The 52481-nt window shown below is 62.5% G+C and carries 39 protein-coding genes, 2 rRNA genes and 3 pseudogenes (1 of these 44 running past the window's edge); 15 read left to right on the plus strand and 29 right to left on the minus strand.

The genetic code is table 11. The annotated features are described in order from the left end of the window. Positions 1-852, minus strand: partial view of an OprD family porin gene (locus tag HBO12_RS25975; protein WP_170043657.1) — the 5' portion only. 372 nt of this gene lie to the left of the window's left edge; 852 of the gene's 1224 nt are visible here — the first part of the coding sequence; it begins with the start codon at positions 850-852; its stop codon lies beyond the left edge, outside the window. A gap of 172 nt (positions 853-1024) precedes the next feature. Here HBO12_RS25975 and HBO12_RS25980 point away from each other — a divergent pair, with 172 nt between their 5' ends. The 5 genes and pseudogenes from HBO12_RS25980 to HBO12_RS28840 form a co-directional block, all read left to right on the plus strand. After that, positions 1025-1918, plus strand: coding sequence for a LysR substrate-binding domain-containing protein (locus HBO12_RS25980; protein ID WP_170043658.1), 894 nt, complete (start codon positions 1025-1027; stop codon positions 1916-1918). 211 nt (positions 1919-2129) lie between these two features. Next, positions 2130-3569 (plus strand): YfcC family protein, encoded by a 1440-nt coding sequence (locus tag HBO12_RS25985; protein ID WP_169955116.1) that lies wholly within the window; start codon positions 2130-2132, stop codon positions 3567-3569. Positions 3570-3588: 19 nt separating this feature from the next. Next, positions 3589-5409 carry a CocE/NonD family hydrolase gene (locus HBO12_RS25990; RefSeq protein ID WP_170043681.1) on the plus strand — a complete coding sequence of 607 codons (1821 nt, stop codon included), beginning with the start codon at positions 3589-3591 and terminating at the stop codon, positions 5407-5409. Positions 5410-5571: 162 nt separating this feature from the next. Then, positions 5572-6636, plus strand: a pseudogene (locus HBO12_RS28835) (methyl-accepting chemotaxis protein); the annotation flags it as partial. A 258-nt stretch (positions 6637-6894) separates the two neighbouring features. After that, positions 6895-7491 (plus strand): annotated as a pseudogene (locus HBO12_RS28840) (methyl-accepting chemotaxis protein); the annotation flags it as partial. A 638-nt stretch (positions 7492-8129) separates the two neighbouring features. Here the strand turns inward: HBO12_RS28840 and HBO12_RS26000 are convergent. The 6 genes from HBO12_RS26000 to HBO12_RS26025 all read right to left on the minus strand — a co-directional run bounded on the left by HBO12_RS26000 (position 8130) and on the right by HBO12_RS26025 (position 14906). Continuing rightward, a complete protein-coding gene (locus HBO12_RS26000; protein WP_170043659.1) occupies positions 8130-8498 on the minus strand; it encodes a glyoxalase superfamily protein in 369 nt (122 codons plus the stop codon). Between the two features lie 89 nt (positions 8499-8587). Then, positions 8588-9286, minus strand: coding sequence for a hypothetical protein (locus HBO12_RS26005; RefSeq protein ID WP_170043660.1), 699 nt, complete (start codon positions 9284-9286; stop codon positions 8588-8590). A 92-nt stretch (positions 9287-9378) separates the two neighbouring features. Then, positions 9379-11043 carry a dermonecrotic toxin domain-containing protein gene (locus HBO12_RS26010; RefSeq protein ID WP_170043661.1) on the minus strand — a complete coding sequence of 555 codons (1665 nt, stop codon included), beginning with the start codon at positions 11041-11043 and terminating at the stop codon, positions 9379-9381. 107 nt (positions 11044-11150) lie between these two features. Next, positions 11151-12614 carry an N-acyl-D-amino-acid deacylase family protein gene (locus HBO12_RS26015; RefSeq protein WP_170043662.1) on the minus strand — a complete coding sequence of 488 codons (1464 nt, stop codon included), beginning with the start codon at positions 12612-12614 and terminating at the stop codon, positions 11151-11153. 1 nt (position 12615) lies between these two features. Then, positions 12616-13476, minus strand: a complete 861-nt coding sequence (locus tag HBO12_RS26020) for a MurR/RpiR family transcriptional regulator (RefSeq protein ID WP_169955121.1) — start codon at positions 13474-13476, stop codon at positions 12616-12618. Positions 13477-13502: 26 nt separating this feature from the next. Next, positions 13503-14906: a GntT/GntP/DsdX family permease gene (locus HBO12_RS26025; RefSeq protein ID WP_170043663.1), complete on the minus strand. Its 1404-nt coding sequence runs from the start codon at positions 14904-14906 to the stop codon at positions 13503-13505. Positions 14907-15092: 186 nt separating this feature from the next. On the opposite strand from HBO12_RS26025, the gene HBO12_RS26030 reads away from it, so the two are divergent. Further along, positions 15093-15473 carry a lysozyme inhibitor LprI family protein gene (locus HBO12_RS26030; RefSeq protein ID WP_170043664.1) on the plus strand — a complete coding sequence of 127 codons (381 nt, stop codon included), beginning with the start codon at positions 15093-15095 and terminating at the stop codon, positions 15471-15473. A 23-nt stretch (positions 15474-15496) separates the two neighbouring features. Here the strand turns inward: HBO12_RS26030 and HBO12_RS26035 are convergent, their stop codons facing one another. The 4 genes from HBO12_RS26035 to HBO12_RS26050 form a co-directional block, all read right to left on the minus strand. After that, positions 15497-16942 carry a SulP family inorganic anion transporter gene (locus HBO12_RS26035; protein WP_170043665.1) on the minus strand — a complete coding sequence of 482 codons (1446 nt, stop codon included), beginning with the start codon at positions 16940-16942 and terminating at the stop codon, positions 15497-15499. Positions 16943-17100: 158 nt separating this feature from the next. Continuing rightward, entirely contained in the window at positions 17101-17997 is an 897-nt protein-coding gene (locus HBO12_RS26040) for a LysR family transcriptional regulator (RefSeq protein ID WP_169955125.1), read from the minus strand. A 41-nt stretch (positions 17998-18038) separates the two neighbouring features. Beyond that, positions 18039-18629 carry an NADPH:quinone oxidoreductase MdaB gene (gene mdaB / locus HBO12_RS26045; RefSeq protein WP_169955126.1) on the minus strand — a complete coding sequence of 197 codons (591 nt, stop codon included), beginning with the start codon at positions 18627-18629 and terminating at the stop codon, positions 18039-18041. Between the two features lie 123 nt (positions 18630-18752). Further along, entirely contained in the window at positions 18753-19517 is a 765-nt protein-coding gene (locus HBO12_RS26050; protein ID WP_170043666.1) for a sulfite exporter TauE/SafE family protein, read from the minus strand. Between the two features lie 190 nt (positions 19518-19707). On the opposite strand from HBO12_RS26050, the gene HBO12_RS26055 reads away from it, so the two are divergent. After that, on the plus strand, positions 19708-20604 hold the full coding sequence (locus HBO12_RS26055; RefSeq protein WP_170043667.1) for a LysR substrate-binding domain-containing protein: 897 nt from the start codon (positions 19708-19710) through the stop codon (positions 20602-20604). Here HBO12_RS26055 and HBO12_RS26060 read toward each other — a convergent pair. Beyond that, positions 20550-21956: pseudogene (locus tag HBO12_RS26060) on the minus strand (amino acid permease). The gene HBO12_RS26055 and the pseudogene HBO12_RS26060 overlap by 55 nt on opposite strands. A 163-nt stretch (positions 21957-22119) precedes the next feature. Beyond that, positions 22120-23370, minus strand: coding sequence for a kynureninase (kynU, locus tag HBO12_RS26065; protein WP_170043668.1), 1251 nt, complete (start codon positions 23368-23370; stop codon positions 22120-22122). Positions 23371-23513: 143 nt separating this feature from the next. Between kynU and HBO12_RS26070 the strand changes: the two genes are divergently transcribed. Beyond that, positions 23514-23987: an Lrp/AsnC family transcriptional regulator gene (locus HBO12_RS26070; RefSeq protein ID WP_017531067.1), complete on the plus strand. Its 474-nt coding sequence runs from the start codon at positions 23514-23516 to the stop codon at positions 23985-23987. 153 nt (positions 23988-24140) lie between these two features. Here HBO12_RS26070 and catA read toward each other — a convergent pair whose 3' ends face one another. The 3 genes from catA to HBO12_RS26085 are packed head-to-tail and all read right to left on the minus strand — an operon-like array spanning position 24141 to position 26544. Next, positions 24141-25070: a catechol 1,2-dioxygenase gene (catA, locus tag HBO12_RS26075; RefSeq protein WP_169955131.1), complete on the minus strand. Its 930-nt coding sequence runs from the start codon at positions 25068-25070 to the stop codon at positions 24141-24143. 42 nt (positions 25071-25112) lie between these two features. Continuing rightward, complete coding sequence (catC, locus tag HBO12_RS26080; RefSeq protein ID WP_029299901.1) at positions 25113-25403, minus strand: muconolactone Delta-isomerase; 291 nt, start codon at positions 25401-25403, stop codon at positions 25113-25115. Positions 25404-25416: 13 nt separating this feature from the next. After that, complete coding sequence (locus HBO12_RS26085) at positions 25417-26544, minus strand: muconate cycloisomerase family protein (protein WP_170043669.1); 1128 nt, start codon at positions 26542-26544, stop codon at positions 25417-25419. Positions 26545-26658: 114 nt separating this feature from the next. On the opposite strand from HBO12_RS26085, the gene HBO12_RS26090 reads away from it, so the two are divergent. Beyond that, the gene (locus tag HBO12_RS26090; protein ID WP_170043670.1) at positions 26659-27534 is read left to right on the plus strand and encodes a LysR family transcriptional regulator; all 876 of its coding nucleotides are present in this window, start codon (positions 26659-26661) and stop codon (positions 27532-27534) included. A gap of 133 nt (positions 27535-27667) precedes the next feature. On the opposite strand, the gene HBO12_RS26095 is transcribed toward HBO12_RS26090, so the two are convergent. Then, the gene (locus tag HBO12_RS26095; RefSeq protein WP_169955134.1) at positions 27668-28669 is read right to left on the minus strand and encodes an AraC family transcriptional regulator; all 1002 of its coding nucleotides are present in this window, start codon (positions 28667-28669) and stop codon (positions 27668-27670) included. Positions 28670-28978: 309 nt separating this feature from the next. Here HBO12_RS26095 and antA point away from each other — a divergent pair, with 309 nt between their 5' ends. The 4 genes from antA (at position 28979) to HBO12_RS26115 (ending at position 33494) form a co-directional block, all read left to right on the plus strand. Further along, positions 28979-30370 carry an anthranilate 1,2-dioxygenase large subunit gene (gene antA / locus HBO12_RS26100; RefSeq protein ID WP_169955135.1) on the plus strand — a complete coding sequence of 464 codons (1392 nt, stop codon included), beginning with the start codon at positions 28979-28981 and terminating at the stop codon, positions 30368-30370. Then, complete coding sequence (gene antB / locus HBO12_RS26105; RefSeq protein WP_169955136.1) at positions 30370-30861, plus strand: anthranilate 1,2-dioxygenase small subunit; 492 nt, start codon at positions 30370-30372, stop codon at positions 30859-30861. The genes antA and antB overlap by 1 nt, the downstream gene beginning before the upstream one ends. A 150-nt stretch (positions 30862-31011) precedes the next feature. Continuing rightward, a complete protein-coding gene (gene antC / locus HBO12_RS26110) occupies positions 31012-32019 on the plus strand; it encodes an anthranilate 1,2-dioxygenase electron transfer component AntC (RefSeq protein ID WP_170043671.1) in 1008 nt (335 codons plus the stop codon). 71 nt (positions 32020-32090) lie between these two features. Beyond that, the gene (locus tag HBO12_RS26115) at positions 32091-33494 is read left to right on the plus strand and encodes an amino acid permease (protein WP_169955137.1); all 1404 of its coding nucleotides are present in this window, start codon (positions 32091-32093) and stop codon (positions 33492-33494) included. A 222-nt stretch (positions 33495-33716) separates the two neighbouring features. On the opposite strand, the gene kynA is transcribed toward HBO12_RS26115, so the two are convergent. Next, a complete protein-coding gene (kynA, locus tag HBO12_RS26120) occupies positions 33717-34574 on the minus strand; it encodes a tryptophan 2,3-dioxygenase (RefSeq protein ID WP_032862811.1) in 858 nt (285 codons plus the stop codon). Further along, the gene (gene kynB, locus HBO12_RS26125; protein ID WP_169955138.1) at positions 34571-35221 is read right to left on the minus strand and encodes an arylformamidase; all 651 of its coding nucleotides are present in this window, start codon (positions 35219-35221) and stop codon (positions 34571-34573) included. Before kynB ends, kynA begins: the two co-directional genes overlap by 4 nt. A gap of 363 nt (positions 35222-35584) precedes the next feature. Between kynB and HBO12_RS26130 the strand changes: the two genes are divergently transcribed. Continuing rightward, on the plus strand, positions 35585-35929 hold the full coding sequence (locus HBO12_RS26130; protein ID WP_076962673.1) for a cupin domain-containing protein: 345 nt from the start codon (positions 35585-35587) through the stop codon (positions 35927-35929). A gap of 48 nt (positions 35930-35977) precedes the next feature. Here the strand turns inward: HBO12_RS26130 and mmsB are convergent, their stop codons facing one another. Beyond that, positions 35978-36865 carry a 3-hydroxyisobutyrate dehydrogenase gene (gene mmsB / locus HBO12_RS26135; protein WP_169955139.1) on the minus strand — a complete coding sequence of 296 codons (888 nt, stop codon included), beginning with the start codon at positions 36863-36865 and terminating at the stop codon, positions 35978-35980. A gap of 14 nt (positions 36866-36879) precedes the next feature. Beyond that, a complete protein-coding gene (locus HBO12_RS26140) occupies positions 36880-38406 on the minus strand; it encodes a CoA-acylating methylmalonate-semialdehyde dehydrogenase (RefSeq protein ID WP_170043672.1) in 1527 nt (508 codons plus the stop codon). A gap of 131 nt (positions 38407-38537) precedes the next feature. On the opposite strand from HBO12_RS26140, the gene HBO12_RS26145 reads away from it, so the two are divergent. Beyond that, on the plus strand, positions 38538-39485 hold the full coding sequence (locus tag HBO12_RS26145) for a LysR family transcriptional regulator (protein ID WP_170043673.1): 948 nt from the start codon (positions 38538-38540) through the stop codon (positions 39483-39485). Positions 39486-40335: 850 nt separating this feature from the next. On the opposite strand, the gene yfiB is transcribed toward HBO12_RS26145, so the two are convergent. From yfiB to HBO12_RS26185, 8 genes are all read right to left on the minus strand, one after another. Further along, positions 40336-40827 carry an outer membrane lipoprotein YfiB gene (gene yfiB, locus HBO12_RS26150; RefSeq protein ID WP_169955142.1) on the minus strand — a complete coding sequence of 164 codons (492 nt, stop codon included), beginning with the start codon at positions 40825-40827 and terminating at the stop codon, positions 40336-40338. 4 nt (positions 40828-40831) lie between these two features. After that, positions 40832-42100, minus strand: coding sequence for a diguanylate cyclase DgcN/YfiN (gene dgcN / locus HBO12_RS26155; protein ID WP_169955143.1), 1269 nt, complete (start codon positions 42098-42100; stop codon positions 40832-40834). After that, on the minus strand, positions 42097-42669 hold the full coding sequence (gene yfiR / locus HBO12_RS26160; protein ID WP_169955144.1) for a regulatory sequestration protein YfiR: 573 nt from the start codon (positions 42667-42669) through the stop codon (positions 42097-42099). The genes dgcN and yfiR overlap by 4 nt, the downstream gene beginning before the upstream one ends. Positions 42670-42807: 138 nt before the next feature. Continuing rightward, the gene (gene recD / locus HBO12_RS26165) at positions 42808-44853 is read right to left on the minus strand and encodes an exodeoxyribonuclease V subunit alpha (protein ID WP_170043674.1); all 2046 of its coding nucleotides are present in this window, start codon (positions 44851-44853) and stop codon (positions 42808-42810) included. Next, on the minus strand, positions 44850-48530 hold the full coding sequence (gene recB, locus HBO12_RS26170) for an exodeoxyribonuclease V subunit beta (RefSeq protein ID WP_170043675.1): 3681 nt from the start codon (positions 48528-48530) through the stop codon (positions 44850-44852). The genes recD and recB overlap by 4 nt, the downstream gene beginning before the upstream one ends. Beyond that, a complete protein-coding gene (recC, locus tag HBO12_RS26175; protein ID WP_170043676.1) occupies positions 48527-51976 on the minus strand; it encodes an exodeoxyribonuclease V subunit gamma in 3450 nt (1149 codons plus the stop codon). Before recC ends, recB begins: the two co-directional genes overlap by 4 nt. Positions 51977-52132: 156 nt before the next feature. Beyond that, positions 52133-52248, minus strand: a 5S ribosomal RNA gene (gene rrf / locus HBO12_RS26180). A gap of 154 nt (positions 52249-52402) precedes the next feature. Continuing rightward, positions 52403-52481 (minus strand): 23S ribosomal RNA (locus HBO12_RS26185); the annotation flags it as partial.

Raw genomic sequence — 52481 nt, forward strand, 5'->3', positions numbered from 1 at the left:
GCCCACGCCCAGTGCCTGCGGCCCCAGGCGATAGGTGAACAGGCCGCTGAACATGTCGCTGTCGACCTTGCCGTTGCGCGCCTCGCCGGCTTCATTGCTGATGAAGTAGCGCAAATCACTGGTCAGGCTGCCCGGGCCCAACGGCTGCTTATGCACCAGGCCGAGGAATTGCTGGCGATAGAATTCGCGCATTTCCCCGTAGTACCAGGTGCCACTGAGCGTAGGCGTGAAGGCATAGGTGGCGCCGGCGAAATCGAAGTCGCTGCCCTTCTTGCCGCTGTAGCCCTGTGGATAAATATCCACGCTGTCGGTGGAGTTACGCAGCTTGAATTGATCCAGGTGCCCGCTGTGCAGGTACAGGTTGCGGATGCCCGTGTATTCGACCTGGGTGCCGCGAAATGTCTGGGGCAGCAGGCGCCCATCGTTGTGCACCAGCACCGGGATCTTGGGCAACAGGGTGCCGGTTTTCACCACGGCCGCGCCGATGCGCATTTTTGCGGTCACGCCGAGGCTGGAGAATTCATTGGCGGCGCGCCCATCATCATGGACCGGCAACAAACCGGTGCCCGCGTGGGTGCGGCTGGAGTCGAGCTTGATCCCCGACAGCCCCTGGGCATCCACGCCAAACCCCACAGTACCTTCGGTGTAGCCCGACTGCAGGTTGAGCAGAAAGCCTTGCGCCCACTCCTTGCGGTCCTCGCCACCGTCGCGATAACCGTCGTTGAAATAGTAATTGCGCAGGCTCAGCTTGCCCTGGGAATCCTCCCAGAACCCCTGGGCCATCAGCGCCGGCGACAGACTCGCCAGCAAGCCGGCGGTAACTACGCCGCCTCTCGTGAAAAGCTCACGCATCAGTGTTTCCTCAATGCCGTATTGTCGATTTTTATGGGCAGTTGCTCCGTGTGCCAGGCTGGACGCCAGGTCACATTGGGGCGGACACTAACGGCTTGCCGAACGCCCCACAACGTTATGCGAGAAGCGCATGACGCTATGCGCAAAGCCGCCCTTCGACAGGAAATCCACGGTGAACCTCAAGCAACTCGAAGCCTTCAAGGCGATCATGTCCACTGGCTCGACCATCGGCGCGGCCACGCGCATGGGCTTGTCGCAGTCTGCGGTCAGCCGCTTGTTGAGCCAGTTGGAGGACGCCCTGGGGTTTGCCCTGTTCCTGCGCAAAAAGGGCCGCCTGATGGCCACGCCAGAGGCCGAGGAGTTGCTCACCGAGGTCGCCGGCCTGGTGGACGGCATGCAGCGTATCCAGCGTCTTGCCGACGAAATGCGCGTCGGCCGCTCGCGCAAAAGCCTGCTCAAGGTCGGCGTCCCCACCAGCATGACCCAGCAATTGTTACCGCGGATTGTCGCGGACTTTCTCAAGGACCATGACGACACCGTGGTCGAACTGCTGACCGGCTCCTACGACATGATCGAACGCGCCGTACTGGACCGCTCCGCCGACCTGGGTTTTGTGCGCCTGCCCACCGAGATTCCCGACTTCGATATCGAGCCGGTGCTGCACACCGAAGGCGTGTGCGTGATGCCAGCCGATCACCCGTTGAGTCGCCAAGAGTTCATCGAGGTGCAGCATCTGCGCAACGTGCCGCTGGTGATGCTGGGCCGGCAACGGGCGGTGCGTACCGAGTTGAACCAGATGTTCCGCGCCGCCAACCTGACGCCCCAGGTGCGGGTCGAGGTGCACTCGGTAGGCGCCGCCTGCAGCTTTGTCGCCGAGGGCCTGGGGGTGTCGATCGTCAATGGTTTGCTGGCCAGCCACTTCATGCATCTGCCGATTGTCAGCCGGCCGTTTCGCCCGGCGTTGCCCTATGCATTCGGCCTGGCATTTCGTGCCGACGAGCCACGCTCACAGTTGGTAACGGCCTTCGCCGACCACCTCAAAAGCCGCCTCGCCACCCCACTGTAGGAGCCGGTTTGCCGGTGATGACAGCCGCGCCAACACCATAGCCTCCCAGGCAAACCGCTCGTCGTTGCGCGCAATCTGTGTGTAAAACGCATACCCCAACCCGCCCCACGCATAACGTTGTGGGCCTGCGCGCTTTGCCCTAGTGTCCGCCCACCACAACAATAACAGCGCACTCACCCCGCCCAGACGGGGTCGCGCCGGGGCCGCCAGCATGACCGAACCGCAGATCCTCCGTACCCCGCCGCCCACCGAGGCGGCCGCAGACAAACCCGTGCAACGCAAGCAAATCAACCCAGCGATCATTCTGCTGAGTATCGTCCTGCTCGCCGTCGCCTTCACCTATGCGGTGAATGCCGGCAAATTCCAGCGTCACAATGGCCTGGTGGTGCCGGGCTCGTACCAGGTGCTGGAAAAGCAGGACTCCTTCAGCCAACTGTTCTCCCTGGAACCGCGCAAGGCCGGCGACACAACCGCGCGCCCGGTGTCGTTGGTGGAAGGTTTCATGGCCATCCCCCAAGGCATCGAAAAGCGTGCGGCGCTGATTTTCATGGTGCTGTTCATCGGCGGCATGTTCGGCGTGCTGAACAAGGCCGGGGTAATCGACGCCGGGCTGGAGCGCCTGCTGGGCCTGACGCGGGGCAATATCTACGTGCTGGTGCCGAGCCTGATGCTGGTATTTTCCGCCGGCAGCACCTTCATGGGGCTGGCCAAGGAATTCATCCTGATCGTGCCGTTGATGGTGGCCATGGCTAACCGCCTGGGGCTGTCGAACCTGATTGGCCTGGCCATCGTCACCATCTCGGTGAAGATCGGCTACCTGGCGTCCATCTCCAACCCGGTGGCGTTGTCCGTGGCCCAGCCGATGGTCGGCCTGCCGATCTTCAGCGGCTTGAGCATGCGCGTCGCCGCTTACTGCACCTTCCTGCTGGTGGGTATCGCGTTTGTGCTGTGGAGCATTCGCAAACACGGCTTTGATGCCAGCGCGCAGATCACCTTTGAAAGCAAACCCCTGCCGATTCGCCACCTGCTGAACCTGCTGGTGCTGGGCGGCGGGATCGGTTTTCTGGTGTATGCCTCGAACCGCTGGGGCTGGAAATACCATGAACTGTCGGCGTTCTACCTGCTGCTGACCGTGGCCTTTACGGTGATCGCCGGCCTGGCTGCCAGCACTGCCGCCAGCGCGTTTGTCGATGGCATGAAAAAGGTGCTGATCGCCGGCGTATTGATCGGCCTGGCGACCGCCGTGGAAATCATCCTCAGCACCGGCCAGGTGCTGGACACCATCGTCAACAGCCTGGCCAACCTGGTGGGCGACCACGGGCCGGTGGTCTCGGCCTACGGCATGTTCTTCGCGCAACTGGGGCTGGACGTGCTGATCCCGTCTACCTCAGGCCAGGCGGCGGTGACGATGCCGATCTTCGGGCCGCTGGGCCAGTTGTCCGGGGTCAGCCCGCAAACCACGGTGTTTGCCTTTTTGATGGGCAACGGCCTGACCAACATGATCACCCCGACCTCCAGCGGCCTGCTGGTGCTGCTGGCCACCGCCAACGTCGGCTGGGGCCAATGGGCGCGCTACATCCTGCCGCTGTTCCTGATCTACGCGGTGCTGGCGATGGTGCTGTTGGCCATTGCCGTGCAAACCGGATATTGAGCCGATGAGTGTTTTACCTATGCAAACCCTGCACAACCAGATGATCGCCATGCGCGATGGCATCCACCTGGCCACCGATATCTACCTGCCGGCGGGCGGCGAAGGGCCGTATCCGGTGGTGATCGAACGTACGCCCTATGACAAGTGCAAACCGTCGCGCTCGGAAAAACAGCTCGACGGCCAGCACATCTCCCGCGAGCAGATGGCGGCGCGTTTTACCGCCCAGGGGTTTGTCGCGATCTTCCAGGATTGCCGCGGGCGCTACGCCTCCGAAGGGGTGTTCACCAAATACACCGCCGAGGGCGAAGACGGCTTCGACACCCTGGCCTGGATCGTTCGCCAGCCATGGTGCAACGGCAAGATCGGCAGCATGGGCCTGTCCTACGCGGCCCACACCCAGCTGGCGATGGCCTGCCTGCACCCGCCGGGCCTGAGCAGCATGGTGCTCGACAGCGGCGGCTTCGCCAACGCCTACCAATGCGGGATTCGCCAGGGCGGTGCGTTTGAACTCAAGCAGGCTACCTGGGCCTTTCGCCAGGCCAAGGAAAGCCCGCTAGCCCTGGCCGACCCGCAAGTACGCCAGGCGCTGGAAGACGAAGACATCCATGAGTGGTTCCGCCGCATGCCCTGGCAGGCGGGTCAATCACCGTTGCGCCATGTGCCCGAGTACGAAGCCTATCTGCTGGAGCAGTGGGCCCAGGGCACTTTCGGCCCCTACTGGCAGAAGTCGGGGATTTATGCCGAAGGTCATTACGCGGACTTGCCGGATATTCCCGTGTTGTTCATGTCCAGTTGGTATGACGCTTATGTCAGCTCGACCCTGGCCAACTACGCCGCATTCACCCGCGCCAACCGTGCACCGCAACAGTTGATCATGGGGCCGTGGTTGCACGGTGACCGCAATATCAGCCATAGCGGCGATGTGGAGTTCGGCGCCCAGGCCGCGTTTGACGGCCAGGTGGCGCAGGATTGGTTGAGTTGCCGCCTGCAATGGTTCGAGCAGTCCCTCAAGCCTGGGACGCAGCCACCGCAGGCCCAGGTGCAGGTGTTCCTGATGGGCGGCGGTAGCGGCTTACCGGATGAAAAGGGGCGCCTGCAACACGGCGGCCGCTGGTTGCAGGCCGAGCAATGGCCGCTGCCCGGCACCCAGGCGCTGACCTTGTACCTGGATGAACAACGGCAATTGACCGAGGTTGCGCCCAGCGCTGACGAGGCCGTCCTGGGTTACTACGCCGACCCGGCCAACCCGGTGCCAACCGTGGGCGGCGCACTGACATCCGGTGCGCCGATCTTCGTTGGTGGTGCCTTCGACCAGCGTGAGCGCGCGGACTTTTTTGGCACCCATGGTGACAATCGCCCCCTGTGCGAGCGCGACGATGTGCTGAGCTTTGAGACCGCGCCCCTGACCGAAGACCTGATCGTCGCCGGCACGGTGCAGATCGAGCTATGGATCGACAGCGACGCGCCGGACACCGACTTCACCGCCAAGCTGGTGGATGTCTACCCGCCGAGCGCCGCTTACCCGCAAGGCTTTGCGATGAACATCACCGACGGCATCCGCCGCTGCCGTTATCGCGACGCGTGGGAGCAGCCCAAACCGCTGACACCCGGCGAGCGGGTGAAAGTGAACATCGAGCCATTTGCCACCTGCAACCTGTTCAAGCAGGGCCATCGCCTGCGCCTGGACATTTCCAGTAGCAATTTCCCGCGCTTCGACGTCAACCCCAACAGCGGCGAAGCCGAGGGCCAGGCCCACGACCCGCGCATTGCCCACAATCGCATCCACCTCAGCCGGGATGCCGCATCGTGTCTGGTCCTGAGCATCCTGCCCAACGGGTGAAGAGCGCCTACATCGGGAGTAATGACCGCTCATCCGCCAATCCCACATTGGCTAAAAAACCGTTTCAGCTCTCGCCCTGCCTGCCGATATCTCCTGACTATCCATCGGCTGGGCGATCTTCCAGCAACTGATGTACACGCAATCTGTTCCTGGAGGAATTCGATGAATACATGGTTTGGCAACATCAGCGTCAACTTGAAACTGGGCCTGGGCTTCGGCCTGGTACTGGTGCTCACCTCGATCCTCGCGCTCACCGGCTGGACCAGCCTGGGCAGCCTGATCGACCGCAGCAACTGGATGAGCGACATCACCCAGCTCAACGCCTCGCTGACCAAACTGCGGATCGTGCGCCTGCAATACATGCTCGCCAACGGCGATGAAACCGTGGCGCAGAACGTGCAGACCACCCTCGACAGTTTTGCCGCGCAGCAGCAACAGTTGGTCAACAGCTTCAAGAGCCCGGAAAACCTCAAGCTGCTCAACGAGCAGAAAGACATCATCACCGCCTACCGGCAGTCGCTGAACAAAATGCGCGAGGCCTACCGTAACGGCAACGCGGCTCGCCAGACCATGGGCGAACGCGCCGACGCCGCCGGCCTGGTGATTGCGGCACTGGACCAGAGCGTGCGGCAGTTGCCTGAAAGCAGTGAACGCTTCGCCCAGTACGAAGCCGTCAACCACGCCAAGGAAGAGTTCCAGGTGGCCCGCTATGAAGTTCGCGGCTACACCGGCAACGTCAACCCGGACACCGAAGCCCGTGCCGCGGCGCAGATTGAATCGGCGATCAATGGCCTCAAAGGCTTGAAGAACGTGTTTGGCGAGTCCCAGCAAGCCGAGCTGATCGCCCTGGAAAATGCCCTGGGCGCCTATCGCAATGCGCTACAGGCGTATAAAGCGGCCAACGCCAATATCGTCCTCGCTCGCCAGGAAATGACCGTGCAGGGTGCCGATATCGTGTCGCGCAGCGAAGCGCTGTATGACATCCAGCTGCAACGCCGCGACGCCGAAAGCGTCCAGGCCCGCAGCCTGCAACTGATCAGCACCGTGCTGGCGCTGCTGGTGGGGATTATCGCCGCGCTGGTCATCACCCGGCAGATCACCCGCCCGCTGCAGGAAACCCTGGCCGTGGTCGAGCGCATCGCTTCCGGCGACCTGAGCCACAACATCCAAGTGACCCGCCGCGACGAACTGGGCGTGCTGCAACAAGGCATCCAGCGCATGGGCACCACCTTGCGCGAGCTGATTTCCGGGATCCGCGACGGCGTCACGCAGATCGCCAGCGCTGCCGAAGAGCTGTCGGCCGTGACCGAGCAGACCAGCGCCGGGGTCAACAGCCAGAAAATCGAAACCGATCAAGTGGCCACCGCCATGCATGAAATGACCGCCACCGTGCAGGAAGTGGCGCGCAACGCCGAACAAGCCTCCCAGGCCGCATCCGCCGCCGATGGCCAGGCCCGCGAAGGCGACAAGGTGGTGGCCGAAGCCATCGCCCAGATCGAACGCCTGGCCGACGAAGTGGCACGCTCCACTGACGCCATGGCCCACCTGCAACAAGAGAGCAACAAGATCGGCAGCGTGATGGACGTGATCAAGGCCGTGGCCGAGCAGACCAACCTGCTGGCGCTCAACGCCGCGATTGAAGCGGCGCGCGCCGGTGAAGCCGGGCGTGGGTTTGCCGTGGTCGCCGACGAGGTACGTGGCCTGGCCCAGCGCACGCAAAAATCCACCGAAGAAATCGAAGGCCTGGTCGCCGGCTTGCAGAACGGCACCCAGCAAGTGGCCGCTGTGATGAACAACAGCCGCAGCCTGACCGACAGCAGCGTCGAACTGACCCGCAAGGCCGGCGTCTCCCTGGAGAACATCACCCGCACGGTGTCGAACATCCAGTCGATGAACCAACAGATCGCCGCCGCCGCCGAACAGCAAAGCGCCGTGGCCGAAGAGATCAGCCGCAGCATCGTCAATGTACGTGACGTATCGGAACAGACCGCAACGGCCAGCGACGAGACTGCCAAGTCGAGCGTCGAACTGGCACGGCTGGGCAGCCAGTTGCAGCAGATGGTCAGCCATTTCCGGGTCTAAGCAAAAAGCCGCCCCGGCCGAAACCGGGGCGGCTCCACTTCTCAGGCCTTAACGGTCATCGAAGCTGTCTCGCAGGAATTTCCAGACGTGATAAACACGCAGGCAATTCACTACGAGGTCCCACGTACGTCGTGCAAACTTGGACATACTCGGCCCTCCTAAGAGTTGGGCCTTACCTCCAGCGCACTTACCGGAACACGTGAGCCTTTGGACGCAGGTCGATTACGTCTCTTGAGGTGGCCGGGCTAATGGTCCTTCCGCATGAATCCGGCACGGATTACTAGCCCGTGGCGGCCGGTCCGGAATTCGCCCGCATACCCGACTCACCTAAAAGCGACAGACGCAGAACGGGGGAGATCCTAACCAACATTTAGGCCAAAGGTGTGACCAATAGTGGTCAAGCATCCAGTATTTGACGGTAGATTTATTGCAGCTTTTTGCAGTCAGCTTTGACGCGAGAAAAGCTTCAGAAGCGATCGGTGCCGATCATCGTTGAACCTTGCGAACCGATATGGTCAACGTTAATATTCGCGGGCAGGTCGATTGCGTCTTTTGAGACAGCAACCCCAACCACTAACTGGGATTGCAATAAAAAACCGCCCTACCAAGGCGGTTTTTTATTGCCTGAAATTTGTCGATCAGGCTTGCCCTTCCTCGACAAACACCAGCCGATTGCCAAACGGGTCCTTGATGCTCATCTCCCGCGAGCCCCAGGGTGTTTCCTCCACTCCAGGCTTGGCAAAGCGATAATTCTTGGCCTGCAATTGCTGCTGGAACCCATCCACCCCTGATGCCTGAATCCGCACCGCTGCGCCCGGTGATGCATCGCCATGGTGCTCGGATAGATGCAGCACGCACTCGCCCAACGACACTTGCAGGTACAACGGAAAATTCGCTTCGAACCGGTGCTGCCAATCGACCTTGAATCCCAGGAAATCGACGTAGAACTCCAGCGCCTTGGCCTCGTCGAAAATCCGCAGGATGGGGGTGACGTTTCCTAACCGCATAAGACTCTCCAAATCCAGAATACTCCCTGTTGAGGCGCCATCACCCTACCCCATAGCCCGTCCACTGTGAATGCCTGACGACGCTGCGTTCAACCATGGGGGATTTTGGTGATCCGCGCGTTCGACAGATCCTCATTGGACACATGCACCTCATCGAACCTATAGGCATTTGCCGCAAACTGATCCAGGCGCCCCTCGTTGCGCAGACGCTCAAGGGTACCGGGTGCAACGCACTGGCGGGCCTCGACGAACTGGGGGTTGGCGTCGATGTTTTCATTGAAGGACACGGAAGGAATGCCGCGGCTGTCGATTTCGTACAAATGGTAATCGCCGCTGAACTCTGTCTCGCCAAAATGCATGGCCGCGGCCTTGGAGCCAGAGGCCACCAGCACCTTGCCATCCATCATTTTTTCGAGCCCGGAAAAGAAGTTTGAGTCCCGAAAACCAACATCCAACGGGTCCCCCCGGCGCTCCACGCGCTCGGCCTTTTCGACGCGATACAACTTGGGCCGGTCGGTGCGCTCGATCATGCCCCGACTGTTGAAATACCCACCGGCAGGCAGGGTGACGCCGGCCTTGAAGGGGTTGGTCTTGATGACATTATCCTCATAGGGATCGTAATCCCCGGATGACGTGGCATCCGAAGCCACGGAAGGTGGCGACTGCTCATCCTCCGACAGTTCCCCCTCCGAGTCGTCAAGCCTGGGTCTTTTGGGGCTGGGCTGTGGGGTCTCATACCTGGGCTGAACCTGCGGCCGCCGGGATCCCGACTGCAGGTAGATTTCCATGGAGGGATCCCACGCAGGATTCAGCTTGCCCCCCAGCGGCGCGGGTAAGCGTGGTGGGCCGTCGGGGCTCATCAGCACGCCAATTTTGCCGTTCACTCGTCGATAATTGAAAAAAGGTCTGGCTCCCGCGCCGTTTGCAGCCTCGCCCTGGCCCGCTGGTGAGGCTGCCTCGACGGCGGGATCGGCAGTGAGAGGAACAGACTTGCCCAGCGCATGAAAAACCCCATCGTCGCCACGTCCATCACCGCAGCATGCAAGCCACTCGCGCGCTCGGCCTGGGTATCGCCTTGCACAGCCGTGTCGATTTCCAGCCCCACCTGCGCTCCAAACAATGCGGTGCCAAGCGCCAGGCCAATCGGCCCGAGCAATGCCATCGGGATGGCAAAGACCGCATTGCCCGCTTGCAACAGGCCCAGGGCATCGTCCTTGTACACCTCGGCATTGGATTTCATTTCGGTATCGGCATCGTTGTTGATGCGCTCACGTGTCTGGCTGGCCATGAAGGAAAACACATCACCACCGACAGGGTAATTCAGGGTGTCGATATGGCTGTCGTTGGCCGCCAGGTCACGGGAACCTAGTTTTTTCAGGGTACTGTCCACACCGCTGGCACTCAGGGCGCCGAATACCCCCTGCTGGCGATCGCGCAAGGAAAAATGCGCCTCCAGCGCCGTGGCCTTCGCCGGGTCCTTGCTCTGCGCAAGAACCCACTGGTCCACTTCGGCACGGTCCTTGAACGCCAGCAAGGAGGGCTGGCCCCCGGGGATATACAAGGTTTCGCTGCCATCCTTCGCGACAAACCGCAGGATGTTGTTAGAGCGGTAGCCATTGATGTCGAAGCACAACACCCGGGTGTCCGGCCCTGGCGCCGCCTCGGCCTGTAACTGTTCTTTTGACACCGGGCCTTCGAGCGGCACGTTGGGCGCGGCCGCCTGCATGACGCTGGCATACGCCTGCGGGCTCAAGCCCTGGCTGGGATCTTTCTGGTTCAGGCTCCGGGCGGCTCGGGCTTGCATTACAAACTGCTTTTTCGCCAGCGTGCGCCACTCGCTGCCGTGCTGGGTCCAGAAGTCATCCAGCTTGGCAATCACCTTCTTCTGCAAGTCGCCCTCGCGCACCAAATCCAACAACTCGCTGGGCTTCATGCGCAGTTGATTGTCCGCGTTGTAGCTGCCCTTTTGCGGGCCATCCAGGTAGAGGCCGTAGACTGAATCCAGGTCCCGCCAGGCCTCCCGGGCATTGGGTACATCATCATGAATTTTCGAGTAAATGAAGCCAGGCCCGGTTCGATCAAGAACGAACCGGCCCAGCCGGCTGAAAAAGTCCGTGACGCTTTCACTTTTAAACAGGGAGAACGGGCTTGTGTTCGAAGACAGGAAATGGGCTACCACCTGGGCCTTCCCGGCAGCGCCATAGCGCTGCGCCGAGAAAAAATCGCTGGCGACGGCCTCGGTGAGGGTCATTGAGGATTCGGGAGCCCCGTTGTGCTCCCAGCCCGTCACCGCACTGGGATTGTGCGTGCTATGCGCCGACGAAAATTTATGCAGGTAGACCTTGTCAGGGTCGATCCATTGGTTGGTCAGGTTCCAGACTTTTTCCTGGATCCAGCCTTTGATCGTATCGCGGGGGAAAGGAAAGGCTGCCAGCGCATTGGCGGTCGCCGCATGAATGCTGGCAGCAGGGCCACTGGCGTACAACGCGGCCGCAACGTTGGGCGGGTTACCGAAACGACTGACGCTATCATATTGATTTGGCATACAGGCTCTCCGTAAGAAGTCCTGCCCATCTTAGATAGCGCTTCCACCGTCACAACCTACCTTTTGTAAGCCCTCATTGACCACAATCCGACACACCTCACGGCCGATCACACCTGGGCAAAACCCCGCCGCAAATCCCCGCTACGCGCCAGGAAGCGCCCAGCCCTGTGACCATTCGCCTGCCCCTCGCAGTAGCTCAACACACCATTGACCCACACCCCATCAATCCCCTCGGCGGCACGTTGCGGGTCCTTGAAGTCCGCCACATCCCTTACCCGCAACGGGTCGAACAGCACAAGGTCAGCCCAATGCCCCTCGCGGATTTCGCCACGCCCGGCCAGGCCAAAGCGCGCGGCCGACAGGCCGGTCATTTTGTGTACGGCTGTGTGCAGCGGGAACAGTCCCAGGTCGCGGCTGAAATGTCCGAGCACCCGTGGAAATGCGCCCCACAAGCGCGGATGAGGGAACGGGTCTTCCGGCAATCCATCGGAGCCGACCATCGACAGTGGGTGGGCGAGGATGCGCTGCACATCGGCCTCATCCATGCCGTAATAGACCGCCCCCGCCGGTTGCAGGCGGCGGGCGGCGTCCAGCAGGGATACGCCCCATTCGGCCGCGATGTCCTGCAGATCGCGCCCGCCCACTTGCGGGTGCGGCGTCGACCAGGTGATGGTGATGCGAAATGCATCGGTGACTTGCTTGAGGTCCAGGGTCGAGGAACTGGCGGCATAGGGATAACAATCGCAACCCACCGGGTGGCTCTTCGCCGCCTGCTCCAGGGACGCCAGCAGCTGTGGACTACGCCCCCAGTTGCCGGCGCCGGCACATTTGAGGTGGGAAATGATCACCGGTGCCTTGGCGTGGCGGCCGATCAGAAACGCCTCGTCCATGGCCTCCAGCACCGGCTCGAACTCACTGCGCAGATGGGTGGTGTACACCGCACCAAACGCCGTCAGCTCTTCACTCAGTTGCAGCACTTCGTCGGTGTCGGCGCTGAACGCGCTGGCGTAGGCCAGCCCTGTGGATAAGCCGAGGGCGCCCGCCGCCAGGCTTTCCTGCAGTTGCTCGCGCATCGCCGCGATTTCGGTGGCGGTGGCGGTGCGGTGCAGGTCGTCCATATGGTTGCTGCGCAAAGCGGTATGGCCAATCAATGCCGCGACGTTGAGGGCCGGGTGAGCGTTTTCCACCGCCGCGCGGTAATCGAGGAAACGCGGATAGGCAAACGCCTCGGCCTTGCCCAGCAGGTTCATCGGGTCCGGTGGGGCACCACGCAGGCTGACCGGCGCGGCGCTGATGCCGCAGTTGCCGACAATCACCGTGGTCACGCCCTGGCTGAGCTTGGGCAGCATCTGCGGCTGGCGGATCACCACGGTGTCGTCGTGGGTGTGCACGTCGATAAAACCCGGTGCCAGTACGCGGCCATTGGCCTCGATCTCATGCTCGCCCCGGGCGGCCGACAAGTCGCCGATTTTCTCGATCCGCCCCTCGCGCAGCCCCACGTCGGCGAGATACCCCGGCGTGTTGCTGCCATCAATGATCAGCGCCTGGCGAATCAGCGTGTGGTACTTCATTTCAATCTCCAAGCGGCAGGCTGTCAGGGCCGCCGCGATAGTCGTCCAGGGCCAGTTTGATCCGGCGCAGGCGTTCCTGGTTGTCGTCCGGCATGGCCAGGGCCAGTTCGGTGGCGAGTAAATCGATGGCCAGCAACATGCCGTAGCGCGCCGCCGTGGGTTTGTAGATAAAACTGGTTTCCGCCGGTTGCAGCGGCAGCAGTACGTCAGCCAACTGCGCCAATGGCGAGTCGGCCAGGGTGATGGCGACGACCCGCGCGCCATAGTTGCGGGCCAGTTCCACCACGCCCAGCAGCTCGGGCGTCAGGCCGGTGAGGGAGCAGACAATCAGGGCGTGTTCGGCGCTCAACGTGGCGGCCGTGACCCGCATCATCACCGGGTCGCGGCAGGCGGCAATCGGGTAGCCCAGGCGTACCAGGCGCACCTGCAACTCTTCACTGCACAGGCTCGACGGGCCGCCCATGCCAAACGCGTGGATCATCCGCGCCTTGCCCAGCAGGTTCACCGCATCGACAAACCCGGCCTGGTTGAAGCCCGACAGGTGCTGGCGCAACGTCGCTTCGATATCACCGAGGATCTGGCGATGAAACGCCGACTGCTCGGGCAACCCCGCCGGGTCCAGAAAACGGCTGCCCACGCCACTGGCCTGGGCCAGTTGCAGGCGCAGGTCGCGCAAGTCGCGGCAACCGACGCTGCGGGCAAAGCGCGACAAGGTGGCGGTGCTGACCTCGGCCCGCTGGGACAGCTCTTCCAGGCTGGCGGATGCGGCAAAACCCACATCATCGAGCATCAGCCGGGCGATACGCCCTTCGCCAGCGCTGAAGGAATCCTGGCGGGCGCGGATCTGGTAGAGGATGTCCATGGGGTCTCCGGGTTACAGGATGAGGCTCATAAAACAAGAGACAGGCCGTAGGTCAGGCCGAAGGCGACCACTGAAATCAAAGTCTCCAGTACGGTCCAGGTCTTGAAGGTCTGGATCACCGTCATATTGAAGTATTCCTTGATCAGCCAGAAGCCGCCGTCGTTGACGTGGGAAAAGATCACCGAACCGGCACCGGTCGCCAGCACCAGCAATTCCGGGTGTGGGTAACCCAGGCCCAGGGCCACGGGGGCGACAACGCCCGACGCGGTGGTCATGGCCACGGTCGCCGAGCCGGTGGCAATGCGCATCAGCGCAGCGAACAACCAGCCCATCACCAGCGGCGACAGGTTGAAGGCATTGGCCATGCCGAGGATTTCATGGGTCACGCCGGCATCTACCAGGATCCGGTTCAAGCCGCCGCCCGCGCCCACCAGCAGGGTGATGCTGGCGGTCGGCGCCAGGCATTCATTGGTGAACTTGAGGATCGACTCGCGGTTGAAGCCCTGGGCCAGGCCCAGGGTCCAAAAACTGACCAGGGTCGCCAACAGCAAGGCGATCACCGAGTTGCCGATAAACAACAGGAACTGGTTGAAGCCGCTGCCAGGCGTGGAGATCAGGTTGGCCCAACCGCCGATCATCATCAGCACCACCGGCAACAGGATGGTGCCCATGGTCAGGCCGAAACTGGGCAGGCGGGTGCGCGGCTCGCGCTCGATGAACTGGCGCTCCAGCGGGTTTTCGGCGGGCAAATGGATGCGCGGCACGATGAACTTGGCGTACACCGGGCCGGCGATGATCGCGGTGGGGATGCCGATCAAAATCGCATACAGCACGGTTTGCCCGACCGAGGCGTTATACGCCAGCACCGCCATCATCGCCGCCGGGTGCGGCGGCACCAGGGCATGCACCACCGACAGGCCGGCGACCATCGGCAGGCCGACCATCAGGATCGACACGCCCACGCGCCGGGCCACGGTAAAGGCAATCGGCACCAGCAGTACAAAACCGACCTCGAAAAACAGCGGCAGCCCCACCAGGAAGGCAATGCACACCATGGCCCAGTGGGCATTGCGCTCGCCGAAACGGTTGATCAGGGTGCGCGCCACCTGCTCGGCGCCGCCGGATTCGGCCATCATCTTGCCGAGCATCGTGCCCAGGGCCACCACCAGCGCGATATGCCCCAGGGTCTTGCCGACGCCCGCCTCGTAGGAGCCCATGATCGTATCCGCCGGCATCCCTGCCAGCAGCGCCAGGCCGATGGATACCAGGGTGATGACGATAAACGGGTTGAGCCGGTAACGTGCAATCAGCACGATCAATGCAATGATGGCGATGGCAGCGTATGCCAACAGCCAGACGCCCGGTGATGCGGCCATGCGGTACTCCTCGGAAAGGGTCACGTCGAATTGGTTGTGAAACTCATAAATCATTACCGAGGAAGGTTTTCAAATTTTATGAAAGTAATTTTCGCCCACAGGTAAGCGCTGTCGCTTTGGGACATGCCCGCAGAGCCAGGATGAAAATCGGGGGATAGTTCTTACATGCAGCACAGAGCAGATACGGGAAACTCGACTGCTGGCCTAAACTGCAACCCAATAACCGCCAGGAAGCCCAAGATGAACCTGAGAACTTTCACCGCCAGCACGCTGTGGCTGGCCTTGTGCGGCGCCGCAGTGGCCGCCGACAGCAGCCCGGCCCTGCAAAAGTGCCTGGAGGCCGCCAACACCACGGCGGCGATGGTCAGTTGCAACGTCGAACAAACCAGGATTCAGGACCAGCGCCTGAACAACGCCTATAAAGCCGCGCTGGATGCCCAGGGCCAGCGCAAGCAACAACTGCAGGATGTGCAACGCCTGTGGATCAAATACCGCGATGCCAATTGCGCCTTCGTCGGCTCCGCGACCGGCGCCAGCATCGATCAGGTCAACGGCTCCGGCTGTGTGCTGGACATGACCCAGACCCGCGCCGAGGAACTGGAAAACCTCGTCGGCCCCTAACCCCCTCGCCTATCCCGCCAGGATCAGTCGTGCTGCACCCGCGCACGCTTGAGCAGTTTCTTGCAGCGCTCCGACAAGTGCAGCACCCGCAGGTGCTTGCCGGCCTTGGCGTAGCGCTCGCGCAAGGTCATCAACGCGGCGATGGCGGAGTAGTCGACAAAGCTCAGGTGCCGGCAGTCCAGCGTTACCTGGGCCGGATCGTTGGCCGGGTCGAACTGGTTCAAGAACGGTGTGGTCGAGGCAAAGAACAAGGTGCCGTGCAGGCGATAGAGCTTGCTGCCATCGGCCTCCAGATGTTCATCGGCGTACAGCTCACGGGCCTGCTGCCAGGCAAAGTTGAGCGCGGCAATCACAATCCCGCACAGCACCGCCGTGGCCAGGTCGGTGAACACCGTGATCACCGTCACCGCGATGATCACCAGCACATCGTTGAGCGGCACCTTGTTGATCACCCGTAGCGACGCCCAGGCAAAGGTCTGCTGGGACACCACGAACATCACCCCCACCAGCGCCGCCAGGGGAATGCGCTCGATCAGCGGCGACAGGAACAAAATAAACAGCAGGATCATCACCCCGGCAAACACCCCGGAAAACCGCCCGCGCCCGCCCGAGCTGAGGTTGATCACCGTCTGCCCGATCATCGCGCAGCCGCCCATGCCGCCAAACACCCCGCTGACCATGTTCGCCGCGCCCAGGGCCACGCTTTCGCGGTCGGGGTAGCCACGGGTCTCGGTGATTTCGTCGGTGAGGTTAAGGGTCAACAGGGTTTCCAGCAGCCCGACCATGGCCATCAGGAAAGCGTAAGGCGCGATGATGCCCAGGGTCTCCAGGGTCCAGGGGATCTGCGGCAGGGCAAAAGTCGGCAGGCCGCCGGCGATATGGGCCATGTCGCCCAGCGTGCGAGTGGGCAAGCCCAGCAGGTACACCGCAAGCCCCACACCAAGAATCGCCACCAGCGCCGGCGGCACCGCGCGGGTCAGGCGGGGCAGCAGGTAGACGATGGCCATGGTCGCCGCCACCAACCCCGTCATCACATACAACGGCGTGCCGCTGAGCCAGGCCTCAGCGCTTTTGAAATGCTCCAGTTGCGCCAGGGCGATGATGATCGCCAGGCCGTTGACGAAACCGAGCATCACCGGGTGCGGCACCATGCGCACCAACTTGCCCAGGCGCAGCAGGCCGAAGGCAATCATGATCAGGCCGCCAAGCACCACCGTCGCCAGCAGGTACTCCACCCCGTGTTGCACCACCAGCGCGACGATCACCACCGCCATCGACCCTGCCGCCCCCGAGACCATCCCCGGCCGGCCGCCGAACAACGCGGTCAAGGTGCAGATGATAAAGGCGCCATACAGGCCCATCAGCGGGTTGAGGTGGGCTACCAGGGCAAAGGCGATGCATTCGGGCAACAAGGCAAAAGACGTGGTGAGTCCGGCCAGGGCGTCGGCGCGCAGACGAGAGAGCTTCATGGGTTTACCGGGGGAGTTGCGGGGGATGAGGCGGCGATGGTACGCAAAACCACGAAACCGAACCAGTAGGAACCGGCTTGCCGGCGATGAGGCCAGTTGCATCACCCCGCAACCTTCAGGCCGCTATCGCCAGCAAGCCGGCTCCTACAACGGGCAGGTCAACAGGCGTAGCGCGCCAGTTTTTCCTGGATAAAGTCGAGGAAGCATTGGATACGCAGGGCCAGTTGCGAGTTGCGGTAGTACACCGCGTGGATCGGCTGGCGGTAACCGCTGTTGAACGGAGCCAGGACCGTCTGCAAGCGGCCGGCGTTGATGTCTTCGATGGTCATGAAGTGCGACAGGCAGGCGATCCCCTGCCCCTCCAACGCCAGTTGGCGCAGGGTTTCACCGCTGGACGCGGCAATGCCCGGCTCGATCTGCCAGCGGTCGCCCTGGACATGGCGCAGCGGCCAGTGGTTGAGGGTCTCGGTCTGGGTAAAGCCCAGCAACGTATGGTTGGCCAGGTCGGCCACGGTCGCTGGCGTGCCGTGTTGTGCCAGATAGGCCGGGCTGGCAAGGATATGCAGCGGGCTGCAGCCCAGGGAGCGGGCGTGCAGGGTCGAATCCGCCAGGGCGCCGATGCGGATGGCGATATCGGTGCTCTGCTCCAGCAGGTCGATGATCAGGTCGTTGCTGTTGAGCTCCAGCTGGATATCCGGGTACAGGCGGCGGAACTCGGCGACGTACGGCACGATGGCGTGCAGCATGAACGGTGACGCGGCATTGATCCGCAAGCGCCCGGACGGGGTTTTCTGGCGCGACGACAGGCGCTCTTCCAACGCTTGCATCTGTTCCAGGATCAGCTTGGCCTGCTCGAAGAAGTACTTGCCCTCTTCGGTCAGGTCCATGCGCCGCGTGGTGCGGTTGATCAGGGTGGTGTCGAGCTTGGCTTCGAGCCGCGACAGGGTGCGGCTGACCGCCGAGGGCGTCTGCCCGACTTGTTCGGCGGCGGCGGAAATCGAACCGCATTCAATCACGCAGACGAAGATCTGTAGCTCATCGGATCGGGCTTTCAACGTGCATCCTCGTGAATACGGCTGCGTGGATACTAGCCGTATTACGGCGCCAGGTTAAACACCTGGGCCAGATGCTGCTCGTAGCGCAGCACATCAGCCTCGATGGAGGGGCGTTTCATCACGTCCACACAGAGGAAAGTCGGCAGGCCGCTCATGCCGAGGAACTGGTTGGCCTTGTGGAACGGGAAGTACACCGCGTCCACGCCCTTGGCCTCGAAGAAGTCGCTGGGGTCATCGAATGCGGCCTGCGGCGCGTTCCAGGTCAGCGACAACATGTACTGCTTGCCTTGGATCAGGCCGCCGCTGCCGTATTTTTGCGACGCATCGGAACGGGTGCGGCCATCGCTGGCGTACAGGCTGCCGTGACCTTCGGTGAAAACTTCGTCGATGTACTTCTTGACGATCCACGGGGCGCCCATCCACCAGCCGGGCATCTGGTAGATGATCACGTCGGCCCAGAGGAACTTGGCGACTTCTTCGGCCACGTCGTAGCCGGCGTCGATATGAGTGACTTTCACGTCGATACCACCCCGGTCCAGCACCGCCAGGGCGGCGTCATGCAGGGTGTTGTTATAGCGACCATCGGAGTGGGCGAATTTCTTGCCACCGTTGAGCAACAGAACTTTTTTCATGGGGGTTTACCTGAAGGTTGAAAATGTATGAGCGCAGGCTACGGGCAACTCCTCGGGGGAGTAAGCCACGGATCGACAAAACACTTTTGACCCTAAGGCACGAGTAATCATTTGATTGTTGCGCTAGCCACCCACCAGCAAGTGCCCGCCCAGGGCTGCCATGCCTATAAAGAACACGCGCTTGAACAGCACAGCGCTGATGCGCTGGCGCAGCTTTTGCCCCAGCCACATGCCCAGCAGCGCCGGCACCAGCGCCAGCAACGAAGCATTGAGTTCGCCGGCCCCGAGGTTGCCGCGCCAGAACAGCCCGCCTGCCAGGGCCAGGGTCGACACGCTGAAGGACAGGCCCAGCGCCTGCACCAGTTGGTCACGGCTCAAGCCCAGTGCTTGCAGGTAGGGCACGGCCGGGATCACGAAGACGCCGGTGGCCGAGGTGATGATCCCCGTCAGCAGCCCGCACAGCGGGCCCAGCCAGCGCTCGGTGCGGGCGGGCACACGGAACGTCGGCAGCAACAGCCCGCACAGCGCATACACCAGCAACGCCCCGCCCAAGGCCCGCACCACCCAGGGGCCGCCGTCCATGCCCAGCCACAGCGAACCGAGCCCGGTGCCCAAGAAAACCAGCAGCAGCATGGGCCACAGGCGTTTGCTCAATGCGCCCAGGTGCCCACCGAAGCTCAGTTGCCAGAGGTTGGTAATCGTCGAAGGGATGATCAACAAAGCCGCAGCCTGCGCCGGCAACATAGCCAGGCCGAGCAGGCCCATGGCGACGGTGGGCAGGCCCAGGCCGATCACGCCCTTGACTGCACCGGCCAGCAGGAAGGTGCCGATCACCAGCAGAGTCAGGGCTGAACCCAGGTTTTGGTAGAACGCGAGGAAGGTGGTCATGGGGGCAGTTTGCGGGTTTGCCGTGGGGTTGGAAATTCGCCATATACTGAGGCTGCCTCTTGTTTTGTGTGAGGCTCAGACCGCTATCGCAGGCAAGCCAGCTCCCACATCCTGAATGTGTTCACCCTTCCAAATGTGGGAGCTGGCTTGCCTGCGATAAGGCCCGTCCAGGCACCCGAGAACCCCAGCCATGCACTTTGACCTGACCGACCTGCGCCTCTACCTGCACATCCTCGACGCCGGCAACATCACCGCCGGCGCCGCCCGCAGCCACTTGTCCCTGGCCGCCGCCAGTGCGCGCATCCGCGCAATGGAGGCTTCATTGGGCGTCGAATTCCTGCAGCGCGGCCGCCGTGGCGTGACCCCGACTGCCGCCGGTAACGCCCTGGCCCGCCACGCGCGCCTGCTGTTGCAACAGGCCGAACGCCTGCAACAGGAGCTGGCGGAATACGCCAACGGCGTCAAAGGCCAGGTGCGCCTGCTGTGCAACACCACCGCCCTCAGCGAATACCTGCCGGAGTTGCTGGCGGATTTTCTCTGCGCCCACCCCAACCTCGATATCGACCTGCAAGAGCTGCCCAGCCTGCGCATCACCCACGCCCTGCGCCAGGGCGCGGCGGACCTGGGGATTATTTCCGATGCGGTGGACACCCATGGCTTGCAGACCCGGCCGTTTCGCGATGACCCGCTGGTGTTGATCCTGCCGACGGGTCACGCGCTGACGGCCGGCGCGCTGAGCTTTATCGACAGCCTGCCCTACGACTACGTGGGCCTGGCCGCCGACAGCGCGCTGGCGGTGTACCTGGAGGAACAGGCCCTGCACGCAGGCTTTCGCTTGCAGACTCGGGTGCGGGCCGATGGTTTTGATGGGGTGATGCGCATGGTCGCCCGTGGCGCGGGCCTGGGAATTGTGCCGCTGGCCGCGTTGCAACGCTGGCCCCGCGCGCGGCCATTCCAGGCCCAGCCCCTGACGGAGGACTGGGCCTGTCGCAAACTGCTGCTGTGCGCGCGTTCGTTCGAACAACTGCCGGGTTATGCCAGGGCCTTGCTCGATGCCTTGTCCGTGCCTTTGCGGAAAAACACGTAATACACCGCCGAGAGAATCAACAGGAACGGCACGCCAAACACCAGGGTCATCTTAAACGCTTCGGTGAAGAACGTGGTGATCATCACCGCGCCCATCAGCACCAGCCCCAGCAGCGTGCTGTAGGGAAACAGCCGCAGTTGGAAGGACAACTTCGGCCCGCCATGGCGCTTGCGGTAGCGGCGGAAGAACAGGTGCGTGAGGAAGATCATGAACCAGGTGAAGATCGCGCCAAACATCGAGATGGCCATCATCAAGGTGAAGGAGCTTTCCGGGTACACCACGTTGAGCAGGGTCGCCAGGGCGATGCCCGAACTGGACAGCAACAGGGCATTGAGCGGGATCCCGTTCTTGCTCAGGGCGCCCATGGATTTTGGCGCGAAGCCGGCGCGGGACAGGCTGAACATCATGCGCGTGGTGATGTAGAGCTGGCTGTTCATGGCCGATAGCGCGGCAATCAGGATCACGAAGTTCATCACCCCGGTGGCGCCGGGAATGCCAATGGTCTGCATCACCGTGACAAACGGGCTCTGGCTCTGCCCGGACTGGTTCCAGGGCACGATGGCCAGCATCAGCGCCAGGGTCAGCAGGTAGAACACCACGAGCCGCACAATCGTCGCGCGGAAGGCTTTTTTCACCGCCTGCTCAGGGTCGGCCGCTTCGCCCGCCGCCACCGCGATCATCTCCACGCTCAGGTAGCTGAAGATCGACACGATCACCGCGATCCACATGCCACTCAGGCCATTGGGGAAAAACCCGCCATGGGCCGTGTAGTTCTGCACCCCGTAATCCGGGTTGCCGGAGCCGAACACCACATACACCGCGAGGATGATGAAGCCGACAATCGCGCTGATCTTGATCGTCGAGAACCAGTATTCGAAGTTGCCGAAGGTCTTGACGCTGATGGCGTTGAGCACGATCAGCACACTGGAGAAGGAGACGATCCACACCCATTCCGGCACGTTGGCGAACCAGTACTTCATGTACATCGCTACCGCCGTGACCTCGGCGCCCACCGCCAGCACAATCGCCGCCCATTAGGCATAGCGCACCAAAAAACCGGCCAGGGGGCTGATGTAGAACTCGGCGTAGGCGCCAAAAGAGCCGGAGGTGGAATGGGCCACCGTCATTTCCGCCAGGCAGCCCATCAACAACAAGGTGATCAACGCGCCGATGGCGTAGCTGACCAGCACGCTGGGCCCGGCATAGCCGATGGCGTAGGCACTGCCCATGAACAGCCCGGTACCGATGGCGCCACCGATGGCGATCATGCTCATCTGCCCGGAAGTGAGCTGGCGCCGCAGGCCCAGTTCGCGGTTGGTGATTGCTGCAAAGCCGTTGTCTGGCGTGGTCACGTGCGTGCCCCTTTTATTATTGTGATTGTTACTGCTGGCCAAGCACCTGTGGGAGCTGGCTGTGGGAGCTGGCTTGCCTGCGATGCAGACACCTCGGTAGTCAGTCGGACCGAGGCGATTTCATCGCTGGCAAGCCAGCTCCTACAAGGGTTTTGTGGTGTTTTCAGGTGACGCTGTGGCGCACCTTGAATTGTGGCTGGTCCCAGGTTTTTTCATCGAGGATTTCGCCAAGGATTTCTACCGCATCCCACACCTCGGTAAAGCTGGTGTACAGCGGGGTAAAACCAAAGCGCATGATCTTCGGCTCACGGTAGTCACCGATCACCCCACGGGCGATCAGGGCCTGGACGATGGCGTAGCCTTCAGGGTGTTCAAAGCTCACATGACTGCCGCGCCTGGCGTGCTCGAGCGGGGTGATCAACGTCAGGTCATGGGCCGCGCAGCGGCTTTGCACCAATTCGATAAACAGGTCGGTCAGTGCCAGGGATTTGCGGCGCAGGCTGGCCATGTCGGTCTGGGCGAAGATATCCAGGCCGCACTCGACCATCGCCAGCGAGGTGATCGGCTGGGTGCCGCACAGGTAGCGGGTAATGCCTTTGCCGGCCACGTAGTTGGACTCCATGGCGAACTGGCGGCTATGGCCGAACCAGCCCGACAACGGCTGCGTCACCAACTCGACCAGCGCCGGGTTGACCCAGACAAACGCCTGGGAACCCGGGCCGCCGTTGAGGTATTTGTAGGTGCAACCAATGGCGTAGTCGGCGCCGGCCTGGTGCAGGTCAATCGGCACCGCGCCCGCCGAGTGCGCCAGGTCCCAGATCGCCAGCGCGCCGCACTCGTGGCTCAGGGCGGTCAGCGCCTGCATGTCGTGCATGTAGCCGGTCTTGTAGTTGACGTGGGTGATCATCACCACGGCGGTGTCGTGGTCGATGGCCGCCGGCAGTTCGTCCGGGCTGTTCACCAGGCGCAGGCTGTAGCCCTGTTGCAGCAGTGCCGCCAGGCCTTCGGCAATGTACAGGTCAGTGGGGAAGTTGCTTGCTTCGCTGACAATCACCTTGCGCTGCGGCTGGCGTTGGCGCTGCACGCTCAAGGCGGCGCTGAGCACCTTGAACAGGTTGATTGAAGTGGTATCGGTAATCACCACTTCGGCCTCGCCCGCGCCGATCAGCGGCGCCAGGCGGTTCCCCAGGCGCTGGGACAGGTCGGCCCAGCCGGCACTGTTCCAGCTGCGGATCAAACCATTGCCCCACTCCTCGGCAATCACCGCTTGTGCCCGCGCAAGCGCCGCCACCGGGCGTGCGCCGAGTGAGTTGCCATCGAGGTAGATCACCCCTTCCGGCAGCGCAAATTGGTGGCGCAGTGGCGCCAGCGGGTCTTGGGTGTCGAGGGTCTGGCAATGATTTCGGCTGGTCATGAAAAGTCCTGTTTTTATAGGTGACGATGGACCAAATAATGAACGAAGATTTGCAGAATTTTCGTGCAAAGTGCGCTACAACTGGCTTAATAAGCTGTAGGAAATTCGAATTTAACCTCCAAATACGCGGATTAATTCTAAGCATGATTCTCGACGCCACCGACCTGCGCCTCCTGCATTTCCTGCAACAGGATGGCCGTATCAGCAACCAGGAACTGGCGGAGAAAGTCGCCCTGTCGCCGTCCGCCTGCCTGCGCCGCTTGCGCCTGCTGGAAAGTGAGGGGGTGATCAGCGGTTATCGCGCGGTGCTCAATGCCGAGCAGCTGGGGATCGAGTTGGAAGCCATCGTCCACCTGTCGTTACGCCAGGATGTGGAGGACTGGCACGAGACGTTTATCAAGAAGGTCCAAGGCTGGCCGGAAGTGGCCAGTGCCTATGTGATCACCGGCGCCAGTAACTATGTGCTGCGGGTGCAGGCGCGCAACCTCAAGCACTTCTCGGACTTTATCGTGAACCACCTGAACCGCACGGCGGGGGTGATGGATATCCGCTCGGAGATCGTGTTGCAGAAGATCAAGGACCGGGATGAGGTGCTGGACCTGGTTGTACGCAAATAACCAACACACCGCTGATCACCTGTGGGAGCTAGCTTTTGTGGGAGCCGGGCTTGCCCGCGATACAGACACCTCGGTTTATCTGCAATACCGAGGCGACACCATCGCAGGCAAGCCAGCTCCCACAAAAGCCTGCTCCCACATTGTTTACTGCATTCAGTCTTCGAGGGCGCGTACGCGTTGCATGCGTGTTTGCTCTACGGGCGCGGCCGCCGGCTGCAACTCGAAGTCGAAATCAATCTGCGCAAACTTGCCCTCCACGCCAAACTCCCGCGCCAGCTGCGGGTCTTCGCTGAAGCGAATCTCGGCAATCAGCTCATCCCGGGTCGCGTAGGCAAAGTCATCATGCAGATACGGATCATCCGACAGGTTGATCTGCGTGGTCAGGTGCCGATGCCCCGGTGCCGAGATGAAGAAGTGGATATGCGCCGGCCGCTGGCCGTGGCGCCCCAGTTGATCGAGCAACTGCTGGGTCGGGCCGGTCGGTGGGCAGCCGTAGCCAGACGGCACGATGCTGCGGAAACGATAATTGCCCTGGGCATCGGTCTCGATCCGGCGACGCAGGTTGAATTCCGATTGCGATGGGTCGAACCAGGAGTAAGTACCGCCGGTGTTGGCCTGCCACACATCCACAATCGCCCCGGCCAACGGCTTGCCGTTGATATCGCGCACTTGCCCGCGCATAAACAGCGGCACGGCCGCATCCAGGCCATCGTCCAGCCGCGCTTCGTATTTGGACAGCGGCGCACCCGCCACGTACAGCGGCCCTTCGATGGTGCGCGGGGTGCCGCCGGATTTGCCGGCTTGCTCGTCGGCGGCGTCCATCAACAGGTCCAGGTAATGCTCCAGGCCCAGGCCCGCGGCCAGCAGCCCGGCTTCCTGGTTCTTGCCCAGTTCGTTGAGGTAGTTGACCGCCTTCCAGAACTCTTGCGGGGTCACTTCCAGGTCTTCGATGATATTTACCGTATCGCGCAGGATCCGGTAGATCAGCGCCTTGGCCCGTGGGTTGCCGGCGTCATTGAGGTTGCCGCTGGCTTCTTCGAGGAAGCGTTGGGCGTGGGCAGTCTGGGACAGTCGAATGGACATGGTGCAATCCTCATCTTGTAATTATTAGGTGGCTAGACAGACTCAGCGATCATCCTCATGGATCGACGACGGATGCCGGCACAGGGCATTCACTTCAATAGCCATGTAGGGATAGAGCGGCAGTTGCATCAGCAGGTCATGCAGTTCCTGCACGCTGTCGACATCGAACACGCTGTAGTTGGCGTACAGCCCGGCGATGCGCCACAGGTGGCGCCATTTGCCCTGCGCTTGCAGGCGTTGGGCCAGGGCTTTTTCGTCGGCCTTGAGGGCCGCCGCACGCTCGGGGTTCATGTCCACGGGCAGGTTTACGGTCATTTTTACGTGAAACAACATCGCAGGCGTCCTCTTAATGTTTGTCGCGACGGAAGAACGCCAGGCGTTCCTCATCGATGGCCAGGCCCAGGCCCGGGGCGGTCGAGACATGCAGGTGGAAATCGCGATACACCAACGGCTCGCTGAGGATGTCCTCGGTCAGCAGCAGTGGCCCGAACAGCTCGGTGTCCCACGCCAGTTTATTGAGGGTGAGAAACGCGTGGGCCGAGGCCAGGGTGCCAATACCGCCTTCAAGCATAGTGCCGCCATACAGGCCGATACCCGCCGCCTCGGCAATCGCCGCCGTGCGCAGTACGGCGCGCGGGCCGCCGTTTTTCGCGATCTTCAGGGCGAACACCGAGGCCGCGCCTTCGCGGGCCAGGTTGAAGGCATCTTCGACACATTCAATGGACTCGTCGGCCATGATCGGCGCCGGGCTAGAGAGGTTGAGCCGGGCCATGCCTCCACGGTTATTGCGCGAGATGGGCTGTTCGATCAGGTCGATACCGTTATCGCCCAGCACCTTGCAGGCGCGCAGGGCCACGGCTTCGTCCCAGGCCTGGTTGACGTCGACGCGCACGCTGGCGCGCTCGCCCAGAGCTTTTTTGATCGCGACCACATGGGCCAGGTCCTGGCTGACTTCACCGGCGCCGATCTTCAACTTGAAGATGCGGTGGCGGCGCAGGTCGAGCATTTTTTCGGCTTCGTCGATGTCTTTTTGCGTATTGCCGCTGGCCAACGTCCAGGCCACCGGCAGGGCATCGCGCACGCGGCCGCCGAGCAGCTCGCTGACCGGCAGGCTCAGGCGCTTGCCAAGGGCATCGAGCAAGGCGCTTTCGATGCCGGACTTGGCAAAGGTGTTGCCACGGATGCTGCGCTCCAGGCGCAACATGGCGGCGTTGATGTTGCTGGCATCCTGGCCGATCAACAGCGGCGCGAAGTGTTGGTCGATATTGACCTTGATGCTGTCGGGGCTTTCGTTGCCGTAGCTCAGGCCACCGATGGTGGTGGACTCGCCGATCCCTTCGATGCCGTCGGCGCACCGCACGCGGATAATCACCAGGGTCTGGTTTTGCATGGTGTGCATCGCCAGCTTGTGCGGGCGGATGGTGGGGAGATCGACGATGATGGTCTCGATCGACTCGATGGCGCAAATCGGCATGGCAATACCCGTTGGGTTCTTTATAGGTCTTGCCCGATTCTGTCGCCCATTGTTGCTGGCTTCCAATATAGAATTGGTCTCGAACAATACCCTTAAGGTATGAGAGGAACCCGTATGGAACTGCGCCACCTGCGTTACTTCCAGGTGCTGGGGGAAACCCTGAACTTCACCCGCGCCGCCGAACGCCTGCACATCGCCCAGCCGCCGTTGAGCCGGCAGATCCAGCAATTGGAAGACGAACTGGGCGTGGTCCTGCTGGAGCGTGGCCGCCCGCTGCGGCTGACCGAAGCCGGGCGGTACTTCTATGAGCACGCCAATGTGCTGCTGGAGCAATTGGCCAAGACCTGCGACAACACCCGGCGCATCGGCCTGGGGCAGAAGACCTGGCTGGGCATCGGTTTTGCCCCCTCGACCCTGTACGGCGTGTTGCCGGAGCTGATTCGCCGCCTGCGCAGCCATGACGCGCTGGAACTGGAGCTGGGGCTGTCGGAGATGACCACCCTGCAACAGGTCGAAGCGCTCAAGGCCGGGCGTATCGACGTGGGCTTCGGGCGGATTCGCATTGATGACCCGGCCATCGTCCAGCGCGTGTTGGTCGAGGATCGGCTGGTGGCGGTGTTGCCGGCCGGGCATGCGCTGCTGGGCGCGCCGGTGACCCTCGCGCAACTGGCCGCCGAGCCGTTGGTGCTCTACCCCGGCAACCCACGCCCCAGCTACGCCGACCATGTGATCGCACTGTTCGACACCCACGGCCTGGCGATCAAGGTCGCGCAATGGACCAACGAGTTGCAGACCGCCATTGGCCTGGTCGGGGCGGGCATGGGGGTGACGCTGGTGCCGGCGTCGGTGCAGATGCTGCACCGGGCGGATATCGGCTATACGCCAATTGTCGAGGCCACGGCGACTTCGCCGATCATTCTCAGCCGGCGGATCAATGATCAGTCGCCGGGGCTGGGTCATTGCCTGCAATTGGTGGAAGAGCTGATCTGAAACAGCCCAGCCACCACTAATACCCTGTGGGAGCTGGCTTGCCTGCGATAGCGGTGGGGCAGTCAGTACATGCAGTGGCTGACCCACCGCTATCGCAGGCAAGCCAGCTCCTACATTTTGATCCGCTGTGTGTTCAGGCACCGCGCATGCGTCGGGCGTCGTTACGCTGCAGCGTCTGGCTGGGGGATTCGTCGAACAGCTTGCGGTACTCCGCCGAGAATCTTCCCAGGTGGGTAAAGCCCCAGCCCAGGGCGATTTCGGAGATGGTGCGGGTGGCGCCATGCTCGAGAATTTCCTGGCGCACCGCGCTCAGGCGGTACTTCTTCAAGTAGGCCATGGGCGACAGCGCGAAGTATTTGCGAAACGCATCGAACAGCTTGAACCGCGACACCCCGGTGGCCGCCTCCAGGTCTTCCAGGTGCAGCGCTTCGCGGGCGTTGTCGTGGATGTATTGGCGAGCGCGGACCAGGTAGTGAGGCAGCTTGACCCCCAGCACGTCGCGCAGCTCTTCGGAGTAGTTGTTCGGCTGGGCCAGGATCAGGCCCTTGATCAGCGAGCTTTCCAGGTCGCGGGTAAACGCGGCCTGGTCGTATAGCTCGCTGCTGTGCTCCAGCTCAGCGATAAAGTGCCGCGCCATGCGCCACCACGCCGCCGGCGCACCCTGCACCGCATCCATCACCGACTCAAAGCGCAGCGGCGCATCAATCGGGCGCTGCAACAGGCCCTCCAGGGTTTCGCTCATCGCCGCGCGGGTGATCACCACTTGCAGCTTGCGGCAGTCGCCGGAGATCGCCAGCACCTGGTGTTCATTGGGCGAGATGATCACACCCTGGTCGCGGTTGGAGCTCAGGCGCTGGCCCCCCTTGCTCAACTCCTGCTCGCCCACCAGCGGCAGGCTCAGGCTGTAGCTGCGAAAGTGCTCGGCGTCTTCGATATCGATGGTCACGTCAGTGCCGTACTCGATCACCCCAAGCGTGGTGGCGCGGGACTTGAACACATTGGCACTGTGGTGGAAGCGCAGGCGCTCCGGGGTGGCGGTTTCCAGCCGATGGGGCCCGCAGATGCCGGACATCCAGCTGCGGGCGCCTTCAAGGTCGAAACGTTCAATACGGATATCGCGTGTATGGCTACTCATCAGGGTGCACTCACGGCGGTTGTGGCCAGCGCGCTCTGACGGCGCGTCCGGTGGATCAAGGCAAGTTCTGCGCCACGTCGGGCACTTGTCCACTGGGTGGATAGCGAGCGTCGACTATGTGGATAAGAAGCCGGCTTTTGCGACAATTGCCTGGCCAGACAGTAGCGCATTCCCCGGCGCCGTTGCACCTGAGTGGGTACTTGCTCCCCAACTATGCGGCCCATCTTCCCCCATTAAGCGGATAGCTGGCCGCCCCCCTGCCCGCCTCTAATGAACCACCGATTAGCTACCCAATAAAAGGTGCCTCCCATGAGTGGTGCAAGAAGCGTCGAGCAGTGGAAAACGTTTATCGAAAGCTGCCTGGATTTTCGTCCGGCCGAGGGTGTGTTTCGCATCGCCCGGGACATGTTCACCGAGCCCGAGCTGTTCGACCTGGAGATGGAACTGATCTTCGAAAAGAACTGGATCTACGCCTGCCACGAAAGCGAACTGGCCAATAACCACGACTTCGTAACCATGCGCGCCGGGCGCCAGCCGATGATCATCACCCGCGACGGCGAAGGCCAGCTCAACGCCCTGATCAACGCCTGCCAGCACCGCGGCACCACCCTGACCCGTGTCGGCAAGGGCAACCAGTCGACCTTCACCTGCCCGTTCCACGCCTGGTGCTACAAGAGCGACGGGCGCCTGGTGAAGGTCAAGGCGCCGGGGGAATACCCGGAGGGTTTCGACAAGGCCACCCGCGGCCTGAAGAAGGCGCGCATCGAGAGCTACAAGGGCTTTGTGTTTATCAGCCTCGACGTGACTGGCACCGACAGCCTGCAAGACTTCCTTGGCGATTCCAAAGTGTTCTTCGACATGATGGTCGCGCAGTCCGCCACCGGTGAGCTGGAAGTGCTGCCCGGCAAGTCGGCCTACACCTACGACGGCAACTGGAAGCTGCAGAACGAAAACGGCCTGGACGGCTACCACGTCAGCACCGTGCACTATAACTACGTGGCCACGGTGCAGCATCGCCAGCAGGTCAACACAGAGAACGGCAGCGCCTGCGGCAGCACCCTGGACTACAGCAAACTCGGCGCCGGCGATGCCAATACCGATGACGGCTGGTTTGCCTTCAACAACGGCCACAGCGTGTTGTTCAGCGACATGCCCAACCCCAGCGTGCGCTCCGGCTACGCCACCATCATGCCGCGCCTGGTGGCAGAACACGGCCAGCAAAAGGCCGAGTGGATGATGCACCGCCTGCGCAACCTGAACGTCTACCCGAGCCTGTTCTTTCTCGACCAGATCAGCTCGCAACTGCGCATCATCCGCCCGGTGGCGTGGAACAAGACCGAGATCATCAGCCAGTGCCTGGGGGTCAAGCACGAGTCCGACGCCGACCGCGAAAACCGCATCCGCCAGTTTGAAGACTTCTTCAACGTCTCCGGTATGGGCACCCCGGATGACCTGGTGGAATTTCGCGAAGCCCAGCGCGGCTTCCAGGGCCGCCTGGAACGCTGGAGCGATATCTCCCGGGGCAGCCATCGCTGGGAAACCGGGCCGACGCCCAACAGCGAGGCCATCGGCATCCAACCGGCCATGACCGGCACCGAATTCACCCACGAAGGGCTGTACGTCAACCAGCACCGCAACTGGCAGACCTTCCTGCTGGACGGTCTGGACGCACAATCGTTGAAACTGCACGAGGTGAAATGATGAGCGCGCAATTGCAGTATCAGATCGAGCAGTTTTTCTACCGCAAATCCGAGCTGTGCGACGCCCAGGACTGGGACGCCTACGTGCAGTTGTTCGACCCGCAGAGTGAGTTCCACCTGCCGCAGTGGGACTCGGAGCACGTCTACACCCGCGATCCCAAGCGCGAGATGTCGCTGATCTACTACGCCAACCGTTCGGGCCTGGAAGACCGGGTGTTCCGCCTGCGCACCGGCAAGGCCGCGTCCGCCACGCCGATGCCGCGCACCTTGCACCTGATCAATAACGTGCGGATCGCCGAGCAGGCTGATGGCTGCCTGCAGGTGCGGTTGAACTGGCACACGCTGTTTTATCGGCTGGCGATGTCGGAGCAGTTCTATGGCCACGCCACCTACACCCTCAAGCCCCACGGCGACAGCTGGCTGATCACGCGCAAGCATGCGCTGCTGCTCAATGACACGATCAACTCGGTGCTGGATTTCTACCACCTCTGACGTTGACGCCCTCCCTGCAACTGTAGGAGCGAGCTTGCTCGCGAAAAAACCAAGGGCTGCGCGTGCATTCAGGATGCCCGCGCCATCGTTAACGTTTTTCGCGAGCAAGCTCGCTCCTACAGGTATTACCCAATCCATGGAGAACGGTGGATGAATCACAAAGTGGCCTTCAGTTTTGCCGATGGCAAGACCTTATTCTTTGCGGTGGGCAGCAACGAAATCCTGCTGGATGCAGCATTGCGCAGTGGCATCAAGATCCCCCTCGATTGCCGCGAAGGCGTGTGCGGCACCTGCCAGGGGCGTTGCGAGTCCGGCGACTACAGCCAGGACTATGTGGATGACGAGGCCTTGTCCAGCCTCGACCTGCAACAGCGCAAGATGCTCAGTTGCCAGACCCGAGTCCAATCGGATGCGGCGTTTTACTTCGATTTCGATTCGAGCCTGTGCAATGCGCCAGGGCCGGTGCAGGTCAGCGCCAGGGTCTGCGAGGTGCAACAGGTGTCGGCCAGCACCGCGATTCTGGCGGTGCAACTGGAGCAGGCCCTGGACTTTCTGCCGGGGCAATATGCGCGCCTGTCGATCCCCGGCACCGAGTACCAGCGCTCCTACTCCTTCGCCAACCGCTCGGGCAACCGCTTGCAGTTTTTGATCCGCTTGCTGCCGGACGGGGTGATGAGCAATTACATACGCGAGCGCTGCCAGGTCGGCGATGAAATCACCCTGGAAGCACCGCTGGGTGCGTTTTATCTGCGGCACGTCACCCAGCCACTGGTGCTGGTGGCCGGCGGCACCGGGTTGTCGGCACTCTTGGGGATGCTCGATGAATTAGCCGAGCGCGGCTGCGAGCAACCGGTGCACCTGTATTACGGGGTGCGCGGAGCCGAGGATTTGTGCGAGGCAGAGCGCATCAAGGCGTATGCCCAAACCTTGCGCGGTTTTCGCTACACCGAAGTGCTCAGCGACCCATCGCCGCAGTGGCCTGGCAAGCGCGGCTATTTGACCGAGCATTTCGACCTGGCCGAATTGCGGGATAGATCGGCCGATATGTACGTCTGCGGCCCCCCTCCAATGGTCGAATCGATCAAGAAGTGGCTGCAAGAACAGGCACTTGATGGCGTTCAGCTGTATTACGAAAAGTTTACCGAGAGTAATATCTGACCCCTCAGCAGTGAGGGGCGGGTCTGGCGTGCAGGATCAACCCTGAAAAAAACAAGTAGAAGGGAATGTTAATGGCGGATGACATGGTTAACCCGGTGGGCCTCAAGCGTGGCCTGAAAAACCGGCATATTCAGCTGATTGCCCTGGGCGGGGCGATTGGTACGGGCTTGTTCCTCGGTTCGGCCGGGGTGCTGAAGTCGGCGGGGCCGTCGATGATCCTGGGCTATGCGATAGCCGGGTTTATCGCGTTCCTGATCATGCGCCAGCTGGGCGAGATGATCGTCGAGGAACCGGTCGCCGGCTCCTTCAGCCACTTCGCCCACAAGTACTGGGGCGGCTATGCAGGCTTCCTCGCCGGCTGGAACTACTGGGTGCTGTATGTGCTGGTGGGCATGGCCGAATTAACGGCGGTGGGCAAGTACATCCAGTTCTGGTGGCCGGAAATACCGACCTGGGTCAGCGCGGTGGTGTTCTTTATCGCCGTGAACCTGATCAACACCCTGAACGTGAAGTTCTTCGGTGAGACCGAGTTCTGGTTCGCGATCATCAAGGTAGTGGCGATCATCGGCATGATCGTGCTCGGCTGCTACCTGCTGTTCAGCGGTACCGGCGGCCCGCAGGCCTCGATCAGCAACCTGTGGGACCACGGCGGCTTCTTCCCCAACGGCGGCATGGGCCTGCTGATGGCGATGGCGTTCATCATGTTCTCGTTCGGCGGCCTGGAGCTGGTGGGTATTACGGCTGCCGAAGCCAGCGAGCCGCGCAAGGTGATCCCCAAGGCGATCAACCAGGTGGTGTACCGGATCCTGATTTTCTACGTCGGCGCCCTGACCGTGCTGCTGTCGTTGTACCCATGGGATCAACTGCTGCAAACCCTCGGCGCGTCCGGCGATGCCTACAGCGCCAGCCCGTTCGTGCAGATCTTCTCGTTGATCGGTAACGACACCGCCGCGCACATCCTCAACTTCGTGGTGCTGACCGCCGCACTGTCGGTGTACAACAGCGGCGTGTACTGCAACAGCCGCATGCTGTTCGGCCTGGCCGAGCAAGGCGACGCGCCCAAGGCGCTGATGAAGCTCAACAAACAAGGCGTACCGTTGCGCGCCCTGGGCATTTCGGCCTTGGTGACGTTGCTGTGCGTGGTGATCAACTACGTGGCACCCAAGGATGCACTGGTACTGTTGTTTGCCCTGGTGGTTGCTTCGCTGATGATCAACTGGGCGCTGATCAGCCTGACGCACATCAAGTTCCGCAAGGCCATGGGCGAGCAAGGCGTGGTGCCGTCGTTCAAGACCTTCTGGTTCCCGTTCAGCAACTACCTGTGCCTGGCGTTCATGCTGGTGATCGTTGGCGTAATGCTGGCCATCCCGGACATGCGCCCCTCGGTGTATGCGATGCCGGTGTGGGTGGGGATTCTCTTTGCGGCGTACTGGCTGCGTTCGAAGAAGGCCAAGGCCGTCGCCGTCGCACAATAACCTGTGTAGGAGCTGGCTTGCCTGCGATGGCATCGACTCGGTCTAACTGAATGACCGCGCCGCCTGCATCGCGGGCAAGCCCGCTCCTACAGGGGATCTGCGCTTGACTGACGGGCATTAGGGCAAGCCCGGCTCCCACATGAACAGGGTCACAATAGGAATGCATTGCCAACAAAAAGCCCCGGTACTCAATGAGTGCCGGGGCTTTTTGTTGGGTTTCAATCAGAGCGTCGAGCGCACCCGCCACAGCTCGGGGAACAGCACCGTATCGAGCATCTTGCGCAAGTACCCCACGCCCTCAGTGCCACCGGTGCCCGGCTGGAAGCCGATGATCCGCTCCACCGTGGTCACATGGCGGAAACGCCATTGGCGGAACGAGTCTTCCAGGTCGATAAACTTCTCGGCCAACTGATACAAGTCCCAGTAACGGTTCGGATCGCGATACACCTCGCGCCATGCCGCCTCCACGGATTCGTCGTGAACCGTGGGCGCCGTCGGGTCGCGTTGCGCACGCTGCGGGTCAATCGCCAGGCCCGCCTTGATCATCAGGTTGATCGCCTCGTCATACAGCGACGGCGTGGCAATCGCCACTTGCAGCTCCTTGAGCAACTCCGGGCGATGGGCGTGGGGCCGCAACAGCGCCGCGCTTTTATTGCCAAGGATGAACTCGATTTCCCGGTACTGGAACGACTGGAAACCCGACGACTGCCCCAGGTACGGGCGGATCGCCTTGTACTCCGATGGCGTCATGGTCGCCAGCACGGCCCAGGCATGCACCAGTTGGTCGAAAATCCGCGACACCCGCGCCAGCATCTTGAACGCCGGCGCCAGCTCACCCAGGCGCACGTGCTCACGGGCGGCCTTGAGTTCGTGGAGCATCAGCTTCATCCACAACTCGGAGGTCTGGTGCTGGATGATGAACAGCATCTCGTTGTGGTCCGGCGACAGCGGGTGCTGGGCCGTGAGCACTTTGCCCAGGTCCAGGTAATCGCCGTAGCTCATGGACTCGGAAAAATTCAGCTCGGCGTTATGCCACTCTTCAGGCGGCTGGTAATCAGGGGAAAAAGGACACTGGCTCATCGCGTGGGCTCCTTGAGCGGGCGCAGGATTGCTCGTACCGGGCTGGCATCGAGGTTGGCAAAACGCAGCGGCAGCGCGATCAACTCGTAATCGCCCTCCGGCACGTCGTCGAGCACAATACCTTCGAGAATCGCCATGCCATGCCGGGCGACGGCGTTGTGGGCATCCATGGTCTTGGACTGTTGCGGGTCCAGGGACGGCGTGTCGATGCCGATCAGGCGCACGCCGAGGCTGGCCAGCAGCTCGACGGTTTCGTGGGCGACGGCGGTGAAGTTCGAATCCCAGGTGGTCAGCGGCGCCTGTTGATAAGTGCGCAGCAGCACCCGTTCCGGCAGGTTATCCAGGCGACCTTGCAACTGCTCGGGCTGCACCAGCGCGCCGCTGCCCAGGCAATACAGGACCCGGCACGGGCCCAGGTAAACATCCAGCGACACTTCGCCGATGGGCGCACCGTCGGCGCTGTAGTGCAACGGCGCATCGACATGGGCGCCGGTGTGGGGCGACAGGGTGATGCGCCCGACGTTCACCGGGCATTCGGGGCCGAACTGCCAGACGCGTTCTTCCTGGAAGGGCGTATCGCCCGGCCAGGTCGGGGTGGCGGTGCTCAAGGGCGGGCTGATATCCCACCACGTTTTTATTGGATTCATACGAGGCTCTCGGTTGTTTCTAAAGTGAATGATACGAGGGCCAGCGGTAAATATTCTTGCGAATTCCAGCGCAAAGGCTGATTTCTTTCGTACTTACTGCGAAGAAATGTCTGATTAGTGAATGGATCCATCAGCCACCCCAGATCAAATGTGGGAGCGGGCTTGCCCGCGATGGCAGTGGACCAGTGAAAAATGCGGCACCTGACACACCGCCATCGCGGGCAAGCCCGCTCCCACAGGGTCGGCGTAGGTTTTAAGATCGCATGCCAATGCGCTTCTGGGCATCCCAGTGTCGAGTTCAGACCACTGGCATCCGGCCCGGGGCTATAGGGTTGGGCTTCACTTGCCTGCCTTGGAGCCATCATGTCCCAGCCGATCACCGTACTGCGCGATACCCATCCCCTGCCGGTCCTGGATGCCTGCAAATGGCAGAAACTCGAGGGCGACCCGCACACCGTCAACCTCAACGCCTACACCAGCGAAGACGGCAGCAAGATCATGGGCACCTGGATCTGCACCCCGGGCAAGTGGTACGTGGAATACGTGAAGTGGGAATACTGCCATTTCCAGGAAGGCTACTGCGTGATCACCCCGGACGGCCTGGAGCCGATCCATTTGCGCGCTGGGGATATCTTTGTGGTGGAGCCCGGCATGAAGGGCACGTGGGAAGTGGTCGAGACAGTGCGTAAGTACTTCGTGTTTGCCTGAGCACGAAAAACCCGGGAGCCCACCCGACGCGGGCTCCCGGAAAATCCCCTATTGGGGCTTGCGATAGCTGTTGATGATCGCCGAGAAGTCCTTGCCCCCTTCCCCACGCTGGCTCATCGCTTGATACAACTGCTGCGCGACCGCCCCCAGGATCACTGGCTGGTGCGCCTGGCGTGCTGCTTCGGTCGCCAGGCCCAGGTCCTTGAGCATCAGATCAGCGCCAAATCCACCGGTATAGCCCCGGGACGACGGCGCGGTCTCGATCACGCCCGGCCATGGGTTGTAGGTGTCCGAACTCCAGCAACGCCCGGTGGAGCTGTTGATGATGCCGGCCAGCACCTGGGTGTCGATGCCCAGCGCATCGCCCAGGGCCATGGCCTCGCTGACGCCGACCATGCTGATCCCCAGCAGCAGGTTGTTGCAGATCTTGGCGATCTGCCCGGTGCCGACTTCACCGCAATGCACGATGTTGCGGCCCATCTGCGCCAGCACCGGTTGCAGGGTGGCGAACAGTTCCGGGGTGGCGCCGACCATAAACGTCAGCGTCCCGGCCTGCGCCCCGCCCGTGCCGCCAGAGACCGGCGCATCAGCCATCGCCACACCGTGCTTGGCTGCCGCAGCCGCCACGTCACGCGCGGTCTGCGGGTCGATGGTGCTGCAATCTACCGCGGGCACGCCTTTGCCGATGCCGGCGAGCACGCCGTCTTCATTCAGCCAGACGCTGCGCACATGGGCGGCAGCGGGCAGCATGGTCAACACCAGTTCGGCGCCTTCTGCTGCCGCGCGCGGTGAGGCGCTGATGGTGCCGCCCAATTCGGCCAGCTCCTTGAGCGCGGTCTGGTTCAGGTCGAACAGGTTCAGCGCGTGGCCAGCCTTGATCAGGTTGCGGGCCATGGGGGCGCCCATGTTGCCCAGGCCGATAAATGCAATCTTCATGGTCGTCTCCTTGATCAACGCAGGTTGATGGTGGTGTTGACGCCATCATTGACGCTGTCGTCGTCGAACCAGCGGCTGGTGACGGTTTTGGTCTGGGTGTAGAACTGCACCACTTGCTTGCCGTACGGGCCCAGGTCGCCGAGTTTCGAACCACGGGAACCGGTGAAGCTGAAGATCGGCACTGGCACTGGAATCGGGATGTTGATGCCCACCTGGCCGACGTCGATTTCGCTCTGGAACTTGCGCGCCGCCGCACCGCTCTGGGTGAACAGGCCGGTGCCGTTGCCAAACGGGTTGGCGTTGACCAGGGCGATGGCTTCGTCGAGGGTATCGACTTCCAGCACCACCAGCACCGGGCCGAAGATTTCCTGGGTGTAGATCTGCATGTCGGTGGTCACGCCCGAGAACAGGGTCGGGCCGACGAAGTTGCCTTGCTCGAAGCCCGGCACCTGGATGTCGCGGCCGTCCAGCTCCAGCTTGGCGCCTTCTTTCACACCGCTTGCGATCAGGTCGAGAATGCGTGCCTTGGCGCGCTTGGAAATCACCGGGCCCACGTCGGTCCCGGCTTCGCTGCCGGCGTTGACTTTAAGCTTCAGCGCCAGGGCCTTGAGGTCCGGCAGCCACTGCTTGGCCGCGCCCACCAGCACCACCACCGAGGTGGCCATGCAGCGCTGGCCGGCCGCGCCGAAACCGGCGCCAACCAGCGCGTTGAGGGTCTGTTCACGGTTGGCATCGGGCAGCACCACCGCATGGTTCTTCGCGCCCATCATCGACTGCACGCGCTTGCCGTGCTTGCCCGCCAGGTCGTAGACGTGGGTGCCAACGGCGGTCGAGCCAACGAAGGACACGGCCTTGATATCTTTGTGGGTGCACAGGGCATCCACCACATCCTTGCCACCGTGGACCACGTTCAGCACGCCCGCTGGCACGCCAGCCTCCAGCGCCAGCTCCACCAGCATCAGGGTCGACAGCGGATCCTGTTCCGAAGGCTTGAGCACGAAGGTGTTACCGCAGGCGATGGCCATCGGGAACATCCACAGCGGGATCATCGCCGGGAAGTTGAACGGGGTGATGCCAGCGCAGACGCCGATGGGTTGGCGCAGGGTGTAGGTATCGACGCCACCGGCGACGTTCTCGGCGAACTCGCCCATTTGCAGGGTGCCGATGGAACAGGCGTGCTCGACCACTTCCAGGCCACGGAAAATATCGCCCTCGGCATCGGCAATGGTCTTGCCTTGCTCGGCACTGAGGACAACGGCAATGCGCTTGGAATGCTCGCGGATCAGCGCCTGCAGCTTGAGCATGATGCGCATGCGCGCGCCGATCGGCGTCAGCTTCCAGGTCTGGAAGGCGCGATGGGCAGCGTCGATGGCCGCGTTGACTTCATCGGCCGTGGCGAAGGGCACACGGGCCAGGACTTGTTGGGTCGCCGGGTTGACGATGTCTTGCCACTCGGTGGTCTTGGACTCGACCCATTCACCGTTGATCAACAGTTTGGCCTGTTTCACGGTGGTATCGGCAGACGTAAGCGATGCGTTCATTGTGGTCTCCAGATCTTGTAGTTATGCAGAGAGCCAAGGCGTGAAGCGCCTTGAGGATGAGGCGTTCGGACGATTTTTGGAGTATAGATGTGCAAACTTCCAATAAGAACCCACATAAAAGCCGGTCCAACATGCAAAAAAACATCACCTCCTTAGGGTCGCTGAACTGGGATGACCTGAAGTTTTTCCTCGAAGTGGCGCGCACCCGCAAGGCCAGCGTCGCCGCCAAGCGCCTGGCGGTGGACTACACCACCGTGTCGCGGCGCATCAGTTCGCTGGAAGGCTCTTTGGGCACCCTGCTGTTCGAGAAATCCCGGACCAGCGGCTTCGTCCTGACCAACGAAGGCCAGCGTTTGCTGGGTTACGCCGAGTCCATCGAAAGCACCTTGCACATGGCCTGCGAGCAAGTCTCCGGCTCCGGCGTGGCGCTGTCGGGGCATGTGCGCATGGGTTGCACCGAAGGTTTCGGCAGCTTTTTCGTCACCCCGCAACTGAGCCACTTCGTCGATACCTACCCGGCGATCTCGGTGGATATCTTGCCCCTGCCCCACTTCATCAGCCTGTCCAAGCGCGAAGCCGACATCGTCATCGCCCTGGAGCGCCCGGAGCACGGGCCCTACGTGTGCTGCAAACTGTGCGACTACAAGTTGCAGCTGTACGCGACCCAGGACTACCTCGACCAACACCCACCCATCCGCCGCCCCGCCGACCTGGCCGACCATCCGTTTATCAGCTATGTGGATGACCTGGCGTTCAGCTCAGAGCTGCTGTACCTGGCCAATGTCGTCCCGGGCGCCAGCGCCAGCCTGCGCAGCACCAGCGTGATCGCGCAGTACGTAGCGGCGCAGCAGGGGCGTTCGCTGGCGATCTTGCCGTGCTTCCTGGCCGCACAGGACTCGCGACTGCTGCCGGTGTTGGGGGAGGAGATCAATATTACGCGGCAGTTCTGGATGTACTGCCGGGAGGATTTGCGCAAGTTGAAACGGATTACGTTGTTGTGGGATTACATCCGTGAGGTGACGGAGCAGAACCAGGGGCTTTTGATGGGCGAGACGCGAGAGATGGTGTTTGCCGACTGAACCGCTATCGCGGGCAAGCCCGCTCCCACAGTTGAGTGGCGTCGGGCGCAGTTTTGGGGCGCCACAAAAAACTGTAGGAGCTGGCTTGCCAGCGATAGCGCTGGGTCAGTCAATACATACCCGACTGAACCACCGCCTTCGCGAGCAAGCCCGCTCCCACAGTTGAGTGGCGTCTGGCGCAGAATTTTGGGGCGACACAAAAAACTGTAGGAGCTGGCTTGCCAGCGATAGCGCTGGGTCAGTCAATACATACCCGGCTGAACCACCGCCTTCGCGGGCAAGCCCGCTCCCACAGGTGAGTAGCGTCGGGCGCAGTTTTGGGGCGACACAAAACTGTAGGAGCTGGCTTGCCAGCGATAGCGCTGGGTCAGTCAATACATACCCGGCTGAACCACCGCCTTCGCGAGCAAGCCCGCTCCCACAGTTGAATGGCGTCGGGCGCAGAATTTTGGGGCGACACAAAAACTGTAGGAGCTGGCTTGCCAGCGATAGCGCTGGGTCAGTCAATACATACCCGGCTGAACCACCGCCTTCGCGAGCAAGCCCGCTCCCACAGGTGAGTAGCGGCGGGCGCAGAATTTTGGGGCGACACAAAAAACTGTAGGAGCTGGCTTGCCAGCGATAGCGGTGGGTCAATCAATACATACCCGGCTGAACCGCCGCCTTCGCGAGCAAGCCCGCTCCCACAGGTGAGTAGCGTCGGGCGCAGTTTTGGGGCGACACAAAAACTGTAGGAGCTGGCTTGCCAGCGATAGCGCTGGGTCAGTCAATACATACCCGGCTGAACCACCGCCTTCGCGAGCAAGCCCGCTCCCACAGTTTGGTTGCACAGTTAGGCCGAGCTGTCGGCTCAGTCGGCGATCACTACAATCGATACCCGGCGGTTCTCGGTACGGCCCGCGGCAGTGCTGTTGGAGGCCACCGGCTCGCTGCTGCCCAGGCCACGCAGTTGCACGTTTTCCTCCTTCATACCCACGTCCACCAAGACCTTGCCCACGCTTTTCGCCCGGCGCAGGGACAGTTGCTGGTTGTAGGCTTCCTTGCCCGAAGCGTCGGTGTGGCCGTCTACGCGTACGCGTTCGATGCCCACGCCGGTGAGGGCCTTGCCGATGCGTTCGACGATCTCGGTGCTGGGTTTGTTGAGCTTTTCGACGTCGCTGCCAAACAGCACTTTTCCCGACAGGCCAAACGCCCAGCCTTCGTCGGTCAGTTCGAAGCCTTGTTGCTTGAGCACCGCCACTTGCGCCGGTGTCAGGCCCTTGGGCGGAGCGGTCTGGCAGCCGCTCAGCGCCAGCAGCGCGATAAACAAGGTGATAAAGAGAACACGTGTGTTAGCAAACAAGGGATCAACTCCTGTGTTGAACGTTGGCAGCGGGGTGCTCCGACTCCGCCGTGTGCTGGCCGCCCTGGGAAAGGCGTTTGGCCTGGTACATCGCCGCATCGGCGGCATTGAGCAGGGCGCCGGGAGTGGCGCCATGATCGGGATAAACCGCGATACCGATACTGAGTGAGGTCAACACTTCAGTGTTGCCCGGCAGCGGGATGGGCTGGTCCATGCTGGCGATGATTTTGTCGGCGATGCGCTGGGCATCTTCAAGCTTGTGCAGGGGCGAGAGCAGGATGGCGAACTCATCGCCGCCCAGGCGCGCCACCAGGTCGCTCTCGCGCAGTTGCGCCCGTACGCGCGCGGCGACGGCCACCAGTACCGCGTCACCGGCGGCATGCCCGAAGTTGTCGTTGATGTCTTTGAAGCGGTCGCTGTCGAGAAACAGCACCGCCACCCGTTCGTTGAGCTTGGCCGCACTGCGCAAGGCCCGGATCAGGCGGCCCTCGAAGAAGGCGCGGTTGGGCAGCCCGGTCAGGCTGTCATGGCTGGCCTGGTGGGCGAGGGTTTCGTTTTCGCTTTGCAGGTGGGTTTGCCAGGCTTCGAGCTCGTCGAGCAGGGCATTGAAGTCATTGCCCAGGCTGTCGAGTTCGGCGATCTGTGCCGGCGGCACGCGGCGGTCGAAGGCCCGCTCGCTGCGCGCGGCGTGGGCGACGTCGGCCAGGCTGTGCAATGGGCCGGTGATGCCACGCAGCATGCGCCGCGCCAGGTAAATCGCGACCCAGCCACTCAAGGCGGTGCAGATAATGATCCCCGCCAGGCCGCTGAGCAAAAAGCGCAACAGGCTACCGCCGTGACCGCTCAACTCAACGGTGCCAATCTGCTTGCCTTGGTGCAGGATCGGCTGGCTGATGGCCTCTTCCAGCAACGTATGGGCCAGCTCCAGCTCGACCCTGGACAACATCCCGGTCTCCGGGCGCACCCAATGGGCCAGGGTTTTGCCATTAAGGTCCAGCACCCGGGCTTCAGCCACCTCTTCCGTGGAGGCAATCAACGCCAGGGCTTCGGTGGCCGCCACGCGGTCGTTGAACACCACCGCGGCTTCCACGGTGTAATTGATCGAGCGGGCGATCAGGTGCAGGTTGTGGTCGGCATATACCCGCAGGGCCAGCACGCCCAGCAGGGTCAGGGACACGCTGGCCATGGCGACCGCCAACAGCGCCACACTCAGGTGCCCGCGACCTAAGACCGAACGTAAAGTGGGGCGGCTTGTGGCGTTACGCAGCCTCATGGCTCCGGCGCTCGCCGGCGGGACAATTGCAACACGCTGGGATGAATGCGCACGCCGCTGCGGGCCACGGAGTCGAGGTTGACCTCGAACGACACCTGCTCATCGCCCACCCGCAGGCAGAACAGACTGCCCACGGTGCATTGGTCGCCACCTTCGCTGATGCTCAGCACCGGGCGGCCGATCAAGGCGGTGAACAAGTGGCTGCGTTCTTCAGTGGAGAGCTTGCCGATATACAGCGCGTCGCAGGCGTTGACGATATTGGGGTTGTCCGCCAGCAGGCGCTGGACCACCACCGGCCGGCCTGTGGCCTGGGTTGTGCCCTTGACCAGGTCATCGGTGTATTGGGTCGGGCCCACGATGCACAAGCGCAGTTGGGTGGGTTCCACCGGCCAGCGGGCGTAGCTGAGAATCCCCAGTACCACCTGCGTGACGGCCTGGGCCCGCTGGTCGGCCGCACTGACAGTGGACGCCTGGGCAAAAGCCAGAGGCGTGACGAGGCACAGAACGGCCGATAGCAGCAATCGTCTCCAGCTCCAACTACGCTCTGCGGGCGAGACAGCCACGTTCATGCAGCGATTCTCTATGATCTTCTCGGGATGATGCCGCAACGATAGCATATTGGCGGAAACCCCATCGAGACGGGGCCTAGGTAGATCCCGCCATTTATTACGAAAAAACCGACATATCAGTCAGGTTTTTCCTACGCATCACACACCCAACTCCAACATCAGCCCGCTCAACCGTTTCACTTTGCGCCGCACCGCTTCCTCGAATACTGCGCCACGGGTCTCAATCAAGCTGAAGCGGTCCTTGGCACGGGTGATGCCGGTGTAAATCAGCTCCTTGGTCAGTACCGGGTTCAGCGCATCCGGCAGGATCAAGGCAGTGTGGGCGAACTCCGAGCCCTGGGACTTGTGCACGGTCATGGCATAGACGGTTTCCACATCATTGAGGCGGCTGGGCAGTACAAAGCGCACCCCGCCCTGGCCGTCGTTGCGCGGGAAGGCCACACGCAGCACCTGCGGCCCGCCGTCGCTTTCGGGCAGCTTCAAGGCGATACCGATGTCACCGTTCATCAAGCCCAGGCCGTAGTCGTTGCGGGTCATCAGGACCGGGCGGCCTTCGTACCATTGCTGGTCGCTGTCGATCAGCCGGGCCTTGAGCAGCGCGGCGGTGATGCGTTGGTTGAGGCCTTCGACGCCCCAGGGGCCCTTGCGCACCGCGCAGAGCAATTGGAAGGCATCGAAGGCTTGCAACAACTGGCGTGCCCAGTCGATCCAGCGCGGGTCGTCGCGGGGTGTCTGGGCTGCCGGGCGCGTGGTGCGCAGCAGGTTCAGGTAGTAGCGATAGCCCTGGGCATCACCGCCCTGCCCATCCAGCACCAGGCGCTCCAGGGCGCGATCATGCTCGCCCTTGAGGCGCAGGCAAGACAGGTCGTGGCTGCCGGCATCCAGCAGTAGCCGGGCCTGTTCGGGGTTTTGCTGGTTGACCCAACGCGCCAGTTGGCCGATGCCACTGCCTTCGCCGAAACGCCGGGAATAGCGCAGCATCACCACTTGTTGCGCCAGCGGATGGCTGGCATCGAGGTCTTCCTGCAAGCCGCTGCCCGCCAGGCTCTCGCCGCTGACACTTTCCAGCCATTGGCGAGTGCCGGGGCTGTACCAGCCCGCTTCGGCATCGCGGCACAAATCGCCGAGTACCGCGCCGGCCTCCACCGAGGCCAATTGGTCCTTGTCCCCCAGCAGTACCAGGCGCGCATGGGGTGGCAAGGCATCTAGCAGGTTGGCCATCATTTCCAGGTCGATCATCGAGGCTTCATCGACCACCAGCACATCCAGCGGCAACAAGTTGCCCGCGTGATGGCGAAAATGCCGAGTGCCGGGGCGGCTGCCCAACAAGCGGTGCACGGTGGTGACCTCGGTGGGGATTTTTTCGCGCACGGCCTCTGGCACTTGCAGCGAGCGTACTTGCTGGCTGATGGACTCGGTCAAGCGCGCCGCCGCCTTGCCGGTAGGTGCCGCCAGGCGGATGCGCAGGGCCGTGCCCTGCTCCACCGCGGGCGCTTGCAGCAAGGCCAACAAACGCACCACGGTGGTGGTCTTGCCGGTGCCGGGGCCGCCGGTGACGATGCTGAACGCGCCACGCGTGGCCAGGGCACAGGCGAGTTTCTGCCAGTCGACCACGCCATCCGGTGGCGGCTGCTGGAACAGGCCATTCAAGCGCTGGGGCAGGTCCGCCGAGACCGCTTCCTGCGCGGCAAGACGCTGGCGCAGGGCGCTGTCGATGCGCCGCTCATAGGTCCAGTAACGCCGCAGGTACAGGCGCTTGCCCGACAACACCAAAGGCCGGCTCTGCGCCGCCACACTGCCATCCACGGCCAGCGCCACCAGCGGGCTTGCGGCCAGGGCCTGGCACCAATGGTCACCGTCCAGGCCATCGAGCAGTTGCGAGGGCAGCATCACGCCACTGGAAAGATCACCTTCAGGGGGCAACGACAGGGCGAAATCCGGGGCATTCAGGGTCTCGAACAAATCCAGGCACACATGACCGTGGCCCAGCTGGTGACTGGTCAGGGCGGCGGCCAGCAGCACCAGGGGGTCGGCCTGTGGGTCGAGCTCATGGAGGAAGCCGACGAACGCCTTGTCCAGCGCCCGCAGCCAGCCGCGCTCGACCCAGCGCTCCAGCAGGTGCATCAGGTCGTCAGCGCGATCCAGCGGTGCCAGTGCCTCCAGCGGCATTGTCGAGAGGCTCATAGCAGGACTCCTTGTTCCCAGGCCGGTTCGACCTTGGGCGGTTGCGGCTTGCCCTGGAACAGCAAGTCCAGGCGTTCGATCAGCTCCCGTGGCGGCCGGGTGAAGTACGCGCCCTGGCTCACGGCTTGGCTACCGCGCAGGAACAGGTAGAGTGCGCCGCCCACATGCCGGTCATACTCGTAATCGGGCAGCCGCGCCTTGAGCTGGCGATGCAGGGCCAGCAGGTAGAGGACGTATTGCAGGTCATAACGATGGTCGAGAATCGACTGTTCCATGGCCTCGCGGGTATAGGCCGCGTCGTCGGCACCGAGCCAGTTGGATTTGTAGTCCGCCACGTAGTAGCGGCCGTCGTGCTCGAAGGTCAGGTCGATAAAGCCCTTGAACATGCCGTTGAGCAATACCGGCTCGGCGGCGACCCGCGACACGCCGTCATGGGTGTACTGGCAGACCAGTTGGTCGAGGGCAAGCACATCGACTTTGTGGCTGGCGAACCAGAACTCCATTTCGATCTGGTAGTGCTGCAGGTCGCTCAGGCTCATCGCTGCCTGCCCATGGCCCAGGCCCAGCGGCACTTGCAACAGGTGCCCGAGCCAGCCGCTGAGGGTGCCGATCCAGCCTTCCCAGCCGCGTCGGTTGCAGCGCCGGGCGACGGCATCTTCGATGGCTTCGCCCGTTACGTCGAAGCCTTCGTTGCCGGCCCACTCCAACAGGCCGTGGAGAAAGGTCCCGGGGTTGGGGCCCCGTGGGAAACGGTGAATATCCCCACCAGACGCGGCGACTTCGCGCGGTGCATCCGGGTCCAGGCGTTCGTCGTCGAACAGCTTTTGGGCTTGTGGGCTTTCCGGGGCTTCCAGGCTGGCGGCGCTCATGCTTTCGCCGATGCGCAGGGCGCTGTAGGAAGCAATCCACCAGTTTTCCGCCGCCTTGCGCTTAGGCAGGAGCGGCGCGAGCAAGGTCGCGTCATTGCGCGGTGGCTGGTAAGTGTTGCTGTCGGCTTGGGGCATTTGCCCGTAGGCAATTGCCGCGCAGCCGTCCTGCACATCCATCAGCCAGCGGGCCAGGGCTGCGGACTCACCCAGGGGCGCGCCGCCGCCCAGCAGATAGCCCAGGGCCGAGAGGTGCAGCACCGAACTGTTGTTATTGCCGCGCTTGAGGTCGGCCACGCCGAGCCAACAGGCATGTTTGGCCCGGGTCAGCGCCACGTAGAACAGACGCAGGTCTTCGGCCAGGCGCTCGTCATCGGCCTGGGCGATCAGTTCGGCGGTGGGTTTGAGGCTGACCTGGGATTTACCGTTGGCATCGTGGTAATGCAGCGGCAGGCGGCTGCCGTCGACCGGCTTGGCCGAGCAGATAAACGGCAGGAAAACCAAGTCGTATTCCAGGCCCTTGGACTTGTGGATGGTCACTACCTTGACCAGTTGCTCATCGCTTTCCAGGCGCAGGATCTGTTCTTCGCCGGCCTGGCCCGAGAGCGCCAGGTGCTCTGCAAGATGGCGGATCAGCGCTTGTTCGCCGTCCAGTTCTGCGGCGGCCTGTTGCAGCAATTCGCACAGGTGCAGCAGGTTGGTCAGCACCCGTTCGCCATCGCTGCGGGCGATCAGGGTTTGCGGCAACTTGAAGTCATGCAGCAGGCGCCGCAGCATCGGCAACACGCCCTGGGTGCGCCAGATCACACGGTAGTCGCGAAACTGCATGACGCGCTGCTCCCAGGCCAGTTCGTCCTGGTTCAGTTGCTCCAGCTGGGGCAGCGACAAGTTGAGGGTGACGCAGGCCAGGGCCGCGCGTAGCGGGCGCTCGACATCCGGTTCGGCACAGGCCTTGAGCCAGGCGAGCAGGTCGTGGGCTTCCTGGGATGCGAACACCGAATCCTTATCGGACAGGTACACACTGCGCACACCGCGCGCGGCCAGTTCGCCGCGTACGGCCTGGGCTTCCTTGCCGTCACGCACAAGGATGGCGATGTTCGACGGTTGCACGGGGGTAAAGTCCGTCCCCTTGATAAACCCCGCCGTGCCCTGCTGGCCACCATTGAGCAACGCGACAATCTGGCTGGCGCACGCGCCGGCCAATTGCTGGCGATACAGCACATTGGAGATCGGCTGGTCAGTGGCCAGGTGCCAGATATTCAAGGCCGGCAGTGTATGTCCATCGACCTGCAACTGCTCTTTGCGGCCCTGGGACGAGACCGGTAGGAAAGGCACCGGGTTGTCGCCGTCGGGCGTACGAAACAGAAACGCCCCACGCCCGGTTTCCGCACGCTCGAACACATGGTTGACCGCCTCGACCATGGCATGGCTGGAGCGAAAGTTGGTGCCCAGGGTATGCAAGCGCCCGGCGGTGGCCTGGCGGGCGCGCAAGTAGGTGTAGATATCGGCGCCGCGAAACGCGTAGATCGCCTGCTTGGGGTCGCCGATCAGGAACAGGCCGCTGTGCGGGTTGTTGTCTTCGATGCGGTAGATGCTTTCGAAGATCCGGTACTGCACCGGGTCGGTGTCCTGGAATTCGTCGATCAGGGCCACCGGGAATTGCTCGCGGATCACACTGGCCAGGCGCTCGCCCCCCTCGGCTTGCAGGGCGGCGTCCAGGCGGATGAGCATGTCGTCAAAACCCATCTCGGCGCGCCGGCGCTTCTCTTCCTCAAAACGTTTACCGACCCAGGCGGCCGCGTGTTGCAGCACCGCCGCGTCGGGCGTGGGCAAGGCGTCGAGGCTGGCTTTGAGGCCCGCCATGGCATCCAGGCCGGGGTGATGGGGTGCATCGCCCTTCCAGGCTTCAGCCATGCCATCGGGGGTCAGGCGCGTGAAACCGGTGCCGATATCCAGTTGCTCCAGGGTTTCGTCGGCAGCCCAGGCGCTGATTTTCTCGAACCAGGGCTCGAAATAACGAGCCTGCATCTTGCGCCCGTCCACCGCCTTGGCGGCGACGGCTTGCAGGCAGATTTCGCGCAACTCGGCGGCCCATTCCTGCCAAGGGGCCTTGAGCGCCACCAGGGCTTCGCGGCGTTCGTGCAGGCAGGTCTCGATCAGTTCGGCGGGCTCGCGCGGATCGTCAGCGGGGCGCTCGCTGCCAAACAGCGCACGTACTCGGGGCATCAGCGCCGCAGGGCCGCCCCAGTTGCTGCGGACCCAGTTCAGCGCATCGCCGTGCATCGGGTAGCAGAACAGGCGCCAGTAGTCGCGCAACACTTCGCCGAGCAAATCGCTGTGGTCGGTTTCCAGGGTCTGGGTAAACAGGCTGCCACTGTCGAACGCGTGTTCGCGCAGCATGCGCTGGCACCAACTGTGAATGGTCGAGACGGCGGCCTCGTCCATCCATTGCGCGGCGATATCCAGGCGGTTGGCGCAGCCAGGCCATTGCTCGGCGCTGTACTGAGCGCGCAGCTCGGCGATCAAGGCGTCGGGCTGCTCGATTTCGTCACGAAAAAAGCGCGCCGCTTGGGCCAGGCGGGTGCGGATGCGTTCGCGCAGCTCTTTGGTGGCAGCATCGGTGAAGGTCACTACGAGGATCTGCGGCGGCAGCAATTCGCGACCAAAACCCGCCTCGTCGCCGCCGTGGCCCAGTACCAGGCGCAGATACAGCGCGGAGATGGTGAAGGTCTTGCCGGTGCCGGCGCTGGCTTCGATCAGTTGGCTGCCACGCAGGGGGAAGGCCAGGGCCAGGGGTTTGATGGCACTCATGGACGGGCCTCCTCGCTGGTCAGTGATCGCCAGGGTGCGGTTATCAAGGGGCGATACAGGGTTTCAGCCCAGCCTTCGAAATCTTCGCTGGCGACCAGGGCCGCGTAGTCGGGGAACTGCCGGGTGAGGGCCGGGCTTTCACGGCGCTCGCCGTCGCTGGTGATGCCATCGCCTTCGTAGGCTTTAAGGGCGGCGGCCTGGGCTTTATCCGGATCAGTCTGGCCGAGCCAGGCAAACGCCGTCTTGACCGCGACCGGCAGCGGCTCACTCATGCCGGCCTGCCAGGCCAATAGCAGATTACCGAGCACATCCTGGGCAAGGTTTTGCTCCAGGGGTGCCAGCAAGAGTGTGTCATCACTCGCCACCAACCCTGTGCTCAACGGCAAGCCGCAGGCACAGGCCACCAGGTGATTGACCCATGGGCGGATCAGGCGATGCCACTTGCGGGTCTTGATCGAGCCGATGCTGTTGGGGATGGTGGTCACGCTGAGCAAGCCGCCATCACTGCGCCGGTGCAAGCCGCTGATCCAGCCGTCGAGCGCAATCCCATGGTGCGCGAAGCTGACGGGCTCTGCGGTATTGTGTGGCGTGGGCCAGAGAGCCAGGAGTTGCTGGTAGCGTTGCAGCAAGTCAGGCAAAGGTTCGATCAGTTCGTTGCGCAGGCACTCGCCGAAGCCGACCATGGGCAACAGGCCACTGCCTTGAAGACGTTGTGCCTGTGCCTCCAGGGCTTGCTCCAGATGATCCGGGTCGGTCAGCGCGGCGGCGAGCAGGCTGTCGCTCAAGGTGTAGCGCTGCAGGGCGTCGAGGACGAAGGGTTCTTCATCGGCCAGGGGCACTTCGGCAGCTTCGAAAAACACTTTCAGGCGCTGGCTAAAGAAATGCCTGACAGGGTTGCGCAAGAAGTCCTGCAACTGGCCCAGGCTCAAGGGCTCTTCCTGGATGTAGGCTGCCAGGCGCGCTGTTTCGCGGACTTCGTCCTGGGCTTCGTGCAGCAACTGCCATTCCCGGGCGTAGCTGAACAGAGGGTCACCCTCGTGGAAGTAACGCGCACTGAAGGGTTGCAACGGATGCTCTTGGGTCATCGCCTCCAGCAGTGGTTGCTCCTGGGCGTGCTGCCAGCCGCTGGCGAGGTGATCGCGCAGTTGACCGATCAGCACGGACGCCGGGCGCTCGCTGTTATCGCGGATGCTGCGGCCGACCCAACTGATGTAGAGCTGGTCGCGTGCGGAAAGCAGGGCTTCGAGCAGCAGGTATCGGTCGTCTTCACGCCGGGAGCGGTCGCCGGGGCGGTAGTCGCTGCCCATCAGGTCGAAATCCAGCGGCGGTTGCGCACGCGGATAGTCGCCGTCGTTCATGCCCAGCAGGCACACCAGCTTGAAGGGGATGGCACGCATCGGCATCAGGGTGCAGAAATTCACGGCGCCGGCGAGAAAGCGCTGGGACAGGCGACCCTGGTCGAGGCCGGCAAGCCATGCTTCACGGACGACGGTCAGCGGTAATTCATCGCACAGGCCGACGGACTCGCAGGTTTCCAGCCAGTCTTCCCGCAGTTGCTCGAGTTGGCCCAGTAGATAGTCGTCGTGTTCATTGCTGGCCAGGAAGAAGCGTTGCATCAGGTCTTGCAGGCGTGCACCCCAAGCGTGCGGGGTCGCGGGTTGCGACAGCGCTTGATGTGCAGCGTGCAATGCGTCAAGCAAGGCGACCAGTGGACCGATCAGCGCCGCGTCGAGGCCGCCGATTTCGTCATAGGGCTCAATGCCATCGCAGGCAGCCCCACTGCCGACGGCGTAGCCCAGCAGCATGCGGCGCAGGCCGAAACGCCAGCTGTTCTGCTCCAGCGCACAGGGCAAGCCCAGGCCGGCGCGTTGTTCGGCATCGAGCCCCCAGCGGATGCCCGCGCCTTCGATCCACCGGTGCAGGGTGGGCAGGTCGCGCTCATGGATCGCGAAACGTTCGCGCAGGGCGGGGACGTCCAGCAAATCAAGGATTTCGCTGACCGGGAAACGGCTGTCCGGGAGTTTCAGCAGGTGCTCGACGGCGATCAACAGCGGGTCGCGGCCCCGTTGGCCCTGGTCCGTCAGGGTGAAGGGGATGAAGCGTGGGTCTTTCTTGTCCAACTGGCCGAACACCGCGCGAATATGCGGTGCATAGCTGTCAACGTCCGGGACCATGACGATAACGTCGCGGGGGCGCAACGTCGGGTCCGCGCTGAAGCGCTGGAGCAGTTGGTCGTGGAGGATTTCCACTTCGCGCTGGGCGCTGTGGGCGATGTGGAAGCGGATCGAAGTGTCATGCAGCAGATCAACGGCAGGCCAGCGCTCACGGGTTTCGGGGAGCGGGCGCAGTTCGAGGATATCGTCCTGTAACTGGTTGAGGAGGGTGGTCGGTTCGCTGTCGCTGAACAGGTCGATGCGCCCGTCACGGAAGGCCGAACGGTAGCTGTTGGGGTCGTCGTAGCTGTCCAGCAGGTTGATGTAGTCGCGACCTTGCTTGCCCCAGGCGGCCAGCAAGGGGTGGGCATGCTGGTGCAAGGTTTGCGGGTCGATGGTGACGGGCATCCCGGTCTTGCGCGCCTGGCGTTTGTATTCGTTTCGCAGTAGGTCTTTGTCGGCAACGATGTCGGACCAATGGTGACGGCAAGGGTTGTGTACGCAGAGCAGCACCTGGCTGAAACGGGCCAGGCCGGCCAATGCTTCAAGGGCCTGGGCTGGCAAGGAGGAAATGCCAAACACGATGACTCGCGACGGCAGGCCTTGCGGGGCGGCATCCAGGTTGTTGATGCGTTCGATAAAACGCTGGTGGACCCCGGCACGGCTCTGCGCCATGCCTTGCTCGCCAACGTCCAGCAGCAACGCCCGCCATAACTCGGCCTGCCAGCAGTTGGCCGGGCTCAGGGGCTTGGCTTCGCCTCGGCCATTGCGCAGTTGGTGGCGACCAGCGGCCCAGTCTTCCAGCCAGTCCGCACGGTAGACCTGGTATTGGTCGAACAGGTCGGCCAGGCGTTCCGCCAGTTGGTAGCGTTTACGCAGGTCGGTGTCGTGGGTGAGGAAACGTTGCAGGGGCTCGAAGTGCGGCTGGTCGATCAGCTCGGGCAACAGGCGCATAAGGCGCCAGGTCAGTGGGGCTTTATCCAGCAGGGATTTGACCGGGATTTCGTCACGGCCCAAAACCATGCGATAGAGCTGCCACATAAAGCTGCCGGGCAGTTGCACGTCGATTGCAGCGGCGATGCCGCAACCACCCATGTCGTCTTCTTCCGGGTCTTCGGCAAGAGCCAGCTTGAGCCATTGCGCGATGCCGTTGCTTTGTACCAGGGCGATTTCGTTTTCCAGGGGAGCCAGCGGATAACGACGCATCCAACTGACAACCAGGCTGCGCAGTTCATCCAGGCGATTGCCGTGGACGACCATGAATCCAGCGCTGAGGGACGTTGCATCCGGCATAACGGCTTCCTTGGGAAAAGCAAAATCGAGGGTGGGACTTTAGCATTGAAGGGCGTTATGGACAGAGTTGGACGACGTGCCAAATCGCCTCAGCGCCTTTTCGACCGCCCAAAACAAAACCCCAACTGCTTTCGCAATTGGGGTTTCGGAATTTAATCTTGACGATGACCTACTCTCACATGGGGAAACCCCACACTACCATCGGCGATGCATCGTTTCACTGCTGAGTTCGGGATGGGATCAGGTGGTTCCAATGCTCTATGGTCGTCAAGAAATTCGGGTACTGAGTCGTGGCAAGTGCCTCGCTTCAGCAAATTGGGTATGTGACAGCTTTCGGTGTTTTGTGAGATTCGAACTTTCGGTTCATTTCGTCTTCATACACCGCAATCTGATGCTCTTTCGAGAAACAAATTGCTTGGGTGTTATATGGTCAAGCCTCACGGGCAATTAGTATTGGTTAGCTCAACGCCTCACAGCGCTTACACACCCAACCTATCAACGTCAT

Source organism: Pseudomonas sp. WS 5059 (genome assembly GCF_012985525.1).
GTDB lineage: Bacteria > Pseudomonadota > Gammaproteobacteria > Pseudomonadales > Pseudomonadaceae > Aquipseudomonas.

Excerpts from the sequence above, each read along its gene's own strand:
- HBO12_RS25985 (WP_169955116.1), top strand. The coding sequence starts at position 2,130 with ATGACCGAACCGCAGATCCTCCGTACCCCGCCGCCCACCGAGGCGGCC.
- HBO12_RS25990 (WP_170043681.1), top strand. The coding sequence starts at position 3,589 with ATGCAAACCCTGCACAACCAGATGATCGCCATGCGCGATGGCATCCAC.
- HBO12_RS26000 (WP_170043659.1), bottom strand. The coding sequence starts at position 8,498 with ATGCGGTTAGGAAACGTCACCCCCATCCTGCGGATTTTCGACGAGGCC.
- HBO12_RS26005 (WP_170043660.1), bottom strand. The coding sequence starts at position 9,286 with ATGGAAATCTACCTGCAGTCGGGATCCCGGCGGCCGCAGGTTCAGCCC.
- HBO12_RS26010 (WP_170043661.1), bottom strand. The coding sequence starts at position 11,043 with ATGCCAAATCAATATGATAGCGTCAGTCGTTTCGGTAACCCGCCCAAC.
- HBO12_RS26015 (WP_170043662.1), bottom strand. The coding sequence starts at position 12,614 with ATGAAGTACCACACGCTGATTCGCCAGGCGCTGATCATTGATGGCAGC.
- HBO12_RS26020 (WP_169955121.1), bottom strand. The coding sequence starts at position 13,476 with ATGGACATCCTCTACCAGATCCGCGCCCGCCAGGATTCCTTCAGCGCT.
- HBO12_RS26025 (WP_170043663.1), bottom strand. The coding sequence starts at position 14,906 with ATGATTTATGAGTTTCACAACCAATTCGACGTGACCCTTTCCGAGGAG.
- HBO12_RS26030 (WP_170043664.1), top strand. The coding sequence starts at position 15,093 with ATGAACCTGAGAACTTTCACCGCCAGCACGCTGTGGCTGGCCTTGTGC.
- HBO12_RS26035 (WP_170043665.1), bottom strand. The coding sequence starts at position 16,942 with ATGAAGCTCTCTCGTCTGCGCGCCGACGCCCTGGCCGGACTCACCACG.
- mdaB (WP_169955126.1), bottom strand. The coding sequence starts at position 18,629 with ATGAAAAAAGTTCTGTTGCTCAACGGTGGCAAGAAATTCGCCCACTCC.
- HBO12_RS26050 (WP_170043666.1), bottom strand. The coding sequence starts at position 19,517 with ATGACCACCTTCCTCGCGTTCTACCAAAACCTGGGTTCAGCCCTGACT.
- HBO12_RS26055 (WP_170043667.1), top strand. The coding sequence starts at position 19,708 with ATGCACTTTGACCTGACCGACCTGCGCCTCTACCTGCACATCCTCGAC.
- kynU (WP_170043668.1), bottom strand. The coding sequence starts at position 23,370 with ATGACCAGCCGAAATCATTGCCAGACCCTCGACACCCAAGACCCGCTG.
- HBO12_RS26070 (WP_017531067.1), top strand. The coding sequence starts at position 23,514 with ATGATTCTCGACGCCACCGACCTGCGCCTCCTGCATTTCCTGCAACAG.
- catA (WP_169955131.1), bottom strand. The coding sequence starts at position 25,070 with ATGTCCATTCGACTGTCCCAGACTGCCCACGCCCAACGCTTCCTCGAA.
- catC (WP_029299901.1), bottom strand. The coding sequence starts at position 25,403 with ATGTTGTTTCACGTAAAAATGACCGTAAACCTGCCCGTGGACATGAAC.
- HBO12_RS26085 (WP_170043669.1), bottom strand. The coding sequence starts at position 26,544 with ATGCCGATTTGCGCCATCGAGTCGATCGAGACCATCATCGTCGATCTC.
- HBO12_RS26090 (WP_170043670.1), top strand. The coding sequence starts at position 26,659 with ATGGAACTGCGCCACCTGCGTTACTTCCAGGTGCTGGGGGAAACCCTG.
- HBO12_RS26095 (WP_169955134.1), bottom strand. The coding sequence starts at position 28,669 with ATGAGTAGCCATACACGCGATATCCGTATTGAACGTTTCGACCTTGAA.
- antA (WP_169955135.1), top strand. The coding sequence starts at position 28,979 with ATGAGTGGTGCAAGAAGCGTCGAGCAGTGGAAAACGTTTATCGAAAGC.
- antB (WP_169955136.1), top strand. The coding sequence starts at position 30,370 with ATGAGCGCGCAATTGCAGTATCAGATCGAGCAGTTTTTCTACCGCAAA.
- antC (WP_170043671.1), top strand. The coding sequence starts at position 31,012 with ATGAATCACAAAGTGGCCTTCAGTTTTGCCGATGGCAAGACCTTATTC.
- HBO12_RS26115 (WP_169955137.1), top strand. The coding sequence starts at position 32,091 with ATGGCGGATGACATGGTTAACCCGGTGGGCCTCAAGCGTGGCCTGAAA.
- kynA (WP_032862811.1), bottom strand. The coding sequence starts at position 34,574 with ATGAGCCAGTGTCCTTTTTCCCCTGATTACCAGCCGCCTGAAGAGTGG.
- kynB (WP_169955138.1), bottom strand. The coding sequence starts at position 35,221 with ATGAATCCAATAAAAACGTGGTGGGATATCAGCCCGCCCTTGAGCACC.
- HBO12_RS26130 (WP_076962673.1), top strand. The coding sequence starts at position 35,585 with ATGTCCCAGCCGATCACCGTACTGCGCGATACCCATCCCCTGCCGGTC.
- mmsB (WP_169955139.1), bottom strand. The coding sequence starts at position 36,865 with ATGAAGATTGCATTTATCGGCCTGGGCAACATGGGCGCCCCCATGGCC.
- HBO12_RS26140 (WP_170043672.1), bottom strand. The coding sequence starts at position 38,406 with ATGAACGCATCGCTTACGTCTGCCGATACCACCGTGAAACAGGCCAAA.
- HBO12_RS26145 (WP_170043673.1), top strand. The coding sequence starts at position 38,538 with ATGCAAAAAAACATCACCTCCTTAGGGTCGCTGAACTGGGATGACCTG.
- dgcN (WP_169955143.1), bottom strand. The coding sequence starts at position 42,100 with ATGAGGCTGCGTAACGCCACAAGCCGCCCCACTTTACGTTCGGTCTTA.
- yfiR (WP_169955144.1), bottom strand. The coding sequence starts at position 42,669 with ATGAACGTGGCTGTCTCGCCCGCAGAGCGTAGTTGGAGCTGGAGACGA.
- recD (WP_170043674.1), bottom strand. The coding sequence starts at position 44,853 with ATGAGCCTCTCGACAATGCCGCTGGAGGCACTGGCACCGCTGGATCGC.
- recB (WP_170043675.1), bottom strand. The coding sequence starts at position 48,530 with ATGAGTGCCATCAAACCCCTGGCCCTGGCCTTCCCCCTGCGTGGCAGC.
- recC (WP_170043676.1), bottom strand. The coding sequence starts at position 51,976 with ATGCCGGATGCAACGTCCCTCAGCGCTGGATTCATGGTCGTCCACGGC.